The following is a 57671-nucleotide window of genomic DNA, read 5'->3' as shown; positions in this document are numbered from 1 at the left end:
CTGCGTGTTCGCCTGAAAGCGCCGAACGATCAGCCGAACGAGATAGAGTCCGAACTGCGGGTTCTGGAAATAGAGCTGCTCGAACTCCTCATAGGAGATCGACAACAGCCGACAATCGGTGAGAGCGCGCGCCGACGCCGTGCGCACGCCTTCTTGGGTGAACAGGGCCATTTCCCCGAACAGGGTCCCCGGCTGCAGTCCAATTCCCATCTCCGAGAGCTCGATCTCGCCTTCGATCAGCATATAGGCGCGGTCGGCCTCTTCTCCTTTGCGAAACAGGACTGCGCCCGCTTTCACGCTGCACGGGTGCATGAAGGGTTTCAGCCATTCGACCTTCAGCTCGCCGTCTGCGGCGCGCTTGACGCTCGCCACCAGCTTACGCATCTCGCGCAGGCGGATGAGGTCGAGCGGAAACAGAATGACGTGGCGGGTCAAGACGGCCATGTTCCCGCTCGCAGCGCCGACGACGACTCCGAGAAAATTCGCGATCGTGGATGCGATCCGCAAGCGGATCATCGTCTTCGAATAGGCGGAAGCCACAGCCGCCAACGATTGCATCCACGAGGCCGCGATCACCAGATACAGAATATGATCGCTCGTCACTTGTGATTCTCCAGGAAAGCGGAGCTTTTCTCGCGCATGACGAGCGGCTCGACGCCTCTTTGGAGTCACAGATAGCTCATTTCTCACGCTGAAGCAGCAACAGCGTTTCGCGCCCCGTATCGTCGCTGCGGGCTCAGCGTCGGAGCCGCTCCAGCACCTCCTTCGTCGCGAATCCATCCGCCGGCTGCACGCCTTCGCTCAGCTGAAAGGCATGCACGGCGTTGCGGCTGGTGCGGCCGAGCTTGCCGTCGATCGCGCCGCGATAGAAGCCGCGCGCAGTGAGCAGGCGCTGCATCTCCTTGCTATCGGCCGTCGACAACGCCGCGATCTTCTTGGGCCAAGGCGCGATGGGCGCGCGTCGTCCGCCGATGCGGTCGGCGAGCAGGCCGATCGACAGAGCATAGGCGTCGGAGGTGTTGTATTTGCGGATCACCTCGAAATTATCGGTGATGAGAAAGGCGGGTCCAGCCGCGCCGGCCGGCAGATAGAGGCTCGCCGGCCCGCTCGCCGGCAGCGATCCGCCCTCCGCCGGCCCCACGCCCAGCGCCCGCCATTGCGCGAAATCGAGGTCGAAGGCGGCGTAGTCGAATTCCTTGGGCAGGACGACCTCGAGGCCCCAGGGCAGGCGCGGATCCCAGCCGGAGAATTTCAAAAAATTGCCGATGGAGGCGAGCGAATCGAGCCGATTCGTCCAAATGTCGGGAGCGGCGCCGCCCGCATAGCTCGTCGCATATTTCAGATAGGCCGAGGGGAGAAACTGCGGCTGTCCCATCGCGCCGGCCCAGGACCCGCGCAGCCGCGCGCGCGTGACGTCGCCCTTCTGCAGCATGACCAGCGCGGCGATGAACTCATCGGAGAAGATCGCGCCCCGATGGCCGGCATAGGCCAGCGTCGCCAGCACGCGCAGCGTATCCGCGCCGCCTGTCGCGGAACCGAAATTGCTTTCGACCCCGAGAATGGCGAGCCCGATCTCCGAGGGGACGCCGCTGCGCTCCTCGATCGTCGCGAGCGGACCGGCGAGCTCGCCCGCGAGCCCGCGTCCCCGCGCGACGCGCGCCGGCGTCGCCGCGCCGGCGACATAGGAGGGAATGGAAATGGTGAATTCGGCCTGAGCCTGTGGGCGCCGCAGCAATCCGGGCTCTGGCGTCAGTCCGGCGACCGCCGAATCGAAAATCTCGCGCGAGACGCCGGCGTCGCGCGCCGCTGGCCATAATCGTTGCAGGAAATGGTCGAGATCGGAACCCGCAGCGCTTTCCTGCGCGGTGGCGAAAGGACCGAAAAAAGCCGTCAGGACAAAGAGTAGGAAAATGGCCGGCAATGTTTTGGACGCACCGTGGCGATTGGCGCGAGCGTGGCCGAAACCTTGTCTCATTTTTGCCCGCGAGCTTGGCCATTCTTTGGAATCTTTACACTTTTGGCCATTTTGTTTGACACTTCGCTGCGCTGCGTTTTCAATCGACATGTCTCGACTTCCACAAGGAGCCGCGAACAGGACAGGACCCAAGGCGGAACGGAAATGACGCATCAACCCATGATTACGAGTTTTCGTGCGCCGATCCAGATCGGAAAAAAGGCGATCCCCATCAAGGACGAGCATGAGCTGAAGGCCAAGCTGCGCGCCGCCGGCCTTCGCCCCACCTCGCAGCGCATCTCGCTCAGCAAGCTGCTCTACGGCAATGGCGACCGCCATGTGAGCGCCGAGGCCCTTCACGCCGAAGCGCACGAGGCCGGCCTGCAGATGTCGCTCTCGACCGTCTATAACACGCTCAACCAATTCGCCGATGTGGGCCTGCTGCGAGAAATCGCCGTGCAGGGCCCGCGCACCTATTTCCATACCCGCACAGCGCCGCACCACCATTTCATGGACGAGGTGAGCAAGCGCATGTTCGACGTGGTGGACGGCTCCGTCGAATTCGCCAAGCTCCCTGCGCCGCCCGAGGGCATGGAGATCGTCGGCTGCGACGTGATCATCCGTCTGCGGCCCAAGCGTAAGGCGTAAGCGGCTTTCGGGAGCGGTCCTTCCCGCACCCTCCCCGGCGTCGCGGGAGAGGGGCCGGGGAGGGGGCCTCTCCGATCAGCCGAGCAGCTTGGCGATCTCCGCTTTCAGCCCATCGGCGATATCCGGCCGCGCCAGGCCGAAGGCGAGATTGGCCGCCAGAAAGCCGAGCTTCGATCCGGTGTCATAGGTCTTGCCGTCGAAGCGCACGCCATGGAAGGCCTGCGAAGCAGCGAGCGTCAACATGCTGTCGGTGAGCTGAATCTCGCCGCCCGCGCCCTTCTCGCCCTTGGCCAGAATGTCGAAAATCTCCGGCTGCAGAATATAGCGGCCAGAGATCATCAGATTGCTCGGCGCGGTTCCGCGCGGCGGCTTCTCCACCATTCCGGTGATCTCGAAGCTCGCGCCGAAATCCTGGCCCACAGAGACGACGCCATATTGATGCGTCTCCTCCGGCGGCACTTCCTCCACCGCGATGATATTGCCGCCATGCGCCTCATAGGCGGCGACGGCCTGGGCGAGGCAGCGGCTTTGCTTCGGGCCATTGCCGAGCGTCACCATATCCGGCAGCAGCACCGCGAAGGGCTCGTCGCCGACGATCTCGCGCGCACACCAGACGGCGTGGCCGAGGCCCAGCGGCGCCTGCTGGCGGGTGAAGCTCGCGGCGCCGGCCGGCGGCAGATCGGCGATCAGCGCGTCATATTCCTTGATTTTGCCGCGCTTCTTCAGAGTGTCCTCGAGCTCATAGGCGATGTCGAAATGATCCTCGATGACGCCCTTGTTGCGCCCGGTCACGAAAATGAAATGTTCGATGCCGGCCTCGCGCGCCTCGTCCACCACATGCTGGAGCACGGGGCGATCGACCACGGTCAGCATCTCCTTCGGCACAGCTTTGGTCGCCGGGAGGAAGCGCGTGCCGAGGCCGGCCACGGGAAATACAGCCTTGCGAATGCGTTTGCTCATGATTAGTCCATTTCGAGCGAGTGTGGCCCGGGCGCGAGACGGCGACGCCCGAGCAGTTTTTCGGAAAAGTCGAAGCCGATTTTCCGAGAATATCCCGCAACGGCGAAAGACGACCGCCCAGCCCACGCCGGGCCAGGATTCGTCCTTAACCATTGCCCGTTAATTTCCCGTGAGGACGTCTTCGACAGGAAGAGCGCGGAATGACCATTCTCGTGACCGGCGGCGCCGGCTATATCGGAAGCCATATGACGCTCGAGCTGCTCGACGCCGGCGAGAGCGTCGTCGTGCTCGACGATCTCTCCACGGGGTTTCGCTGGGCGGTCCCGGGCGAGGTTCCGCTCATCATCGGCGATTTCGGCGACGAGGCGCTGCTGCGCGATATTTTCGCGCGGCATGATGTCCAGTCGATCATTCATTTCGCCGCCAAGATCGTGGTTCCCGAGTCTGTCGCCGATCCGCTCGGCTATTATCTGAACAATACGGCGAAAGCGCGGGCTCTGCTGGCGGCTGCGGTGGCGGCGGGCGTGAAGCGCTTCATCTTCTCCTCGACCGCGGCCGTCTATGGCGATCCCGAGCATAACCCGGTGACCGAGGACGAGAGCCTGAAGCCGGTCTCGCCCTATGGCCGCTCCAAGCTGATGGTCGAGTGGATGCTCGCGGACGTCTCGCGCGCGCATGACCTCACCTATGTAGCGCTGCGCTATTTCAACGTCGCGGGCGCCGACCCCAAAGGCCGCTCCGGCCAATCGACGCCCAAGGCCACGCATCTCATCAAGGTCGCGGTGCAGGCGGCGCTGGGGCTGCGTCCGGGCATGCAGGTGTTCGGGGCCGATTATCCGACGCCCGACGGCACCTGCCTGCGCGATTATATCCATGTCACCGATCTCGCCCGCGCCCATCTCGATGCGCTGCGCCATTTGCGCGGGGGCGGGGAGAGCCTCGTCTGCAATTGCGGCTATGCGCATGGCTTTTCGGTGCTCGAGGTGATCGAGACGGTCAAGCGCGTCTCGGGCGTCGATTTCCCGGTCGAATTCGCCGGCCGTCGGCCGGGCGATCCGGCGGCGATCGTCGCCGCCAATGACCGCATCCGCTCGAAGCTCGGTTGGACGCCGCGTCACGACGATCTCGAGACGATCGTGCGTCAGGCGCTGGATTGGGAACGGCGCCTCGCCGCGCGTGACGATAGTGGAGCCTAGCGTATATATTATAGAAATATTTCGATACGCTTCGGATATGGGGAGGAATTGCTCGGATTTCCAAGTATTTCCGGGCATTTTGGCCTCGGGGCGGAGGCTATCGGTAAGTTTTGCGTAAGGCCGGCGGCGGACAGTCGCGCGCGTCCGCTCTCCTTCTGGGATACGCAGAATGTCCATATCGAGTCTCGCTTCCAACGCGGTTCAGACCGCCTATCATCACCATTCCCGGCCTACGAAAGATGTCGACGACACCACGGCGGCGACCGCCGCGAGCGCGTCGTCGACGACCGGCTCGACCTCTTCGACGCAGACGAGCGCCGTCGACCCGAGCGCAGCGATCGATTTCCGCAGCGCGGGCTCCGGCCAGCTTGCGGCGCTGCTGTTTGCGAGCGATTCGCAATCGACGAGCGCCACCGATGCGACCGATAGCTCGTCTTCGGATTCGAGTTTCGCCTCGACGGTCGCGAGCCTGCTGAAGGCGGTCGATTCAGGCGATACGGAAACGGCCAAGACCGCCGCCACGAGCCTGCAGAGCCTGCTGCAGCAGTCCTCGTCGACGTCGGACTCGTCGGGTTCGTCGTCCACTTCGTCCTCGGACGGCAAGTCCGGCTTCCTCTCCGATCTGCAGACGCTGATCTCCGCGGTGCAGTCCGGCGACACCACCACCGCGCAATCGACCGCCACCAAGATCGAGAGCCATTTGCGGGCGCCTCCGCCGCCCCCGCCGCCGTCCTCCTCGTCTTCGTCGGACGGTTCGGATTCGACATCCTCCTCTTTCGTCTCCGATCTCGCGACGCTGCTCAATGCGGTGCAGTCGGGCGATACGACGACGCAGAAGAGTTCCGCGACGAGCCTCGAGAGCGATCTCACCTCGCTCTTGTCGTCTTCGTCGACCGATACGTCGTCCTCGACCGACTCGTCGTCTTCCTCTTCGACGATCGTCGATGATTTGAAGACGCTCATCACCGCCGCCAAGAGCGGCGACACGACCGCCGCGCAATCGAGCGTCGAAGCCTTGTTGAAGGACCTCGTCGCCCAGCAGCAGGGCGGTCAGACGGCGTCGTCGTCGCAGAGCGCGTGAAAGTGACGGGGCGGCCTCACCAGACGATCTTCAGGCCGCCTTTGCCCGCATAGGATTGCGTGCGTCCGCCATATTCGCCTTCGAAAGAGGCGAATATGGCGACCGAGGCGCTCATGTCGAGGCGCAGACCCGCTTTGGCCTGAACGAAATTGGAGTCGGGCCGCGCGCCCGCTATGGTGAAAGCGGCCGACGACGCCGAGCCGAAAGCCGCCGTCAGATCGCGCGCCGGCTCGAATTCATGCACATAAGCGATCGACAGATCGGGCGTCAGCCGCCCGCCGCCTTCGAGCGCGATGCTGCGATGCAGCCGCGCGCCGAAATAGACAGGCAGCGAGTCGGTTTCGCGCGCCGCGAAAGAGAGCCCGCCGAGGCCGGGGACGCCCGGAACGAGCGCCGTCGTCTCGCTGAAGCCGTCGGTCCAAATATGCGCCGTCTCCACTGCGGCGAAAGGCGTCGCGCGCAGATCGAAAATATCGACGTCGCGGCCGACCTCGACGCGCGCGCGCAGCACGCGGCTCTCGAAATTTCCGTTCGCCGTCTCGCCCGTCCCGACGCCGAAGATCGTGCGCCGAGAATAATTGTCGAAATCCGAAAAGCTCAGCGAAGCGGAAATATAGTTGGGATCGAAAGTGTAGACGCCATAGCCGCCGATGTGCCAGCCATGCGTATCGACATGCGTCGAGCGCAGATTGGTCGTCGCGCCGCCGGCGCTGTAGCCGCCCGCAAAGCCGAGCAGCAGATTGGGAAGCACCGCCGCATCGAGGCCGATGGCGCCGCCGCCGAGGCTGGTCTGCTGCGTCGCCGAGCCCAGCGCCGCGTCGCCGCCGACGCGCGCGCTCTGCCCGAATCCCGAGAGCCAGATGCGCCAAAGACGCGCGGGCTCCTTCGTCGGGCGCAGCGTGATCGGGCCCTTTTTCGACTCTAGCGACGCATAGGAGAGCGCGGGCGAGGAAAATACGGTGACGCCATTGGCGTCGCGCGTCTCGCCCGAGCGCCAGAATTGCCCGGCGTCCGCGAGCGTGGAGCCGAACAGCCGGTTCGATTCGAGGCCGACATTGAGTGCGCCGGCGACGCCTTCGCCGGAGAGTCCGTCGAAGGCCGCGCGCGCGCCGGCTGCCGATTTGCCGACGACGGCGAGGAACAGCGGGCTCGCCGTCGGCGTCGTGTCGAGCGCGGCGGCGACCGCGCGCTGATTGCGATTGGCCGCGACGCTCTGGAAGAACACGCCATTGCGCGAGAGCGTCAGAAAGGCGTTGCTGGCGTTATAGGAGAGCGAGGGCGTCAAAAAGGCGAGATCGGTGGAGACCGTGGAGAAGGAGCCGCTGACGCCGCCCGCCGCCTGCACGATCGCATAGCTCGTCGAAGGCGCGTAATTGCCGGAGGCGGCGGTCACTTGCACGGCGCCGCCGAGCGTCGCCGTTCCGCCGACGACGATCTTGTCCGCTGCGCCGGCCGCGTTGGCGTCGATCTGATAGACCGAGCCCGAGCGGAAAGTGGCGTTGCCGCTGATGGTGAGCGTCGAGATCGCGCCGGCGCCCGAGCCGGGCGAGACGACGCCCGACAGATCGAGCGCGCCGAGCGTTCCAGAGCCCGACAGGCGCCCGCCGCCGGCGATTGTGACGAGATTGCCGATCGTCCCCGCGGCGACCAGCTCGGCGCCGCTCGCGACGCTGACGCCGTTCGAATAGCTCTGCGTGTTGGTGAGCGTCCACACGCCATCGTCGACGCTCAGCGTCTCGAAATTGATCGCGCCGGCGAAGGTTCCCGTTCCCGAGAGGGAGATGCGATCGTTTCCGGCGCCGCCGTCCACCGTGCCGTTGATGACGGAGCCGGTGCGAATGTTCAGCGTGTCGTCGCCGGAGCCGAAGACGATCGCCTGTCCGCCGCCGCCGGTGATGGTTCCGGAATTGGTGATCGTGTTGTTGAGCGTGCTATTGATATAGATGCCATAGCGCGTCGTTCCCTGGATCGCGCCGGCGTTGGTGATCGTCACCGCGCCGAAGGCCGGCCCCTCCGAGCTATTGTCGACGAGAATGCCGTCCGCCTGACCGATGATCGTCGCGCCGGCCTTATTGTCGATGACGCCGCCGCCGATGGCGACGCCCTGACTGGTGTTGGTCTTGCCGTCGGAGCCGACGCCCTTGGCGCCCGTGCCGCGGATCGTGCCGTAATTGGTGATGTTGCCGATGTAATCGATATCGACGCCATCGCCGTCGCCATTGGCGACGCCGGCGATATTGTCGATATCGCCCGAGATGAGGCCGTAATTGATCACGGTTCCGCCGACGTCGGAGCCGACGCCCGAGCCGTTGCGGCCGATGATCTGCCCGCCCGCATAATTGGTGACGGTGATGGAGGAGGTCGTCGAATTGGCCGTCGGATCAAAGCTGATGTTGACGCCGTGGCGCCCGCCGGAGATCAGGCCGCCGGCGTAATTATTGACCGTGCCGCCCGTGCTCGTCTGGAAATCGATTCCGTCCGCGCCACTGTTGGTCTGAAAATTATTGGAGATAATCTGGCCGTAATTATTGATCGTGGCGTTGTTGCCGGGGCGAATGCCGTCGGCGTCGGCGGTCTGCAGCACGCCGGTCGAAAAATTATTGATGGTGATCGAGGCCGTTCCGGCGACGATATTGCCGAAGTCGATCGCCTGGCCATTGTTGGAGCCCGTGCCGGTCGCCTGGATCAGCCCGTAATTATTGACGATAATCGTTCCCGAGGTGACGGCCGTTCCCACTTGCAGCGCGTCGTTCTGTGATTGAATCGTCGCGCCCGCCTCATTGGTCAGCGTGAAGCTCATCGCCGTTCCGCTGTTGAAGCGGATCGCGCGCGCTCCCGTTCCCGTCGTTTCGATCGTGCCGAAATTGTCGATGGAGACGCCGGTCGAGGTCGACGTCTGATTCAGCGTCGGATTGGCGGAGGAGGTGAGCTTTCCCCCAGCGCCCACGGTAATCTTGTCGGTCCCGCCGAATGTCTTCTGGCCGGAGACGGTCGTATTGGCCGGGACGTTGATGTCTGCGGCGACGGCCGCGGAAGAGAACGAGAGAGAGGCGAGGAGCGCTAGGGGGCTGACGCGCGAGAGAAGAGGCGACATTGCGGTTCCGTTCCAGCTGGATCGGAACCCCTAATGGCGGCGGCGCATGACGCTTTGACGACAGCGCCGCAATGTCGCCGTCTTTCGTTCACCCCGTGTTGCGCAGGCCGGCCGCGACGCCATTGATGGACATGAGAATACCCTGGCGGATATCGTCGCCGGTCTGGCCGCCGCGCCAGCGGCGAATGAGCTCCACCTGCAGATAGTTGAGCGGCGCTATATAGGGGAAGCGATGATGCAGCGAGCGCGCCAGCGCCGGATTGTCGGCGAGCCGCTGGCTCGATCCGGTGAGATCGGCGAGCGCGCGATTGGCGCGGCCCCACTCGGCCTCGATCTCCCCATAGATGCGGTCAGCGAGCGCGTGATCTTGCACGAGCCCGGCGTAGTGACGCGCGATCGAGAGATCTGTCTTAGAGAGGATCATGTCGATATTGGAGAGCAACGTGCGGAAGAAGGGCCATTCGCGATACATGCGCCGCAGCAGCTCGAGCTTGGTCCCATCGTCGCCGTCCAGAAAGCGCGCGATCGCCGCGCCGAAGCCATACCAGCCGGGAAGGGCGAGACGCGCCTGGCCCCAGGAGAAGCTCCACGGAATGGCGCGTAGATCCTCGATCTTGCGCGACGGCTTGCGCGAGGCCGGCCGCGAGCCGATGTTGAGCGAGGCGATCTCGGAGATCGGCGTCGAGGCGAAGAAATAATCGACGAAGTCCGGCGTCTCGTAGACGAGGCCGCGATAGGCGTCCATGCCCCATTGCGCGAGCTGTTCCGCCACCTCGAGGAATTCCGGCGGCGGCGCCTTGCTGTGCGAGAGCAGCGTCGCCTCCAGAGTGGCGGCGACGAGCAGCTCGAGATTGATGCGGCCGATCTGCGGATTGGCGTATTTCGCCGCGATCACCTCGCCTTGCTCGGTGAGGCGAATCTGGCCGTTCACCGTGCCCGGCGGCTGCGCGAGAATGGCGTCATAGCTCGGGCCGCCGCCGCGTCCCACCGTGCCGCCGCGGCCGTGGAAGAGGCGCATGGCGATGGAGGGCAGGCCCGAGAAGAAATCCGCGAGCGCGGTGGAGGCGCGATAGAGCTCCCAAATGCTCGCGAGAATGCCGCCGTCCTTGTTGCTGTCGGAATAGCCCAGCATGATGTCCTGCTGCGCGCCGGAATTGGTGACGAGCTTGACGATGCCGGGCAGCGCATAGAATTCGCGCATGATGACGGCGGCGTTGCGCAGATCGCCGATCGTCTCGAACAAAGGCACGATGATGAGATCGGCGGCGACGATCGCCGCGTCGCGCGGGTCGAGCGTGCCGCGCATCATGCCGCATTCCTTCTGCAGCAGCAGCACTTCCAAGAGATCGCTCACCGTCTCCGTATGGCTGACGATGTAATGGCGGATCGACTCGTGACCATAGGTCTTGCGCATCTCCGCCGCGCGCTCGAAGATCGCCAGCTCGCTCGCCACATCTTCCGAATAGGTGGCGTCGACGAGCCGCACCGGCCGCGGATCGCTGAGCAGCTTCAGCAGCAGCGCGCGCTTTTCCTCTTCCGTGAGGGCGGCGTAATCCGGCGCGACGCGCGCCTCGCGCAGCAGCGCGGCGATGGTCTCCTCGTGACGGTCGGAGCTCTGCCGCAAATCGACAGTGGCGAGATGAAAGCCGAAGACTTCCGCCGCGCGGATCAGCGGCTCGAGACGCTGTGTCGCGATCACCTCGCTGTGATGGCAGCGCAGCGAATCGTCAACGATCTCGAGATCGGCGAGAAAGGCGCGCGGGTCGGGGTAGGGCGCGCCGGGCGCCACCGCATGGCGCTGCGCCTGCTGGCCGGTCAGCACTTCCAGCGTCGCGGCGAGGCGGGCGTAGACGCCGATCAGCGCGCGGCGATAGGGCTCGTCGTCGCGATGCGGATTGTCGTCGCCGGAGCGCGCCGCCAGCGCCTCCAGCGCCTGGCTGCAACCGGCGTAGCGACGCGAGATGGACAGCTCGGCGCCGAGCTCATGCACCTCGCTGAGATAGAAGCGCAGCGCCGTCTCGCCCTGCATGCGCAGCGCATTGGCGAGCGATTCGGCGCGCACATTGGGATTGCCGTCGCGGTCGCCGCCGACCCATGTGCCCATGCGCAGAAAGGGCGGAATGCGCAGACCGCCCAGACGCTCTTCTATATCGGCGTAGAGCAAAGGGATCTGGCGCAGGAAGGTGCTGCGATAATAGCTCAGCGTGTTGGCGATCTCGTCGCGCACGGTGAGCCGCGCCTGCCGCAGCAGCTCCGTCTGCCAGAGCTGCGAGACGCGGGCGCGCAATTGCAGCTCGTTGCGGGCGAGCTCCGCTTTGTTGCGCGCATGTGGGCGCGCCTGCAGCAGGGCGGAGATGGCGTGCTCGGCGTCGAGCAGGCTCTTGCGCCGCACTTCCGTCGGATGCGCGGTGAGCACGGGCGAGACCCAGCCGTTGGAGAGCACTTGCGCCACTTTGCCGGGGCCGATCGAGGCCTTGCGCAAATGGGCGAATGTGTTGGCGAGGCTCGGCTCGGGGGAGGATTCGTCGCCCTGCAGCGGATGCAGATCCTCGGCGATATTGGCGAGATGGGAGAAATAGCTGAAGGCGCGGATGACGGTGACGGCCTCGCTCGCCGAGAGCGAGCGCAGAAGCGCCTCGAGCTTCTGGTCGGCCTCGTCGTCGCCATTGCGGCTGACGGCCACGGAGAGGCGGCGGATCGTCTCTATGCGCTCGAAGGCGGCGACGCCCTCCTGCTCGCGCACCGTGTCGCCGAGCAGGCGTCCGAGCAGGCGGATGTCGGCGAGCAGCGACTGATCGTCGAGCATGGCGGAGGAGCTGAAATTGGCGGCGTCTGTTTCGGGCTGCATCTGTGGTGACGATCCTGACGGGCGGGCGCGCTGCGGCGACGGGTGGCAAAACTGTGTCAACTATAGCAGAATTTCGGAACGATTTCGATGCGGCGACGAGGGGAGCGGAGGGATCGGGGTGAAGGACCGCAATACTCCCCTCATTTCGAACCCGCCGTCTCGACGCTCGAAGCGGAGTTTCGGCGGGTTGATAAAGGGGGCCTGTCCTGAGATACCGCTGATCAGCGGTATCTCAGGACAGGGAAACCTTCACGATTGTAATCAGGGGCTGCCGCGGAATCTGGGGAGGCTCGGCTCATCTTCCGAGGGTGGCCCGAGCTCGGGACCTCGACTCGAAGGCGACGGCCCGGAAGCTTTTTTTGCTCCGCCGCTCCCATGGCTTCGCCCGAACCATCCGATCAGCCCTCGACGGAAACCGGGGGAGCGCTCATGCGGCGATGACGCTCATGAGGAAAATATCGCTCGATTCGCAGCGTCAAGAACCTTCGAAGGGGAGCATCGTATATTAGGTCCGCACCCCAGGCGACGATAAAGACTATCAAGATTGTAACGATGCCGACTAGTGGACTGTGGCCGAATATTTCGGCCGAAAATCCGAAAATTGGCGCATGCAGCGCGTAAACGGCATAGGAAAGCCGCCCCGATAGTTCCGAGACCGAGCGCCATCGATCTATCGGTTCCACCAAGACCGCGGCCGCCACTATCGTTGGGACCGCGAATGCTATCCAGACAATCTCCATTGCGTATCCGAAAAATCGCGCCGGTCCCACAAAGCCCCACTCGGAAATGGGCATCAGCACCAGAACGGCCGCCACTAGGACAGCCGCCAATGGAACGCGCAGACTTGGGCGCCGAGACTTCCAAAGCCGATACAGCAAGACGCCCATCGGGAAGCCGAAGCAAACGCGGGCTAAGCCGCCAATCGAGTTTTTCCAATTCCAACCCATATCAAAAGATAGCAGCGCAACACGACATATGATGAGGCCGACGAAGGCGATTGCGCATGCTGCAATGAGCGTCCTGATTGTCCAATGCCGCCATGTCGCGGCATAGAGCATGTTGAGCATAATTTCGAAAAATAATGACCATGCTACGACATTCGCTGGGAATAACAATGAAGTATAAGATCCTGTGGTCGGCAACATAAATATTGTCGATGTCGCTGTTATAATGAGCTGAAATATGCTGACTTTTGTAAATATAACTATATAAATGAGCCCGATCGCGCTTCCAAGAGCGTATAAAGGATATAGGCGGATCGCTCTTATTATAGCAAATTCGCCAAAGCTCAGCCCGGACGCGAGTCTGTGCTCGTATGCATGCGCTATTACGAATCCACTCATCACAAAGAATAAATCAACGGCGAATAGTCCTGATAGAAATGGGTTGATCGATTCTCCGCTATGTCCAATCAAAACGGCGACTGCAGCCAGTCCTCTCAGAGCGTCGAGAGCTGCGAAGGTGTGGGTTTTGGCGGGAGAGAATGTAAGCTTTCCAATGGATATGTCATGACTTCCTGCGCCTCTGGACACGGATGCCCCCTTTCGACGGACCCATGGTGCAGCAAATGCCTTGTATCGTGCTCGGTTGAAATACAGGCTGCGTTATTCGTAGCAAAAACTCGTAATATGTTTATATTAATTGCTTCGCTTGCGAGAGAGCTTACGTCGTTACATGCGAGAATAGAGATATCTAGAATCTTTCCCGCAATTCCGAGGACTTGCTCCCGAAGCTTTCGAGATTATTATTGCCGCCTGAACGTTGACGTCTGTCCACGGGGTGTGCTCGGCCAGCGCTCCTGATTTGGTAATCATATTGGTCGCGTCCCGCGCCGGCGATGGAGTCTTCCGCATGCGGACGGCGCTTTGTCGTCTCTCCCGCCCTTGTTCCCTCTGGCCGTCCGACCTATAGACCTCGATGCGGCGTAAACCTAGAGCAGAGTTTCCCTGAGATGGAAGACGCGTCCTCGATTCTGATCCCCGCCGCCGTCGGCGCGCTGCTCGGCGCGGCTTTCGCTTTTCTCGCGCGCTGGTCGGAGCGCTATCCGCAGGCGGGCTCCCGCCGCATGCTGGCCTATGCGCTCCTCGCCACGGCCGCGCTCTATGTCGGCCTCGCCTTCGCCTCGGACAATCCCAAAGCCTGGTTCGGCATAGAGATGACCGGCTTCGCCATTTTCGGCTCCTTCGCCTTGCTCGGCCTCGTCGGCTCGCCCTGGTGGCTCGCGATCGGCTTCGCTCTGCATCCGTTCTGGCATGTGCAGTTTCATTATCTCGGCACGGGCTCGATGTTCGCGCCCACATGGTTCACGCTCGGCCTCACCGGTTTCGATCTGGCGGTCGCCGCTTATGTCGTCTATGCCGTGCTGCGCGGCGCCGATCCGCAGCTCGAGCGCAAGCCGCGGCCGTCGGCGCCGGAGGCCCCGGGCGAGGACGAGCCGCAGCGCCCGCTCACGCGCAATGACCGCCGCATCGCCAAAAAACCGCGCTGAACCGCAACGCCGCAGAGAGGCTGCTCGATGAACGCTCCCGCCGATTTCACCCTCCGTCACGACTGGACGCTGGAGGAGATCGTCGCCATCCACGATTCGCCTCTGCTCGAGCTGGTTTCGCGGGCGAGCGCGCTGCACAGCCGTTTCTTCGATCCCAATGACGTGCAGAAGGCGGCGCTGCTCAGCATCAAGACCGGCGGCTGCCCGGAGAATTGCTCCTATTGCTCGCAATCGGCGCATCACCGCGAGGTCAAGCTCGACCGCGTCGAGCTGATGCAGGTGGACGACGTGCTGGACGCCGCCAAGCGCGCGCGGGAGGCCGGGGCGGATCGCTTCTGCATGGGCGCGGCCTGGCGTCAGGCGCCGAGAGGCGAGCGTTTCGACGATGTGCTGAAGATGGTGCGCGGCGTGCGCGCGCTTGGGCTGGAGGCCTGCGTCACGCTCGGCATGCTCGACGATGGACAGGCGAAGTCTCTCGTGGAGGCGGGCCTCACCGCCTATAACCACAATCTCGACACCGGGCCCGAATTCTACGGCGAGATCGTCACCACCCGCAGCTATGAGGACCGTCTCGCGACGCTCGCCGCCGTGCGCCGGGCCGGCATAGAAATGTGCTGCGGCGGCATCATCGGCATGGGCGAGAGCGTGCGCGACCGCGCCCATATGCTGCAAGTTCTGGCGTCGTTCGATCCGCATCCCGAGAGCGTGCCGATCAATGCGCTGGCGGCGATCGAAGGCACGCCGCTCGCCGGCCGGCCGCCCGTCGATTCGCTGGAGCTGGTGCGCATGATCGCGACGACGCGCATTCTGATGCCGAAATCCCGCGTGCGGCTGTCGGCCGGTCGCTCGGGCCTCTCGCGCGAGGCGCAGATTCTGTGTCTCGTGGCCGGCGCCAATTCCATCTTCTACGGCGAGAAGCTGCTGACGGCCGGCAATCCCGGCCTCGACGCCGACGCCGCGCTGTTCTCCGCGCTTTCCGCGCAAGGGGAGAGCGCCTGCGCGGTGAAGCAGTAGGCTCTGGCCTGTGGCGTAACCCTCGCCCTCAGGCTGAGGAGGCGGCGTAGCCGCCGTCTCGAAGCACGAGGGCGAGGTCCAGGACGCGCCGAGGTCCAGGACGCGCAATGAAGGTTTCCTCATCCTTCGAGACGCCGCTTCGCGGCTCCTCAGGATGAGGAAACCTTCATCCGACGTCCCGGGTCTCATCCCCGCATAGGGCGGGGGAGCGAGCAGGGAGAGAGGCTGATGCACGGGCAGGACCGCTTTCTCCTCGCCGGCGTTATGGGCTGGCCGATCTCTCATTCGCGCTCGCCGAAAATTCACAATTACTGGCTCGCGCGCTATGGGCTCGCCGGCGCCTATATTCCGCTCGCCATAGAGCCGGGCCGGCTCGAGGCGGCGCTGCGCGCTCTGCCTTCGCTGAATTTCTCGGGCTGCAATCTCACCATTCCACACAAGGAGGCGGCGCTCGCCGTCGTCGACACGCTGGACGCGAGCGCGAAGCGCATCGGCGCTGTCAATTGTGTGGTGGTGGAGGAGGACGGGACGCTTTCGGGCCGCAACTACGACGGCTTCGGCTTCACCGCCTCGCTCCATGCGGCCGCGCCCATGTGGCGGGCGGACGCCGGGCCGGCGGTCGTCATCGGCGCGGGCGGGGCGGCGCGGGCGGTCATCGCCGGGCTCATCGACGCGGGCGCGTCCGAGGTGCGGCTGTTCAATCGGACGCTCGAGCGGGCGCAGAAAATCGCCGCCGATTTCGGGCCGCCCGTCGCCGCCTTCGGCTGGGGTGAGCGGGCCGAGGGCCTCGCCGGCGCCGGGCTCGTCGTCAATACGACGAATCAGGGCATGGTCGGCGAGCAGCCGCTCGATTTGCCGCTCGATCGCGTGCCGGAGGACGCGCTCGTCTCCGACATCGTTTACGCGCCGCTGGAGACGCCGTTGCTGGCCGCGGCCCGCGCGCGTGGCAATGTCGGGGTCGACGGGCTCGGCATGCTGATCCATCAGGCGCGGCCGGCCTTCCGCGACTGGTTCGGCGTCATGCCCGAGGCGACGCCGGAGCTGCGCGCGCTGATCGAAGCGACGCTCTAGCGCGTTTCCAGCCGAAGTGGACGCCGGTTGGGCGTTGGAAATGCGTCAAAGCAAACGATTCTAGCGAATGTTCCGCTCGGCCGCGTTCGGCCGAGCGCGGAGCTGTCGCGCAGGTTCACGCCACAAAGGCGGAGACGGCGAAGCGGAAGGGCGACCAGCGGCTCGAAAGCTCGACGAACTCATTGGCGCGCTTCACGAAGGTCGAGTAGCGCTCGCTCGCGAAACGTGACTGCGCCTCGAGCGCGTCCCCCATCGATCGCGCCTGCCCGAGCGCCAGCGCCAGATCGAGGACGGCGCTTGCGTTCTCGTTCACGAGATCGATCGTCTTCAACGACCAGAGGCTCGGATCGAGCGGAAGCGCCACCGGCTTCGCCGACGTCTCGATCGTCGCGGCGATGAAGGTCACGGGCGCGATCGGCGCTTCGGCAATGGTCTCGAGGACCGGCTCGGCCTCGAGGATCGGCTCGGCCACAGTCTCGAGGGCCGGCTCGGCGGCGGTCTCGAGGACGGGCTCGGCGGCGGTGGCCTCGAGCTGCGTCTCGACGATCGGCTCGGCCGCCGTCAGCGCCACTTCGACAGGCGCCAGCGCGGCGACGATTTCGATCTCGGCGGGCGGCGCGGGCTGCGGCGGCAGGGCCTCCGGCTCGTCGTCGTCCAGCGCGTCCTTGAGGGTGATCGGCGGCTCCTTCGGCGGCGCCGGCGGGCGCTTGGAAAAACCTCTCGTATGCGTGGCCATCGCTTCGGGCTCCTGTGCTCTGGTTCCGGCGCGCCCACCCGAATCGCCTCGGCGCGATGCTCGGGGAAAGGCCGCCAAACTCACGCCGTGACGCGTCTCGTCGAGGCGCCGCGCGTCATCGGCGCGGCGCCGTCGGAACTCACTTGCCGGTCGTCGCTTTTTGCAGCGCGGCGCCCAAATCCTTGGCCTGGCTCTGAATCGCCTCGACCTGGCTCTTCACATATTCCGCCTGCAGCTGGAGAACCTCCTGCGGGTCCTTGGCGCGCAGAAGCTTCTGAGCGAGATCGAAGGCGGCGTTGACATTGGCTTCGGCGTAGCCGAGCGCCTTCGCGCTCACATCCTTGGCCCCGACATGGAAGGTGGTGGTCGTGGTCTCGACGGAGCCGATCGCCTTTTGCGCGGCTCCGGCGAATCCTTCGAACGCCTTGCGCGCCTGTTCGACGCTCTTTTCGGCGAAGTCGCGGACTTCGTTCGGTATCTGGTAGATCGGTTCGCTCACGAATGCTTCCTTCTGGTCGGGTCGGTAAAAACCGCCCGTCGGCCGAAGATCGAGCGCCGGCCGACCGCCTGCGGCGCCGTTCGTCGCGCGTCGCGACAAGAATCATCGCGCGTCGCAACCGGAACACGAGCCGCCGAGCCGAATATGGATCAACTCATGTTGCATTGCAACATACTTGTGGCCGTACGGCGGCGCATCCGTTCATCATGAATCGTCGAAGCTTGTTAAAATGTCGTGCGCCGCATAGACCAAGCCGTGTCGAACCTTTAAGTTTCTTTTAACCGATCCTTCACCTTCGATCGGCCGCGTCGCGCGTTCCGCGCCGCTTTTGTTCCGCGCCGGTCTCTCGGCGCTTGTCGCGTCCGAAGAGGCGCTGTCGATATGAACGAGCACGACAGGCTGGGGATCGAGAGCGAGACGGTCGCCGCGCAGATCAGCGCCGATCCGGCCTTTGCCGCGCTAGAGGCGTCTGGCGCGCCGATCGTCGCCGCCGCGGGCGAGCCGCTCTCGGTCGTTCACGCCAATGAATCCGCCATCGCCGTGTTCGGCGGCGATCTCGCCGCGCTCGGCGAGCGTCTGTTCCGCGGAGAGGAGCAAGGCGCGCGCCGGCTCCGCGAGCTCGCCGGCGCGCGCAGCCATGCGGCGGCGCCGCGGCTCGAGCGGCTGCGCTTCTCCTTCGGCCCCATAGCGCAGACGGCGACGGTGCTGTGCCGCACATTGGCCGGCGAGCTGGACGCGCAGCCTCTCTTTCTCGTGGCCATGCTCGGCATGCGCTCGGCCGCGTCCGAGAGCTTGCCGGCCCCGGCCGTCGTCGTTGAGCCAATTCTCGCTGTTCCCGAGCCGATCGCTGCTGCCGAGCCTCCCGAGCCGGCGCCGCCGGCCGCCCGCGCGCGGCCGGAGCGTTTCCTGTGGCGCGCCGACGCCGAGGGACGCGTCCTCGACGTCACCTCTGCGCTCGCCGATGTCGTCGGGCGGGCGAATGGCGACATCGCCGGGCGCCTGTTTCTCGAGCTGGCGAGCCGGCTGCGACTCGCGCCCGACGATCGTCTCGCCGCGGCTTTCGCCTCGCGCCGCTCCTGGAGCGGGGTAGAGCTCGACTGGCCGCTCGAGGGCGGCTCGGCTCGGATTCCGGTGACGCTCGGCGCTCTGCCCGTTTTCGACGACGCGCGCGGTTTCGGCGGCTATCAGGGCTATGGCGTGCTGCATGTCGACCGGCTGCGCAGCGCCGCGCCGGAGCCCACATCCGAGGAGCCCACATCCGAGGTGCCGACGCAGGCCACGCCGCTCGCGGTGATCGAGCCCCCGGTCGCCGATTCGCCGGTCGCCGAGTCGCCCGCCGAGGCGGAGCCCGCGCCCGTGATCGCCGGCGGCGCCAAGGTCGTGCCGCTGCGGCCGGTTCCGCGGCTGGAGGAGGCCGCCGCCTCCATCGGCGAGGCGCTGTCGCCGAGCGAGCGCACCGCCTTCGACGAGATCGCGCGCGCGCTCGCCACCGTGGCGCAAAAGCCGGCCAAGGGCTCGGTGCGCGATCTGTTCGAGACGATCGAGCAGGCGACGGGACAAGCCGCCGCGGCGCCGGCGGAGTCCGAGCCTGCGCGCGCCGACGAGCCCGCGCCGTCAAATGAGAATGTCGCCTTCCCCGGCGATCTCTCGCGCGCCGCCGCGCTGCTCGACCGCCTGCCCATCGGCGTGATGGTCGCGCGTGGGGCGGACGTCCTCTACGCCAATCGCACGCTGCTCGACTATCTCGGCTATGCCGACGCCGCCGCCCTCGCAGCCGAAGGCGGCGCGACGCGGCTCTTTTCAGGCCGCCGCCCGCCGACGGCGATGGACGGAACCGCGGGCGGCGTCGTCGAGGTCGTAGATTGCGACGGCGAGCCGCTCGAGGCCAATGCGCGCCTCGAGCCGATCGAATGGGATTGCGTCCCGGCGACGCTGGTCACTTTGCGCGGCGCCCGTGCGGCGACGATCGCGCCGGAGGCCGCGCGCGCCGGCGCATTGCGCAAGGAGCTGGAGGCGCGCCGCCACGAGGCGGAGGAGCTGCGCGCCGTGCTCGATGCGATGAGCGACGCCGTCGCCGTCGTCGATGCGGACGGCAGGTTGCGCAGCGTCAACGCGGCTCTGGTCCGCCTCGTCGGCGGCGAGGCGCGCACATTGCTCGGCTCCGGCCTCGCCTCGCTGTTCTGCGACGCCGATCAGGGCGCGGTCGCCGATTTTCTCCGCCGTCCGCCGGGACGCGAGACGACGGGGGAGGGGCTTCAGGTGCAGACGCGCATGCGCAAGGGCCAATTGCTCCCGGTGCAGCTGACGCTCGCGCCGCTGGGGCCGCCTCCCGAGCAGAGGCGTTGCGTCATTCTGCATGTCGTCCGCCGCCGCAGCTCGGACGACGAGCTGGAGGCCGCCCGTAGCGAGGCCGAGCGCGCCAGCGCCGCCAAGACCGATTTTCTGGCCAAGGTCAGCCATGAGATCCGCACGCCGCTCAACGCCATCATCGGCTTCGCCGAGGTGATGATGGAGGAGCGCTTCGGCCCGCTGGGCAATGAGCGCTACAAGGAATATCTCAAGGACATCCACACCTCGGGCGCGCATGTGCTGAGCCTCGTCAATGATCTGCTCGATCTTTCGAAGATCGAGGCGGGCAAGTTCGAGCTCGATGTCGAGCGCATAGACGCCAACGCCGTCATCTCCGAATGCGTGTCGATCATGCAGCCGCAGGCCAACCGTAGCCGTGTGGTGATTCGCCTGTCGCTATGGCCGCGCTTGCCGCGCATCCTTGCCGACGGCAGGTCGCTGCGGCAGATATTGCTCAACCTCCTGTCCAATGCGGTGAAGTTCAACGAGGCCGGCGGACAGGTGATCGTGTCGAGCGCCTTGACCGACGCCGGATATGTGGTGATCCGCGTGAAGGACACAGGGATCGGCATGTCGGAAAGCGAGATCGAGACGGCGCTCGAGCCCTTCCGTCAGATCGGCTCGTCGCGCGGCGGCACGGGCCTCGGTCTGCCGGTGACCAAGGCGCTGATCGAGGCCAATCGCGCCTCCTTCTCGATCAAGAGCCGCAAGAACCAAGGGACGTTGATCGAGGTCGCCTTTCCGCCGCCGCAGGTGCTCGCGGCGGAATGAGTGGGTGCGGCGCCGGGGCAGGTCGACGCGCTTTGCGAGGCTGCTCAGCTCGGAGTCCGACCCGCGAGCTATAAAAGGCGTGGCGGATGACGTCGAAAAGAAAAAGCATCCCTTCCTACTATGACGTGGACGCGGATTTCGTCCGCGGCGGCTCGCCTGGGTTCGAGCTGCTGAATTACGATACTCTGCAGAAAGACCACAAAGGACTGTGGCCACATCCTGCATGGCCGAAAGGCGTCAGCGCATCGCGGAATGCAGGCCCCTGGCGGTTTCCGGACTTTGTCGAGACGCCGCGCTTTCTGTTCGACAAGAAGCTCGGGCGCCCTCCGCGGGATTTGGAGAACATCGACGGTTTTTGGGTTGTATCTGCGGCTATGAAAGCGGCGCTGGAAGGGACCGATCCAGAGGCATGCGATTTTCGCGTTTGCGAGAGCGTGCTGCCGTCGGGCGAGCCTGGCCCCGAACGCTGGCTCTGTACGGTCACGCGCGCATTTCTCGATTCGGTCGACCTCGATGCGACCGAATGCCTCCTCACTCGGAAAAACCCTAATGGATCAATTGCCTATGTGGTGACATCGGCAACAAAGCTGCGGTTCAGGCCGGAGGTTGTCGGTTCGGCCCATCTGTTCCACGTCGTCGAAATGGCAAGGTGCGTTTATTGCGACCAGACGATGAAGGACGCCTGCAAGGCGGCGGGCCTCAAGGGCATAAGGTTTGGTGACGTGGAAAATCGCTAATTCGCCGCCGACCGGTCGAAAATACGAATAGCGATGAATTGGCGGCGTCTTCTTTCGAATTCCGGCACGCTATATAAGTCGTTCGACAGGAGGAGAGAAGTGTGACTGTCGATCTCAACGCCGATCTCGGAGAAGGATTCGGAGCCTGGCGCATGGGCGACGACGAGGCCATGCTCGACCTCGTGACCTCCGCCAATGTCGCCTGCGGCTACCATGCCGGCGATCCGGACATAATGGCGCGCTGCTTCGCGCTGGCGAAGGCGCGCGGCGTCGCCATTGGCGCGCATGTGTCCTTTCCCGATCTCGCCGGCTTCGGCCGGAGGCGCATTCCCTATTCGGCCGCCGAGGTCGAGCGCCTCGTCGCCTATCAGATCGGCGCGGCGCAGGCGCTCGCGATCTATAGCGGCCATCGCCTCACTTATGTGAAATGCCATGGCGCGCTCGCCAATGTCGCCGAAGTCGAGCCGGAGATCGCGCTCGCCGTGGCGCGGGCGACGCACGCCGTCGACGCCGGCCTCACTCTGCTCGCCATCGCGCGCAGCGAGCAGGTGGCGGCCGCCGAGCATGTCGGCGCGCTCATCGCCCATGAGGTCTTCGCCGATCGCGCCTATCTCGACGACGGACGGCTGAAGCCGCGCAGCCAGAAGGGCGCCGTCATAGAAGATCCCGATTGGGCCGCCGCGCGCGCGCTGGCGATGCTCGAGGAGCGGGCGATCGTCACCGAAAGCGGTAAGCGTCTGCCGACGCCGATCGACTCGATCTGCGTCCATGGCGACACGGCGCGCGCCGTCGATATGACGCGGCGCCTGCGCACGGCGCTGGAGCGCGCGGGCTATCATCTGCTGCCCTTCGCGCCATCGGAGGCGTGAGGCGATGCGCTACGCCGCGCCGCGCTGTCTCGACGCCGGCGAGGCGGCGCTCGTCGTCGAATTCGGCGACAGCGTCGATCCTGCGATCAACGCGGAGGTGCTGGCGCTGGACGCCGCCCTGCGCGCCGCGCCGCTCGCGGGACTCGTCGAGACGGTTCCGACCTATCGCTCGCTGATGATCCATTACGATCCGCTGGCGCTGGAGCGCGCCGCGCTCGTCGCTCATGTGGAGGCGCTGGAGAGCGCGGCTCAGCAGAGCGTTGCGCCGAGCGTCCGCTGGATCATTCCCTGCTGCTACGCGCCGCCGCATGGCGAGGATCTCGCGGCTGCGGGTGACGCACTTTCCCTTTCGCCCGAGCGCGTCGTCGCGCTTCATGCGGGCGCGGAATATCGCGCCTATATGTACGGCTTCGCGCCGGGCTGGTGCTATCTCGGCGGTCTGCCGGAAGCGCTCGCCGTTCCGCGCCGTTCCGCGCCGCGCGGGCCGACGCCGCGGGGCGCCGTGCTCATCGGCGGCGGCCTCTCGCTGATCGGCGCCGACCCCATGCCGACCGGCTGGTATGTCCTCGGCCGCACGCCGGAGCGGCTCTTCGCGCTGGAGCGCGATCCGTCCTTTTTCATCGAGGCCGGCGACGCGCTGCGCTTCGAGCCGATCGACGAGCCGACATTTCGCGCGCTCGAGGAGCGAAGCGCGCACGGTGAAATTATTGCGCGGCGCGAGACGGCGTCATGAGCGCGCGGCTGGTCATCGGCGCGGCCGGGCCCGGCGTCACTCTGCAAGACGCTGGCCGTCGAGGCAGTCTGCGCTTCGGCGTGACGCCGGCCGGGCCGATGGATGCGGGGGCATTCGCCGCCGCCAATCTCGCGGCGGGAGCCGGCGAGGGCGCTGCGGCGATCGAGGTCTCGCTCGGCGGCTTGGAGCTCATGGTGGACGGCGAGACCATCGGCCTCGCCATCGCCGGGGGCGCGTTCGACATTCGTCTCGACGGCGTGGCTCTTCCCTCCGCTTGCGCTCTCTCGCTGGAGCCGGGCGCGCGTCTCTCCATTCGCGCGGGGAGGGGCGGCGCCTGGTGCTATGTCGCCATTGCGGGGCGCATCGATCTGCCGCTGGCGCTGGGCTCGCTCTCCACCCATACGCGTTCGCGGATGGGTGGGCTCGAGGGGCGGGGATTGCGCGCCGGCGATGGTCTACCGCTCGCGGATCTCGCATCGCCGCCACGGGAGTTGCTGACGCTCGAGGCGCCCTGGCTCGCCTCCGGCGAGGAGCCGATCCGCGCGCTGCTCGGCCCGCAGGCCGATTATTTCACGCGAGAGGCGATCGACGCGTTTCTGTCGGCGCGTTGGCGGGTCTCGCCGCGCAGCGACCGCATGGCCTATCGGCTGGAGGGTCCGCGCCTCACCCATGCGAAGGGCCATGACATCGTCTCGGATGGGGTGGCGCTCGGAGCAATACAGGTTCCGGGCGATGGTTCGCCGCTCGTGCTGATGGCCGATCGCCAGCCGACCGGCGGCTATCCGAAGATCGCCAATGTCATCGGCGCCGATGTCGGCCGCCTCGCGCAGAGACGGCCGGGGGAGGCCTTTTCCTTTGCCTCGGTTTCCATCGAGGCGGCGGTCGCGGCGCGGCGCGCACTGAGCGAGGCGATCGGCGCTGGCGTGCGGTTACGTCCGATCGGCGGGGAGATTTCGACGGAATTGCTGCTGTCCGCCAATTTGATCGGCGGCGTCGCCGATGCTTATGGGTCTTTGGAAAGGGAGTAGGGAGCCGAGCGCCCCCTCGCGTACCCTTCCCCGCTGCGCGCTATCAGATTCACCCATTGTGAGACGCTGCGGCCGTCCTGGCCGGGCTTGTCCCGGCCATCCACGCCAAGCAGCTGAGGAACCAAAGGAAAGCGCCCGCCATCGACGGATTTCATCCTATGTCGGGCTCCGCGCGAGCTTCGGCGTCACGCCAAACTTCTTAAGACGCCTCGGCGTGTTGGCGTGGATGGCCGGGACAAGCCCGGCCAGGACGTCGCGGGGGCGAGGAGGATGCGTGCATTTCGATACCGCATAGCGGGGGAGGGCCGGGGAGGGGGCCTGTCCAGCGCTACTCCTGCAACGGTCCCCAAGACGGATCAGAGGCGTAAGACGGCGTCGGCACGGGGAATTCCGAGCGGCCGAAAATATCGACCATGAAAATCTTCGCGCCCGAGCCGCCGCCCGGATCGCGGAAGAACATCAGGAACAGGCCGTTGGGCGCGAAGGTCGGTCCCTCATTGTGAAAACCCTCGGTCAGGATGCGCTCGCCGGAGCCGTCCGGCTTCATCACGCCTATGCCGAAGGAGCCGGAGGATTGCTTGGTGAAGGCGATGTAATCGCCCTTGGGCGACCACACCGGCGTCGAATAGCGACCTTGGCCGAAGGAGATGCGCCGCGCGCCGCCGCCGCTCGCGCCCATGACATAGATCTGCTGCGAGCCGCCGCGATCGGATTCGAAGACGATCTCGCCGCCGCTCGGCGAATAGGAGGGCGATGTGTCGATGGCGTTGGTGTCGGTGAGCCGCGTGGTCGTGCGCGAGCGCAGATCCATGGCGTAGAGATTGGTGGCGGCGCCCTGCGAGAGCGACATCACGATTTTCTGGCCGTCCGGCGAGAAGCGCGGCGAGAAGGTCATGCCCGGAAAATTGCCGACCACCTCGCGTTGGCCACTTTCTATGTTGAGCAGCAGCACCTTCGGATCGGCGGAGCCGAAGGACATATAGGTGACGTCCTGCGAGGAGGGCGAGAAGCGCGGCGTGACCACCAACTCCTCGCCGCGGGTCAGAAAACGCACATTGGCGCCGTCCTGATCCATTATGGCGAGGCGCTTGCGGCGGTGCTCCTTCGGCCCGCTCTCGTCGACGAAGACGACGCGCGTGTCGAAAAAGCCTTTCTCGCCGGTGATGCGCGTGAACACTGCGTCCGAGACGAGATGGGCGACGCGGCGCATATTGGCGGAATCGGTCACATATTGCTGGCCCGCGGCCTGCTCGCCGGTCGAGACGTCGAAGAGGCGGAACTCGGTCTTGAGGCGCCCGTCCGGGCCGCGCTGCGAGCGGCCGGTCACCACATATTGCGCATTGACCGTGCGGAAGAGATCGAGATTTGGCGCGGCCTCGGAGCCGGCCGGCTCGGGGAAGCCGCCGGGCTCGATGGGACGCAGAAAGACGGAGCGCTTGAAATTATTGACGATGACGCTCGTCACCGTGCGCGCCGCCTCGTCGCCGGAGAAATTCGTGACCGCCACGGAGACCGGCTGAAAGCCGCCGCCCGCGCGCAGATCGAGCACGCGCGCCGCGCGCGCCGGCGCGGCGAGGAGCGGGGAGAAAGCCGCGCCGGCGAGAAGATGGGCGGCCGTGCGGCGGGTGATGTGAAACGTCATGAGAGGCGGGTCCTGGGCGTTTTCGAATTTCGGAGGCGTGGAGCGAGACGCCGCTACATATCTTCCCTCATGTCCAATTCCGTGACGCGCCAATAATCGTAAAAGGGCGCGAAGGCGGCCGGAATCGGCATGGGGCTGCAACGGCGCACGGCGCCGAGCGCCTGCTCGCCGCGGCTGTGCTCGACGGGATCGGAGGAGGGATTGAGCAGGCGCGGCGCGCCCTCGAGCGCGCCCTCCCGCGTCAGGCGGAATTCCACGCGCGGCACATAGCTCTGCGCATTGATCGATAGCGCCGCCTGCCAGCAGCGGCGATAGTGATCGACCGTATAGGCGTCGATCTGCGCCTGGATCGTCGGCGACATGCGCGGCGCGCTCGCCGTCGGCGCGCCGAGCGAGGCGGTCTTGGTCAGATCGGCGCCGGTCGCGGCGCGGCGTTGCGGCGCCTCGTGGCTCAAGAGATTGGCGATATTGGCGGCGTCGAATTTCGACTTGGGCGCGGTCTCGTCGCCGGATTTCGGCTTGGCCGGCGGCTTGTCGGATGTCTTCTTCTCGTCGGACGCGCTCGGCGCACCCTTTTCGGCGGCCTTCTTCTTCTCGAGGAGCTTGGCCACTTCATCGACCTTCAATTGCTTGGCGGGCTCCTTCGGCTTCGCCGTCTCCTTCGGCTTGGCCTCTTCCTTTTTGGTCTCTTCCTTGAGCTTCGGCTCTTCCTTGGGCTTCGGCTTCTCGGGAGGCTGCGGCGTCTCCTTCGCCTCCTTCTCGGGCTTCGGACGCACAGGGGGCTTAGGCTTCACCACTTCCGCCTCTTCCGGCTCCTCGCGCTCGGGCGGCGTCGGCGCGGGCTTGGCGCGTTCGGGTTTCGGCGGTTCGGCTTTGGCGGGCTCGGCTTTGGCGGGCTCGGCTTTGGGTGGCGTCGGGCGGAGGGGCGGCTCCGGGGTCGGTGGTAGGGTGGCGACGCGCTTGGGCGGCGGCGGGGCCTCGGGCTTGTCCTCCGGCTCCTCGAGCCTCGGCTTCATCGGCGGCGGCGGGGCGGCGACATCCTTCTTGGCCTCGGCGAGCGGCGGCAGCGGCTTCGTCTCGTGCTGCTCGGCGATCTTGTCGGCGCGCTGGACGGGCTTGATCTCCTTGGCGGCCTTCTCGCCCTTCATCACCTGATTGATTTGCGCATCGGTGACGATGTCGACAGGCACAGTCTCCTGCGCGTCATCGAATTTCTTCGTGTCCGAAAAAGCGAATAGCGTCGCCAGCAGCAGGCCGGCATGGACGGCCGCCGAAATGACGAGGCCTGGTTCGGAACGCGAGGGCTTCAACTCTTCCCCTCACTTCTTGTCCACTTCGGTCACCAGAGCGACCTTCTTGTACCCGGCGCTCGTCACCATCGACATGATCTCGGCGACGCGGCCGTAATTCACCGTCTTGGAGGCGCGCATATAGATGCGTTCGTCGAAGCCCGATTTGGCCGTCTCCTTCAGTCGATCGAGCAGCTGGCCGATCTCCAGCGGCTGATCCATCAGAAAGATCTGTCCCTTGTCGTCTATGGCGATGGACAAGGGTTTCTGATCGATGTTGAGCGGGCCGGCCTTGGTCTGCGGCAGATCGACGGCGACGCCGGTCGCGAGCAGGGGCGCCGCCACCATGAAGATGATCAGCAGCACCAGCATGACGTCGATGAAGGGCGTCATATTGATCTCGGCCATGGCGCCATAGCGCGGCGTCCCGCGCCGGCGGCGTCCAGAGCCCTTGCGTCCTGCGGCGACCGAGGCGCCCATTTGCGTTTCTCCCGCTTCAGGCCGCGCGATCGCGGCCGGACTGGCCGGCGTGCTGATCGATCTGGCGCGACAGAATGGCGGAGAATTCGTCGGCGAAGCTCTCGAGCCGCGCCTGGGTGCGGGCGACGTCGCCTTGCAGCTTGTTATAGGCGACCAGCGCCGGAATGGCGGCGAAAAGGCCGATGGCGGTGGCGAGCAGCGCCTCCGCTATGCCTGGCGCGACGACGGCGAGCGAGGTGTTCTTGGAGGCGGCGATGGAGCGGAAGGAGGTCATTATGCCCCAGACCGTGCCGAACAGTCCGACGAAGGGGCCGGCCGAGGCGACTGTCGCCAACACCAGGAGATTGGATTCGAGCTTCTCGACCTCGCGGGCGATGGAGACGTCCAGCACTTTGTCGATGCGCGCCTGCAGGCCCATGAAGGAGGCGCCGGCGTTCTGGAACGAGCGTTTCCATTCGCGCATGGCGGCGATGAACAGGCTGCCCATGCCGGCGGCCGGGCGCTCCTGCAGCTTGGCGTAGAGATCCTCGAGCGAGGAGCCGGACCAGAACACTTCCTCGAAGCGATCCATGGCGCGGCGCGTGCGCGAGAACAGCAGCACTTTGTTGACGATGATCGCCCAGCACCAGACCGAGGCCAGCAGCAGGCCGACCATCACCAGCTTCACGACGATATGCGCGCCCCAGAACATGCCCCAGATGGTGACCTCGGCGGCGGCGCCGGAGAGCGGGGCGGCGATTTCGGCTGGATTCATGAAAGTCGTCCTCGGAAGTCGCGGGGTCGGGGCGGCGAACTGTGGCGGCGGCGAAACTGGATCGATCGCGGCGGAATCGTCGGCTCCTGCCCGTGGACCGGGCGGCGTCAAGAAAAATCAGGTCGCGCTCGCTCCCGCAGCGCCGAGCCGAAGGCTGCGGAGCCAGAGCGGTATGGAGCGCGAATCCGCCGAGATTTTGTCCTGGATGCGCCGCACAACCAGAAATATGAGCGGAAGGCTTAAGGGACCGTAAAGGTCAAGCGCCTCGGGGACAGGCGACGGAGGCGAATTTCTCCCGCACCTCCGCCGGCAGGCGGCGCGGCCGGCCGGCTTCCACCGCGGCGATCTTCACTTGCGCGGAAACCAGCGGCTCCTCGCCGCGCAGAATGCGCTGGTCGAGATCGAAGGAGGCGCCGGACACCTCGCGGACGATCGTCTCCACAGTGAGAGAATCGTCCATTTGCGCGGGCTTTCGGAAGTCGATCGTCATCGCGCGCACGACGAAGAACAGGCCGCCGCCTTCGCGCTGAAGCAGCTCGCGCTGGCCGAGGCCGAGATCGCGCAACAGCTCGGTGCGGCCGCGCTCCATGAAGCGCAGATAGGAGGCGTGATAGACGAGGCCGGAAAAATCCGTGTCCTCGTAATAGACGCGGAGGGTGAGATGGTGCGGTGCGGTCATTTGGTCGACGGCGTCGGCGGAAGAGGCGAGGGGATCATGTCGTCACTATACGACAAGAGCTAGCCGAAAGCAGGGTCGCCGCCGCCCCGCTCGTCAGGGCGTGCTCCCTGGCGGCGCTCGGCCGGAAGCCGTGGGAGACGGTGGGGCCGGTGCGGCGTTATCCGAGCAGAGGAGGGTTTTCAGGTCCCGATGCTGGTTCGGGCCGCATGTGGCGTTCAAGAGTGTTTCTCGTGTCGTGATGTTCCTGAGCATGCGCTCGCTGGGCGTTTCCATGCTTTTGTTCGCCGAGTCGGACGGCTGAGGGCTGATATCCGTCGACGGCGAGGGCGGCTCGTTGGCCACGCATCGATGTTCCTGAAGTGTATAGTGCTTGCCGGGCTCGCAGTTCGGCTGCGCCAGGAGCCACGCGCTCGAGACCGAGCCGTTTCCGACGTTCAGGAGGCACTGAGCACTCTGCAAACATTCGTTCAGCGATCCTATTTTCAAGTAGTCGGCTACCTTCGACGGAGCATTGGATAGGCAGCGCCGGGCGATGAAGTCGTAATGAGTGGCTGCCGGGCAGCCGGGCGTCGAAGACGATCCGAGCGTCGTCGCGCCGCGATCAGAATTGGGGGGAGGGCTCAGACTGGAAATGCACTGCTTTGTCGTCTCGTCGTAATGGAGTCCCGTCCCGCAGCTCGGCGCTGATTTCACAATATCGAGATAGACGTCTCTCGGGTGCGGCACGCAGTGGCAGAATTCGTAGACGACCAGCCATCCGGCGCCGAGCGAGAACAGCAATCCGCCAGTGTAGATGACCGGATTTTTTTCAAGAGATTTAAAGCAATAGCCGATGGTCACGACGAAAATCGCGCAGACCAGCAGGGCGATGACCGGCGCGGCGATAAGTCCGACGAACGACTCTATCGCGAAGGGAGTTCCGGCGCTCAAGAACGCCACTATTTCTTGGACAAGCTTTCCGCCCATGGGAGCATCCGCAGCGACAATTTTTTATGAAAAGCGATCTGCCGCTCATGCTATGGCACTTTTCGTCCGCGCGCCAGCAGGCGGCGCGGATCGCGGCGGAAAGTCGGATTTCGGCGGTTACGCTGCGCTGCAATATGTAATACAGATACATAATCAGGGAGCCAGCGGGCGGGATAATGGTGAAGGCCTGTCGATGAACAAAGAGCAATGCGTTCTCGTGTGCGGCGTCGGAGAAAGGGCCTCGGCCGTGGCCAGGCGGCTGATCGGCGAAGGCTATGCCACCGTTCTCCATCAGGAGCGGCCGCCGCGCTCTTTGCGGCGGCGCATGTGCTATGCGGACGCCTGGTACGACGGCATCGCCACTCTGGGCGGCGTCGAGGCGCGCCGGGCCGATCGGCCGACAGAATTTCTCTGCGGTATGCAGACCCGGCAATTTCTTCCACTGTTGCTGCGGCCTCTGGAGGAGGTCGTGGAGCGCTGGCCCTGGGACGTCATCATCGCCGCGCCGGACCATGACGGGCGGCCGGCTCGCTCGCTCGCCAATCTGGCCGAGCTGACGATCGGCGTCGGCTCGGGCTTTGTGGCCGGAACCGATTGCGATCTGGTGATCGCGACGGATGGGCTCGATCCTGGCGCAGTGCTGCGCGCGGGCGATGCGCCGCCGCGCCGCCGCGGCGCCGATCGTCTCGCGCTCGACTATTGGGATGTGATCGCCTCCGCCGAGGGCGGTTTCGCGTCGCGCAAGAGCATAGGCGATCGCGTCGAGGCCGCGGAAATTTTGGGCTTTCTCGGCGAGGAGCCGGTTCGCGCGCCGGTCGCCGGGCGGATCAGCGGGCTGGCGCGTCCCGAGCAGATGGCGCTGCCCGGCGCGCCGATCGCCGAGATCGCGACCTCCGAGCGCGCGCCCGTCGTCGGCGTCGGCGAGCGCGACAAGCTCATCGCGCGCGGCGTCTCTTTCGCCGTGGAGATGGAGACAGGGGGATGGACCCCCGTTTCGATCGGCTCGCGCTGACGCGCGCCAGGCGGCGATATTCGGCGGCGACGTTCGTGGCGTGGCTGAAGGCGCGGGATGCTGCGATCGACCGATATCTTGCGCCGCCGGGAGGCAGGCGCAGCCTTCCACGCCGCTTTCGAGCGTCTTTGGGCCGAGAATTGGCGGCCTCAGCCCGGAGCGTCGGTCATCGAATCGCGATCCGCTCTCGCGAGAGGCAATGTGAAGCTGAAGATCGCTCCGCCTTCCGGATTGGATTCGGTCCATATCTTTCCGTAATGCGCTTCGACGATCGAGCGCGATATCGACAATCCGACGCCTATGCCGCGCGTCTTCGTCGTGACGAAGGGCTCGAACAGCTTGGCTTTGACCTTCATCGGCACGCCGGGACCGGAATCGGCGACGTCGATCCGAATCATGTCCGTCTCGGCCGAGGCCGTCGACACCGTCAGCTCGCGCCTGTCCGAGGCGCGCATCGCATCGATGGCGTTCCGCATCAGATTGATCAGGGCCTGCTTGATCTGGACCTCGTCCACCAGCGCGCGATCGTCCTTCGCATTCAAATGAAATATCGCATGGACGCCCGCCTGTTTCGCGGTCGGGAGAGTGAGCTCATAGGCCTCCTCGATCAATTTGTGCACGCTCTCATAGGTTTTCTTCGGCTCGTCGCGGGAGACGAACTCACGCAGGTGATCGACCACCCGCGCCGCCCACAGCACTTGCTCGACAGCGCTTCCCAAAATGCTTTCGATGCTGGCCGGTCGCTGCTTCGACGGGAGCTTCAACGACCGCTGCGCCGCGTGGAGATAGGTCGCGGCCGCCGTGAGAGGCTGATTGATCTCATGCGCGAGGCCGGTGCCCATCTCCTTCATCGAGTTCAGACGGTCGGCTTGCAGCTTCTGCACCTGCTCCTCGGTGCGCGTCGAGCCGGTCACATCGATGAAGGTCGCCACGACGCCGTCGATCTGTCGGGAGGCGCCGTGATAGGCAGTGAGGCGGGCGAGATAATAGGGCGCGTCGGCGTCGTTCTCGTGCACGCGCCGCTCGATCGAGGCCCCGCTTTCCAGGACCTTGCGAAGATCGGCGGTCAAATCCGGATAATCGAGCTTGGCGGCGAGGTCGGTCAGCGGTCGTCCGGCGTCGGAGGGGATGATATTGAAGATTTGCGACGCGGTCGGGGTGAAGCTGCGGATGACGAGATTGTGATCCATGAAGATCGTCGCGATCCGCGTGCTCGCGAACACATTCCTCAGATCGCTGTTGGCGCGATCCAGATCGTCGATCTTGCTCTCCAGCTCATGATTGACGGTCCGCATCTCCTCGTTGAGCGATTGCAACTCCTCTTTGGAGGATTCGAGCTCCTCATTGGTGGATTGCGTCTCCTCGTTCAGCGAGATGAGCTCTTCATTCGCTGATTTCAGCTCCTCGAGAGCGGTCTCATATTCCTCGATCGTCGCCTGCAATCGCTCGCGGGTCTCGAACAATTCGCTTTCCAGCCGCGCCGTATCGCTCGTCGACTCGCGTTCGCCCGGGAGCGGCTGGGCCGCGTCGGCTGTCGAAGCCTCCCTTCCTTGGAACAGAATCAAGAAAAGCGACTGGCCGCCATCCCGGTCCGGCAGAGGCTCCGCTGTCAGCGAAACCAGCTCCGCGCCGGTGTCATCGGTCTCGACCTTCACATTCTGGCGCGTCGCGATCCGGCGCATCTCGATCGCCTCATGCAGCACGGCGCGCAAATCGAGACGCAGCCCCTTGCGCGCCATAGCGAAGAGCTGACGATCGGGAGCGCCGGGCGGCGCTTCGAGATATTTGCCGGTTCGGGCGGAAAAATGAACGATGTCGCCGTCTTCGGTCACGACGACATGGGGTGGCGCGAATCGTTCGGCGATCCGCGCTTCCACCGCCCGCCGCAGTTGCGACACGGATCCGGAACTCGTCTTGGCGGACGCGTGAGCGGAGAATGGAATGCTGTGCAAGCTCGCCATGAAAGGCGGCATGCGTACGCGCCGGCCGGAGTCGCGAGCCTCGAACAGGCAATGTTTCTTGTCGAGCAGCGTGAACAGCTCGGCGAATTGGCCGACGCTCTCCGACATGCCGAGAAAGAGAAACCCGCCGGCTCGCAGCGAATAGTGAAAGATGGGAATGACCTGCCTCTGCGCGTCGGATCCCAGATAGATCAATAGATTGCGACACGAGACGAGGTCCATATGCGAGAAAGGCGGATCGCGCAGGATGCTGTGGGGAGAGAAGACGCAAAGGTCGCGAACCGTTTTGACGAGAACATAGCCGCCGGACTCGGCGGTGAAGAAGCGTCGGCGTCGTTCCTCCGAAACGCCGTCCATCAGCGTAGCGGGATAGCGGGCGGCGCGCGCGATCGTCAGAGCCGCCTCGTCTATATCCGTCGCGAAAATCGTCACGCGCGGCGCGGCCCTCAGCCCGTCCATATGTTCGCGCAGAATGATCGCGATCGAATAGACTTCTTCGCCCGTGGAACAACCCGGAATCCAGACTCGCACCGAGTCGGCCGCTCCTTTCCCCTCGAACAGCCGGGGGACGACGCTTTTCTCGAGCGCGCCGAAGGCGTCCGTATCGCGAAAAAAGCTCGTGACATTGATCAGCAGGTCGCGAAAGAGCGCCGTCGCCTCGCCGGGAAGCTGACGCAGGCGCTCCACATAGTCCGTGATCGTCTCGCATTTCTGGATTTGCATGCGGCGACGGACCCGGCGCATGAATGTCTTCGTCTTATATCCGCTGAAGTCATGCCCCGCGTGATCGCGCAGAATCGCATAAATGGCCTGGCGCGCGTCGAGGACGACGCCATCGTCCTCGTTCATTCGCGCATCCGAGGCGACATCCTCCGGCTCCGCTATATCGCGCATGATCTCGATGAGCTTCGTCGCCATCGTATCGACGGGAACCGCGAAATCGACGAGCCCGCTGGCGATGGCGCTGCCCGGCATTCCCCCGAAGCCCGGACCCGATTCATCGGTCGCCTGCGCCAGGGTCACGCCGCCGTGCTCTTTGATCGCTTTGATGCCGAGAACGCCGTCGCTGCCGCTGCCCGACAGCACGACTCCGACCGCATATTCGCCGCGGTCGCGCGCGAGCGCGCTGAAGAAAATGTCGATCGGCGATCGTTCGTGATGGGCGGCGTCCGTCGCGATCAGCCGAAGCCGCCCTGCGGCGATCGTCAGAATCGCGGCCGGCGGAATGACATAGATCTTGTCTTTTTCGAGCTGCTGTCCGTCGCGGGCGACCTCGACGCTCAATTTGGCGTGGCGCGCCAATATGTCGGTGAGCAGGCTCTTTCGATCCGGCGCCAGATGCATGATGACGACGAAGCTCATGCCCGGATCCGCCGGCATGGCGCGGAACAAGCTCTCCAGCGCTTGGATTCCGCCTGCGGAGGCGCCGACGCCGACGATGGGGAACGACGAGTCCGGGTTCATTGGCGCTGCCTTCGGTGTCTCTTTTAGATAATGCGCGTCTGCGTCTTTGATGTCACCTCACGGGCGATGGGCATGGCTCGCGCGGGAGCTGCGAGACGCGGTTGCCGCGACGGCTGATCCGTGGGACCCGCGATTGTCGAGGCCACCCGCTGATGGCATCCTTTCACCCGAACCCATTCGGCGAAGCCGGGCGACAATATTTGGTGGAGAATCCCGTTGAATGGCGGCATTGAAAAATCTTGTTCAGGATACGAATTTTATGACCGTTTTCCGAAACGACATTCAGGGTCTTCGTGCAGTTGGAGTCGTTCTCGTCGTTGCCTTTCACCTTTGGGTAGGACGCCCTTCCGGCGGCGTGGATGTCTTTATCGTCATTTCGGCTTTCCTCGCCACACAGAGTTTTTTTCGAAACAGCTTTGCCGGATCTATAAAATCGACCCTGCGATTTTGGGGTCGGGTCAGCGTGACGCTCTTTCCGACTGCGTTTATCGTAATCTTTCTTACCCTTTTGTGGGACTACTGGACAAATAGAGAGATATTTTATCTTTTTGGCCCTCGCGAGGCAATTGCTGCTTTGTTTCAGTTTGAAAATATCGCGCTAATGAGATCTGGTGTCGACTACAACGACGTGAATCGAGTTCCGAGCCCATTCCAGCACTTTTGGGCGCTTTCTCTGCTTGTGCAATTCTATATCATTCTGCCGATATTTATTTCAGGAGCCGCGCTGCTGAGAAAATTTGCGCTCGGAGGAAAGCATCGAACGAAAATCATTTTCTTCTTTTGCATCTGTCTCATGGCCCTCTCTTTTGGCTACGCCTTATATGCGACGAGCAATGCGCCGGCCGCGGCCTATTTCCATCCATTGGCGAGATTGTGGGAGTTTCTGACAGGCGTCCTTTGCGTTGGCCTCATCAGCAGAACCACAATCGACGATCGACTGAGAGCGCTACTGTCCTGGCTGGGCTTTTCGATGATCGTCCTGACGGGCGTGATCATTCCCGGCAATTGGAATTTTCCTGGTCTCGCAGCTGTGCTTCCAGTTTTTGGAGCGGCATTGCTCATCGTCTGCGGATCTAAGCCTTCCGCCTGTGACGTCGGAAGTCTCTTAAAAACGCCCCTCTTCATCCCAGTCGCCGAGCTGGCGTTCGGGGTCTATCTCTGGCACTGGCCGGTTCTCATCCTTTCGATCGAGCCGTCGCAGGGTCGGATCGTCAGCATAACCACAGGTGTTTGCATCGTTTTGCTGTCGGTTGCGTTGGCATTTGCGACCAAGGCGCTCGTGGAGACGCCATTACGAAGACTTTACACCGAGGTCATCGGTTCTAGCCGCGCTGACATAAAAAGGCTCATCTTTCCCTTTGTCGCCTCTATCGCGATCGCGTTTCCCGCAGTGGTGTTGCTTGTGCCGTACATACGAAATTATACGGAAGAGTTGCAGACTGAAGATATAAATATAACATATGGCTCACTTAGTTTTGATCGATCCGTAATCGGATTGGGATATCCCCATCAGAAAGATTGCATGTCTACCGATTCGACGCTGAAAATGTGCATATTCGAGAGCGCCGCAGAAAACGCGACGACAGTCGTGCTCCTCGGAGCGTCTCATATATTTCAATGGCTGCCGACATTTCAGGAAATCGCGCGCCATATTCCTCTGCGCATCGTGGTTTTATCGAAAGGCGGTTGCCGGTTGAATGGGTATCAGAGACTTTTCGTAAACCGTATTGGCGCAGTGACCAAGGTCGATGAATGCGAGAGTTGGGTGAAAGAGGCGTTCGATAAGCTGAGGGAGCTGAACGCTAATGTCGTATTTACGACAGCGACCGCGATCCGAGAGTTCAACGAAGGGGATAGCGTCCCGGATGGCTATGCGCAGGCTTTTCGGAAACTATCCGATGTGGCGAACTATGTTATTCTGATCAGGGATACGCCAATTATATCAGTAACAAGTAATTCAACAATGCTTTGCGCGTTACGACATCCTAATGAGCTCGAGCGATGTGGAGCGCTCAGGACGATGAGTCAAGAAATTGATATCGATAAAGCAGCTGGTCCGCTCATGAAAAACATTTTCTATATCGATTTGACAAATATGATTTGTACTGCAGATTTCTGTCCTGCAGTTATAAACAATATGATAGCTTATGTTGACAGTGAGCATTTGAGTGTTCGGTTTGCACGCAGCCTGTCATTTGCGCTCGAGGAGAGAATAAGACTGGCTGTTCCATCGCTATTTTCTGGCAGACTTGATTACATTTCAGAATATGAACAAATACGATAAAATATATCGAAGGTAACTTCAGATATTCTTCTGTAGCCTTTAGGTTCGAGGGCTGGCCCGGATTTTTCCCTCGTGAGACATGCGTCGCGGTCTTCCGCCTCCATGGTGCGTGAGCGCCTTTAACGCCAGCGCCGGGGTCCATAATGGCTGGGTATTCGACAGGCGTGGCGCAGCGACGATCTCGCCTTCCAGCTCGATAGGGCGAGCGCATGGAAATCAGGCGCCTTGAGCACGAGTGCGCAAGAGCCGCCGCCTGGACGGGCTGTTCGGGGCGGCATTTCGTGGGATGACCGCGATCGTTCGCAGGCAAAAACCCGAAAACAACCGCTTGCTGTGTTTGTTGGTCGGAGTGAGAGGATTCGAACCTCCGACCCCCTCGTCCCGAACGAGGTGCGCTACCAGGCTGCGCTACACTCCGATATGGCGGCCGCGAAGCGGTCGCCGCTGGTCGAGGCGGTTTATAGCTTCAGGTTCCTCGACCTGCAACAGCTGTTTGCGCATCATCGTCTCTCACTTGCGTTCGAGCCGCAGATATTGGAAATCCGCCTCGTCCTCGGCCGTGCGCGGCGGCGTTTCGCGCGCGGCGACGCGCCATTGCTCGGGATCGAGCGCCGGAAACAGCGCGTCGCCAGCGACCGTCAGCGCGACCTCGGTGAGGTGAATCACATCCGCCCGCGGCAAAAAGGCGGAATAGATCTGCGCGCCGCCGGCGATGATGATCTCCGGCGATTTCATCGCTTCGGCGAGCCGCGTCGCCAGCTCCAGCGCCTGCTCGAGGTCGCGCGCGAGATGCGCGCCCTCGGGGCGAAACTGCGGATCGCGCGACAGAGCGACGGTTTCGCGGCCGGGCAGGGGGCGCCCGATCGATTCGAATGTGCGCCGCCCCATCAGCAGCGGCCGACCCCAGGTCAGCGCGCGAAAGCGCGCGAGATCGCTCTTCAGCCGCCACGGCGTGCGCTCCTTTGCGCCGATGACGCCATTGCGCGCCACGGCGGCGACGAAGACCAGTTTCGGCTTCACGCGCTCCAGAGCCTCCTCGACAGCGCTTTCCGCTCGAGCCGATTCGCTCGAGAGATTTCGCTCTAGCGTCTTTGCGTGTTTCAGTGAAACACGCAAAGACGCTATCTTCTGTTTTGACGCGTTTCCAACGCCGAACCGGCGTCCACTTCGGCTGGAAACGATTTAAATGAAAAATTAGAACTGTTTTCGATCCAATGGCGTCGGAAACCGTTCTCGCCTTCCCGCCGCGCGGCCCTTTGCCGCAAGGTCGGAGCATTCCTATATAGACCACGCCCGAGTGATTCCTTTCTTCGGGCGAACTCGAGGATAGTCATGTCGACTTGGACATCGAACTCCAAATCTCTGCCGGCGCTCGCGCTCGCCCTGCTCATCGCCTTCGCCCCGGCGCTCGCCGAGGCCAAAATGGGCGGCGGCGCGAGCTCGGGAAGCCGTGGCTCGCGGACCTTCACGCCGCCGCCCGCGACAACGACGGCGCCGCGTCCGGCCGCGCCCATGGAGCGCAGCATCGCGCCGCAGCCCGCGCCGCAAGCGCAGCCCGCCGCGCCGCAGCGTCCGGCCGCCGCTCCCGCCGCCGCTCCTGCCGGCGGCTCTTTTGGTCGCGGCCTGCTCGGCGGCCTCGCCGGCGGCCTGCTCGGCGCCGGCCTGTTCGGCCTCCTCTCCGGCAATGGCCTGATGGGCGGGCTCGGCGGCCTCGCCTCGATCATTGGCCTGCTGGTCCAGATCGCGATCATCGGCGGCTTGGCGTGGCTCGCCTTTCAATGGTTCTCGGGCCGTCGTCTCGCCGGCGCCATGGGCGGCGCCGGAGCCGGATCCCGTCCGGGGGGATTCGCCTTCACCGGCGGCGGCGCGGGTCTCGGCGCCGCTGCGCCGCCACGCCATGCCGCCAATGAGCCCGTGACGCTGCGCCCGGAGGATTTCAGCGCCTTCGAGCGCGTGCTCGGCGACGCCCAGGCGGCGTATAGCCAGGAGGACATCGGCCGGCTGCACGAGCTCGCGATGCCGGAGATGGTCTCTTATTTCTCGGACGATATTCGCGCCAATGCGCGCGAGGGCGTCATCAACCGCATCTCGGAGGTGAAGCTGCTTCAAGGCGATCTCTCCGAGGCCTGGCGCGAGGGCTCGGAGGAATATGCGACGGTGGCCATGCGCTTCTCGCTGATCGATCTCTTCATCGATCGGGCGACCGGCAAGGTCGTGTCCGGCGACGCCTCCCAGCCGACCCAATCGACCGAGGTGTGGACCTTCCATCGTCCCGCTGGGGAAGGGCCTCAGGCCTGGAAGCTCTCGGCCATCCAGCAGACCGCCTGATCCTCGCCGCCACTGTCGCGACGCGAAGCGCCCCTTTCGAAGGGGCGCTTTTCGTTTCATTTCGCCGTCAGGCGCTCGAACTCCACGACATGGGCGTCGGCGCAGCGCGTCCAGGAGAATTCCTGCGCGCGGCGAACGGCTTCCACTTTCAGCCGTCGGCGCTCCGTCGTATCGGTGGCGAGGCGAAGAATCGCCGCGGCGATCTCGGACGGGTCCAGTGGGTCGACCAGCAGCGCGGCGGCTCCGCCGATTTCCTCCGTGCTCGATCCGCGCGAGGTGACGACCGGCGCGCCGCAGGCGAAGGATTCGAGAATCGGCAGACCAAAGCCCTCGGCGAGCGATGGAAAAACGGTGCAGATCGCCCCTTCATAGAGAGTCCAGAGGTCTTCGTCCGGCACGCGCCCGAGAAAGTGAATCCGTTTCATCGCATCGGCGGCGGTCCGCTGGAGCTCGGCGAGGTCGACCTTCCATCCTTCCTGGCCGACGACCAGCATATGCAGATCGCGAATTTTAGGCTGGTCCGCCAGCAGCGCGAAGGCGGCGATCGCGTTGAGGAGGTTCTTGCGCGGCTCGATCGTGCCGACGCACAGAAAATAGCGCGCGTTTCGCGGCAAATCGACGATTTTGCCGAGCTCGCGGCGCCCGCTCCGGCCGCCCTCGTCGGCTGCGAGATAAGCGACGGACGACGACGCCCGCAGCGTTGGCAGCGCATCGAGCAGCTGTCGCTGCGTCGCGCGGGAATTGCAGAAGATATGATCCGCCGTCAGCAGTTGACGCAGTTGGTGCTGGAATGCCGATACGGCCTCCGCGCTGAACCACTCTGGCCGCTCCAGCGGAAACAGATCATGCACCATTATGCATTGCGGCAGGGCGGCGTAGCGCGCCGGCGCGGCTTCCACTGGAAAATAGGGGAGGAGCACGACGGCGCGCGCGGGAATGGCGTCTTCGGCGCGCGCCTCGCGCTCGAGCCAGACGGGCTCGGCTTCGACCAGCCGGCTCCATTCGCGGCGCAGCGACGGTGAATAGAAGACGCGCAACTCCACGCGGGAATCGTGCAGCAGCTCGTTCACGACGCTCTTCGCGTAGCGATGAACGCCTGTCCGCGCCTTGGGGTCGACGACCGCCATGCAGAGAACGTCGACATTGACATAGACGACGACCGCGCCGTCTCGAGTGGGCGTTGCCGCCGCGCGCCCTGCGACTGTTTCCGACAAGCTGAGCAAGGTTCGGGAATCCGCATCGTAACGATGCGCTCTCAACTCGTCGACGAGGGCCGCGCGTCCCTGCGATGCGACGAGGCGTCGCGCCTCGAAAAATTCGTCGCGCGAGGGAGTGCGCCTGTGCGCCGCCACCAGGCAGGCCAGCGCGAATTGCGAATCCGACATGCCCCGCTCGGCGGCGACCTGCGTCCCGCCGAAGAATGGCGCGGAAAGCGCAATGTCCAGCTCCGCGAGCAGTGGACGATCCTGCCGATTGCGATATTCCTCCGAGCCGGTGAATTCCAGAATAACGGCCTCTCGCGCCTTTCCGCTCCTGATCGCTTGCGCATAGTTGTGCAATTCATCGTCGCCGCAGGCGCGCTGAAGCAGATACGCGTAGGCGAGCAGGATGAATTCGACGAGTGGCAGAGACAGAAGAATGTCGAGATCGTCGCAGGCCAAAAACGCGGGGTCGACAGGCGGCGTGAGGCGCGGAACGAAACGTCGTCGCTCGTCGCCAGACAATGTCATAAATTTTATGGCGCGCAGCAGCTTGGATCGCGTGCGCGCGTCGAAGAGCGACAGATACCGCCCATAATAGAAAACGAATGCGCGCGTGCGGCGCTCCGCCGGGCAATACTCGTTCAGAATGTGCAGTATCGGACGCACGAAATTGGCCGAGCGCAGCGAGAAGAATTTCATATTCTTCTTCGAGAAGGGGCCATCGGCGTCGAGCGTGAAGCGATTGTAGAGCCTCGCGCGAAGAGCGACCAGGCGTTCTATGCCGGCCTTCTCTGCGCGCATGGTGAATTCGCTGTCCGCATGATAATGCGGCGCGTTGCGCTGCTCATAGAGACCGATTTTCTCGAACACGGATTTGTGGACGAGCGTGCCATTGCCGCACAAATAGTCGACCGCGATCATGTCGACGCCGCGCCGCTCCTTCGCGTCGAGCGCATCCTCATAGACATTCGCGAAGCCCGTCTGCACAAAGGCGCCGCTCTCCCAATTATTATAGGCGCCGACGCCCCAGAGCCGGCCGGGCTCATTGGCGTAGGAGATCACGCCGCCGACGATGGGCGCGTTGCTATCGAGCGCGCTATCGACGATGTTGGCGATGAAATCGCCGGGCAGTATGGCGTCGTCATTGAGCGTAAGAATATAGTCGCAACCGTCTTCGAGCGCCGCTTTCACGCCGGAATTCGTCGCCGCCGTCCAATAGTGCCAGCCTGGATCGTCGATGACGACGATCTCGCTCGCGCCGAGCGCGCGTAGCGCCTGTGGCGTGCCGTCGGTCGAACCCGAATCGACGATATAGAGCCGGAAGAAAGGATAGGTCTGCTCGCGCATGCCCCGTGCGAATCCGAGCGTCCATTCGCGTCGGTTGCGGACCGGCGTGACAACGCCCACGATCGGGTAGACGCGCCGCGCCTTCCGCGCCGTCTCGGGCGTGGTGGTCACTGGCTCGCGCATGTTCTCGGAGGAAAGCGGCGCTTCGCTTTCGGCGTTCGCCGGATCGCTGCGTCGAAGGAAAATATCTGCCATTCTCATTGTCGACGACCGGCTCGAGAGTCATGTGCGCGAGAGTCATTGGCGCAAGAGTCATTGGCGAAAGACGCGCCGCCAGGAAAGCGCAGACGCGTTCCCCGCGTGCAAAAGGCGCTGAGATAGGCGACATCGCCATTGTATAGATCGCTCAGCGGGCCGCTGCGGCGGATCATCGCGTCGAGGATCGCGAAGCCGTCTCTGCGGCGCGTCTCATATTGCAAGACGCCGTCGATTTCCGTCGGCGGCGGGTCGAGCGTCACATTCACCGCATCGACATCGATCTGCGCGTAAGTCGCCGACGGATTGAGATCGAGAGCCATCAAAATGGCGTCCACGACATCCGCCCGATAGGCGGAAGCGTTTTGCGGCAGAGTGGTGACGAGCTGATAGAGCGCGTCATTGTAGCGATGGCTGAAATCCTTCGTCGCGAGTTCGATCGCGCGTGGTTTGGCGGAATCGAGCACGATCAAGCGGCGCGCTTTGGCGAACAGGGCTCGCAGACCTTCGTCTCGCAGCAAGGAGACGTCGACGCCGACCGTCACCTGCGCCTGCGCTCCGAACAATCGGGCGTGATGCAGATCGATGTCCTCGATGTCTCGCAGCGCCGCGGCCTGCTCCAGCGCGAGCGGCTCCAGATAGAGGGCGAAGACGGCGAGCTTTTCAATCGTCGCGGGGCGCTTTTCGCGACGGCGCCCCGGAACACTCGCCTCGGCGGCGTCCCGCTTTTGATCGGTGAGCGTCTTGACGGCCTCGGTCAATTGCTCGGCCATTTTGTGCGACGAGAAATTTTCGCCGCGCGCATAGCCTTTTTCGACGAGCTCTCGACGCAGATCGGTATCGAGCCAAAAGCGTTCGATATCATCGGCGATCGCCAATGCGTTTCGCTCGTTTTGAAAATAGGCGCAGGCGTCGCCGCAGATCTCGGTGATCGCCGATGACGTCCCTGTGAGAACCGGGACGCCGAGCTTCATCGCGTCGACGAGAGGAATGCCGAAGCCTTCATAGAGCGACGGAAAGACGAGGCCGACGCTATGGACGAAATAATGCAGAAGCGTCGATTCGGGGAGAAAGGATTCGATCTGCACGAGGTCGGCGACGCCGAGGTGCTGCGCCCATTCCTTCAACTGTTTGACGCGCTCCTTCTTTGCGCCGGCGTTCGTCAGCAGGATCGGAACGTCGAGACCTCGGCTCCGGAGCACGGCGATCGCCTGCAGCAAAATCTCGTGGTTCTTATGTATCCACGGGACCGCCGGATAGATGAGATAGCGGCGCTCGATCGATTTTTCCGCGCGCGCGGTCGCTATGTCCTCCCGCGTCAACCGGGCGTCTTCCGCCATGAAGCCGCTCAGATGCATCACGCGGATCGAGTCGACGCCGTAGAACGTCTCGAAGTTGCGTCTCTCGAAGTCGGAAATTGCGACGAGCGCATCGGCGCGATCGAAAACATAACCATATTCGCGCAGACGCATCACGTTCTCGGTTTCGGAAAAGAACGTCGGATGATGCATGTGCTGCAGATCGAGAACGCAGCCGAGCACGGGAATATGGCTCGGAATATAGGTCGGACGCAGCGCGTTCAGCGGATCGAAATAACAGTCGCACCATTCTAGATGCTCATTCATTTGTGCGGTGTCGTCGGCGGTGACGACGACGAATTCCGCTTTTGGAAAGCGTGGCGCGAGATAAGCGTGAAAGGGCGCGACGGCGACGCGCAGGGAGACGAAATCCGGAAGATGGGTGAGATAGGCTTTGCAGACGCGGCCGGCGCCGCCGGCGCCCTCTGTCTCCGGAAGCAAGCGCACCAGATTCATCAGCAGGCGAACACGGCCGTCACGCTCACGTTGAAGTCTCGCGGCTTGCTCGTGAGCCGAAGTCGGTTCGAACTCGAGCTCCAGAAGCGAGAATTTCGGCCTCGAGCCGTCTGCCGGATCGAAGCGAATGCGCATGACCGGCGCGGCGAAGCGGCAATAGGCGGTGAAGCCGCCGTCAGGCTCTTCGAAGAAGCGGACGGGGAGACGTGCGTCCTCGGAAAATCCTGATCCCGTATCGATGTAGAAGCAGGCTTCGTGGAGCTGATCGAGCGCGGCGCCGCCGATTGCCCGAATGGCGTACGAGCCGGCGGGAAGCGGAATCACACCGAAACCGGCGAGTTCGAACTGGGGATCGAGGCCGGTGACGGTCCATTCGCCGGCGGTATCCGCATTCGCCTCGATGTCGAGCAGCGGGACGACGTCGAAACTGCGGGGAAAACGGCCGATGAACTTTCCGAGGTTCATCGATCTGACGGCCGATGTGACGAGACTCAGTGCTGATTCAGCTATCGACACGCGAACCTCAAGTCGTTGCTGCCCTTCAATATCTCGATATTTTATCGAGTCAACCGGTTCTCGCCAAAAGCGTCGCGCGCAATTGCCGTGCAGATATCCATACGAAAAATGTAATGGAAATATCTTATTCTCGTCGCGCGCCGAAGCCCGCCTCCTTTGAAGCCGGCGCCGACCGAAGAGGAGGCTCGCGGGTCGGGGTTCCGGGCGGAAACATGAGAACGCGCGCGAGGCGTCCCAACGCTTGTTCGGATTCGGGTCAGCCCACCCGATCGAGGACGGGCGCGCGCTCCGCTGTCTCCTTGGCGAGGAAGCACTGATAGGCGTCGGCGATGCCATCTTCGAGGGATATCTTCGGAGCCCATCCGAGCTCGCGAAGTCGGCTCGAATCCATCAATTTGCGTGGGGTTCCGTCCGGCTTTGTCGTGTCGAACACGAGACGGCCCGAAAATCCCACGGCGCGCTGCACCGTCTCTGCCAGTTCGCGGATCGTGACCTCGGAGCCCGCGCCGCAATTGATGTGCTCATAGCCGTCATAATTGTCCAGGCAGAAGACGACGCCCCGAGCGAGATCATCGACATGCAGAAACTCCCGTAGCGGCGTCCCCGTGCCCCAAACGATCACTTCGTCGTGACCGGCCTCCTTCGCCTCGTGAAACTTGCGGATGAGGGCGGGCAACACATGGCTCGTCTGCAGGTCGAAATTGTCGTTGGGGCCGTAGAGATTGCAGGGCATGACCGAAATATAGCTGCGGCCATATTGCTTGCGATAGGCCTGACAGAGCTTGATGCCGGCGATTTTGGCGATCGCATACCATTCGTTGGTCGGCTCCAGCGGACCCGTCAGCAGCGCATCCTCTTTGATCGGCTGCGGCGCGAATTTCGGATAGATGCAGGACGATCCGAGGAAGACGAGACGATTTACCCCTGCTACATGGGCGGAGTGAATGATATTGGTCTCGATCGCGAGATTGTCATAGATGAAATCGGCAGGATAAGTGTCATTGGCGTAGATGCCGCCGACTTTCGCCGCCGCGAATACGATGGCGTCTGGCCGATTTTGCTTCAGCCAGACTTCGACGGCGATTTGATTGCGGAGGTCGACCACGGAGCGGTCCGCCTTCAACACCGAAACTCCCTGCGCCTCGAGATATCTCGTCACGGCGGAGCCGACCATGCCCTTGTGCCCTGCGACCCAAACTCTGCGCGCGTCGGCCATATGTGAACAATCCCTCGTGGAGCGGAGGCCCGCCGACTTGCTCGATATAGTACGCGGGATTTTTACGGCAGATGCATCCTGTTGCGCAAACGAAAAATAGTGAAGAAATCCGCCGCTCGCTCGAAAAAGGCGCCTTCACGCAGAAAGGTAGAGACGAAGCGACGCGGCCTATCGGGGAGTGAGGCATATAGCGCAACAGCTGCCGGGGGGGGGGGCTGGCAATCGCGTCTCCGCGCGGCGCGGCAACTCGCGCTTCGAACGGGGCGGGAAGCGATCTTCGGCGTCGACTGACTAGCGGCCAGGGCGCCAGGGATAAAATGGCGTCCCGGAAGGGATTCGAACCCCTGACCTACGGTTTAGGAAACCGTTGCTCTATCCTGCTGAGCTACCGGGACCGCGACACGGACATCTACTAGAGCGGGGGCCGTTTGAAAAGGCGTGGCGCGTCACATGCGTCCCGCCGGCAGGCCCTGCCAGCGCGAGAAGATGCGATCGATCTTCGTCGCCATTATGACGTCGTTCTCGTGCAGGCCTTTGATTTTCTTCGTCTGCAGCGAGATGGTCGCATAGCCCCAGCCGAAGGCGATGTCCGGATGATGACCTTCGGCCTCGGCCAATTCGCCGATCTGCCGCACGAATTCCGCCGCCTCGCGGAAATTGCCGAAGCGGAAGCCGCGCTCTATGCGGCGCGCCTCGTCCAGGAGCGCCCAGTCCGGCGCCTCTGCGAGCAGCGCCTCCGCCATCGCGCGGTCGAGCGGCGGAACGCCGCCGCGGCAGGGCGTGCAGGTCTTTTCTGCGAGCGTCATCGGCATTGGAGGCTCCTACAGAGCGCTTTCCGCGAGAGGAAGCGGAAACGGGTCTAGCGATCGATCTCTCCGAAGACGATGTCGAGCGAGCCGACGATGGCCGCGACATCGGCGAGCATATGGCCGGTCGAGAGGCGGTCGGTCGCCGCCAGATGGGCGAAGGAGGGCGCGCGGATCTTGCAGCGATAGGGCCGATTCGATCCGTCGGCGACGAGATAGACGCCGAACTCGCCCTTGGGCGCCTCCACAGCGGCGTAGACCTCGCCGGGCGGGACGTGAATCCCCTCGCTGAACAGCTTGAAATGCTCGATCGTCGCCTCCATCGAGCGCTTCATGACGGAGCGCTCGGGCGGCGTGACCTTGTGATCGTCGACGGCGATCCGCGTCCTGCCTTCCGGCGCGCGCAGCTTGGCGACGCATTGCTTCATCAGATGCGCGGATTGGCGCATCTCGGCCATGCGCACGCAATAGCGGTCGTAGCAGTCGCCGTTGCGGCCGACCGGAATGGCGAAATCCAGCTCCTCATAGCATTCATAGGGCTGCGCCTTGCGCAAATCCCATGGCGCGCCGCAGGCCCGCAGAAACACGCCGGAAAAGCCGAGCCCCCAGGCCTCCTCGATCGTCACCACGGCGATATCGGCGTTGCGTTGCTTGAAGATGCGATTGTCGGTGAGCAGCCCTTCGAGATCGTCGCAGACCGCGAGGAAAGGATCGCAAAAGGCTTCGATATCGTCGAGGAGCGCGGCGGGAAGGTCCTGATGCACGCCGCCGATGCGGAAATAGCAGGCGTGCATGCGCGCGCCGGATGCGCGCTCATAGAAGCCCATCAGCTTCTCGCGCTCCTCGAAGCCCCACAGATTGGGCGTCAGCGCGCCGCAGTCGGAGGCCTGCGTCGTGATGTTGAGCAGATGCGAGAGCAGCCGTCCGATCTCGCAATAGAGCACGCGGATGAGCTGCGCGCGCTTTGGAATCTCGAGGCCGAGCAGGCGCTCGGCGGCGAGGCAGAAGGCGTGCTCCTGATTGATCGGCGCGACATAATCCAGCCGGTCGAAATAGGGCAGGGCCTGCAGATAGGTCTTGTCCTCGATGAGCTTCTCGGTGCCGCGATGCAGGAAGCCGACATGCGGATCGACATGGGAGACGACCTCGCCGTCGAGCTCCAGCACCAGCCGCAGCACGCCATGGGCCGCCGGATGCACCGGGCCGAAGTTCAGGGTGAAGCTGCGTTCAGAGCGAAAACTGGGCTGTGTTCTGTGGCCGAGGCTCATCTGCGTCCCCCTTCGGAGGGAAACCGGATCGGCGCGCCGACGTTATCCCCGGTCGATCCTCGATAAGGGGAGAAAGAGATGGGTGATCTTCTGCGCTGGGCCATCGTCTTCCTGGTGGTCGGTCTGATCGCGGCCTTCTTCGGCTTCGGCGGCGTCGCCGGCACGGCTGTCGACGCCGCGCGCATATTGTTCTGGGTGGCGGTCGTGCTCTTCATCATCGCCCTCGTCGGCGGCGTGTTGAGGCGCGGCGTCTGAGTGAGCCTGCGGCGACGGCGCGAGAGCGTCGCCGCCGCTACTCGTCGTCAACGTCGTCGGGCGGCGAAAGTTGCCGCCCATGCGGCCGCGCGCGGCGCTATCCGTGTTTCATTGAAACACGGAAAGACTATAGGCTTTCGTTTTGACGCGTTTCCAACGCCGAACCGGCGCCCACTTCGGCTGGAAGCGCTTTATATTCCCTCGGGCGGAAAGCGCGGGGAAGCGGCGCCTTGGACGAAGTCGAGAAACAAGTCTTCCGGCGCGCCCTCGGGCCGCTCGCCCCGCGGGCGGAGCGCCTGCCCGCTCTCTTGCGCATTCCGCTCGACGCCTTCCTGCATTTCGTCGAGCGCGACGGCTTCGCCATAGCGAGCCATATCGCTCTGTCGACGCTGATGTCGCTGTTTCCCTTTCTCATCGTGGTGACGGCGCTCGCCGGCCTCATCGGCTCCGAGAGCCTCGCCGACGAGGCCGGCCGGCTGCTGCTCGACGCCTGGCCGCCCGAGGTCGCGGAGCCCATCGCAGGGGAAATCCGGCGCGTCGCGACGACGCCGCGCGGCGGCACGCTCACTTTCGGCGCGCTCTTTGCCGTCTATTTCGCCTCCAGCGGCCTCGAGAGCCTGCGCATCGGCCTCGATCGCGCCTATGAGGCGGAGGAGACGCGCAGCTGGTGGCTGCTGCGGCTCGAGTCGATCCTCTATGTGGTCGGCAGCGCCGTGGCTCTGCTCGCGCTCTCGGTTCTGGTCGTGCTCGGCCCGCTCATCACCGATGCCGCGGCCCGCTATCTCGACTGGTTCGAGCCCTTCGAGACGATGGTGACGCTGGCGCGCTACGGCCTCGCCACTCTGATCCTGGCGCTCACGCTCCTGGCCATTCACATTTGGCTGCCGGCGGGGCGGCGACGCCTTCGCGACATAGCGCCGGGCGTGCTGGCGACGCTTTTGCTGTGGCTCGTCGCCGGCGCCGCCTTCGGCCGCTATCTCGCGGCCTTCTCGGATCGCTATGCGCTCACTTACGCGGGCCTCGCCTCGGCGATGATCGCGCTGGGCTTTCTCTATTTCTCGGGCGTCATCTTCATCTATGGCGGCGAGCTCAACGCCGCCATCGTCCGCGCGCGACGCGGCGCTAGATGAAAGGGAGAACAACGAAGGTCTCCCCTCATGGCTCCTCGCGCGCGCGCTTATTGGCAGGGCTATCTGCGGCTCTCTCTCGTCTCCATCGGCGTCGAGCTCTATGCGGCGACGTCGAGCGCCCAGACCATGGCGCTGCATCAGATCCACAAGCCCTCGGGCAAGCGCGTGCGCTATGAGAAGGTCGTGCCCGGCGTTGGTCCGGTCGACTCCGCCGATATCGTCAAAGGCTTCGAGATCGGCGACGATTCTTATGTCGTCCTCGAGCCGGACGAGCTCGACGAGATCAAGCTCGACAGCGGCAAGGCGATCGAGCTCGTTCAGTTCGTCGGCCGCGAGGAGATCGACCCGCGCTATTTCGACAAGCCCTATTATCTCGCGCCGGAGGGCGACGTCTCGACCGAAGGCTATGCAGTGATCCACGTGGCGCTGCGCCGCGCGAACAAGATCGGCATAGGCCGTCTCACCATGCGCGGACGCGAGAGTATCGTCGCGGTGACGCCGCTCGGCAGAGGCCTGCTCGTCGAGACTTTGCGCTACGCCAATGAGCTTCGCGGCTATGAGCCCTATTTCGCCGAGATCGGCGAGGGCGAGAGCGACGCGGAGATGGTCGCGCTGGCGACCGAGCTGATCGAGCGCAAGACCGCGCCCTTCGATCCGAAGGCGTTCAAGGATTCCTACGCCGAGGCGCTGCGCGCGCTGGTCGAGCGCAAACGCGAAGGCCATGTGATCGTCACCACGGGCGAAGAGGAGCGGCGCGGCCCCGGCAAGGTCATCGATCTGATCGAGGCTTTGAAGCGCAGCGTCGGCGAGAGCGCGCCGCCGCCGGCGCGCGGCAAGGCGCGCGTCGCCGCTTCACCCGTCGCCAAGCCGACCAAGAAGACGAGCGAGACCAAGACGAGCGAAAGCAAGACGGGAGCGGCCAAGAAGCGCGCCTGACGGGCGCGGAGGAGCGCCATGAGGAGCGAGACGCTCGCGGCCTATCGGGCCAAGCGCGACTTCCGCCGCACGACCGAGCCCGAAGGCGTCGCGCCGACGAAGGGGCAGGGCGCCTATGTCGTGCAAAAGCATCGCGCGCGCCGGCTGCATTTCGATTTTCGTCTCGAGCTCGACGGCGTGCTGAAAAGCTGGGCCGTCACGCGCGGCCCCAGCCTCGATCCCGCCGATAAGCGCCTCGCCGTGCGCACGGAGGATCATCCGCTCGATTATGGGCGTTTCGAGGGGACGATCCCCAAGGGCCAATATGGCGGCGGCGAGGTGATGCTGTGGGATCGTGGGCGCTGGACGCCGAAGGGCGATCCGCGCCGCGGGCTCGAGGAGGGGCGTCTCGAATTCACGCTGGAAGGCGAGCGGCTGAGGGGCGGCTTCGCGCTCGTGCGCATGCCGCGCCGGGGAAAGGAGCCGAAAGACAATTGGCTGCTCGTCAAAATGAAGGATGGGCAAGCCGACGCCGACCTCGATCCGGCGCGCGAATGGATGCGCAGCGTCGTGACCGGCCGCAGCTTCGAGGAGATCGCGGAAGGCAAAGCCGCCCGCCCGCCGCCTTTGCCGAAGTTCCGCGCCCCGCAGCTCGCGACGCAGGCCGCCGAGCCGCCTTCAGGCGATGATTGGCTGCATGAGATCAAATTCGACGGCTATCGCGCGCTCGTCGCGACCTGCGGCGGCCGGAGCCGCGTCTCTACGCGCTCCGGTCTCGATTGGACGAAGAAGTTTTCAGCAATTGCCGAGGCCGCCGCGCAATTGCCGATGCGAAGCGCGCTGCTCGACGGCGAGATCGTCGCGCTGGACGAAACAGGCCGCAGCGATTTCGGCCTGCTGCAGAAGATGCTGGAGAAGCGCCTGCGCGCGCTCGTCTTCTACGCCTTCGATCTGCTGGAGCTCGATGGAAAGGACATTTCGCGTGAGCCGCTGATCGCGCGCAAGGCGCGTCTCGCCGCGCTTTTGGAAGAGGCGCCCTCCGCCATACGCTATAGCGGCCATGTGATCGGCGCCGGCGCGCGCTTTCTCGCCGAATGCCGCCGCATGGGGCTGGAGGGCGTCGTCTCCAAGCGCATCGATCGGCCCTATCTCTCGCGACGCACGCGCGCCTGGATCAAGGTCAAATGTCTCGGCCGCGACGAATTCGTGGTCGGCGGCTACCGCCCTTCGACGAAGAAGGGCCGCGACTTCGCCTCTCTGCTGCTCGGCGAATTCGCCGACGGCGCTTTGCATTATCGCGGCCGCGTCGGCGCCGGCTTTTCCGACGGCGATCTCGCCCAGATCGGCGCAGCGCTGCGCGCGCTCGCGCGAAAGACGTCGCCCTTCGCCGTAATGCCTGCGGAGATCGCGCGTCAGGCGCGTTATGTCGCGCCACGGCTCGTGGTCGAGATCGATTATACGGAGCGCACGAAGGAAGGGCTGCTACGTCATCCGGTTTTCGTCGGCCTGCGCGAGGATAAGCCCGCGCGCGAGGTGAGGGGAAAATAGGGTGAGCGACAACCATCCTCGCCCTCATGCTGAGGAGGCTCTGCAGGAGCCGTCTCGAAGCACGAGGGCGAGCTCCAGAAGGCGGCGCGTGACGCTTTCCTCGTCCTTCGAGACGCGGCCTGCGGCCGCTCCTCAGGATGAGGAAAGCTTCGGCCTGTCGCCGCGACCGGAGCCAGGAGATCACCGATGATCCGTCTCACCAATCCGGACAAGCCGCTTTATCCGGCCGCCGTCCATATCACCAAGCAGCGGCTCGTCGACTATTGGCGCCGCGTCGCGCCTTTCGCTCTGCCGCATATAGCGGCGCGTCCTCTGTCGCTGCTGCGCTGTCCCAATGGCGCCGCGCAGGCCTGCTTCTTCCAGCGCCATCATCGGCGCGGCCTGCCGCCCGGCCTGCGTCCCGCGCTGATCGGGACCGAAGAATTTCTCGTCATCGACGATCTCTCCGGCCTCGAAGGCGCGGCGCAGATCGACGCGCTGGAGCTGCATATCCGGGGCGTCCATGTCGACGCGCTCGAGCGCCCCGATCGCCTCGTCTTCGATCTCGATCCGGACCCTTCCGTCTCCTTCGACGAGGTGAAGCGCGCCGCGCGCGATTTCCGCGCTCTGCTCGAGGCGGCGGGTCTCGCGAGCTTTGCGCTGCTCACCGGCGGCAAGGGAATGCATGTTGTCGCGCCCATCGACGCGGCGCTCGACTGGCCGACCTTCACCGCCTTCGCGAAAGGCGTGGCGACGCGACTCGCCGCTGACGACCCGGCCCGCTTCACCGCAATGGCGACCAAGGCGCGGCGCGTCGGCCGCATCTATATCGACTATCGGCGCAATGAGCGCGGCGCGAGCGCGGTCGCGCCGTTCTCGCCGCGCGCGCGGGAGACGCCCGCTGTGGCGACGCCCGTCGCCTGGGAGGAGCTCGGCCGGATCGAGCGCGCCGATTGCTATTGTCTCGACAAAATGGAGCGGCGCCTCGCCGCGCTGCGCGCCGATCCTTGGAGCGGCTATTTCGATCTGCGACAAGGCGTCTCGCCGGCGGCGTTGCGCATGTTCGCCGGGGTCGGTCTATAGCATTCTTTCATGGGAGCGAATTCTGATCGATCGAACGGTTCCGTTCGATCGGAAATCGCTCTAGTTTCGACGGTTCCGTTTCTCGAAAGGCCGGCGCATGGAGACGACCGAATTGTTCCGCCGCCTGACGGTGGCGCTGGCGATCGGCCTGCTGATCGGCCTCGAGCGCGGCTGGCAGGCGCGCGAGGACGAGGAGGGCGAGCGCGCCGCCGGATTCCGCACCCATGCGCTGGCGGCGTTGCTCGGCGCCGTCTGGGGCGCGATCTCGAACCAGACCGGCATCGGCGGCGCCGTGGCGCTGGGCCTCGCCTTTGCGATTTTTTCCGTCGCTATCATGCTGTTTCGCTTTCGTGAGATCGTTCACGACGAGACTTTCGGCGCAACCACGGTCGTCGCCGCGATGCTGGCCTTTGCGCTCGGCGCCTTCGCCGTGGTGGGCGACGTCGAGGCGGCGGCCGCGGCCGGCGTCGCCACGGCGGGATTGCTGGCGTTGAAATCCGCCGCCCATGGCTGGCTGCGGCGGGTGAGCTGGGTGGAGCTGCGCTCCGGCCTGACGCTCGCCGCCATGACGGTCATTCTGCTGCCTCTGCTGCCGGACCGCGCCGTCGATCCCTGGCAGGCGGTCAATCCGCATGAGATCTGGCTGATGACCGTGCTGATCGCGGTCATCAACTTCCTCGGCTATGTGGCGATGAAGGCGGCGGGCGGCGCGCGCGGCGTGGCGCTGACGGGGATCGCCGGCGGCCTCGTCTCCTCCACCGCCGCGACGATGACGATGGCGCGCCTGTCCCGCGAGCAGAGCGGTCAGCCGTCGCTGTTCGCCGCAGGCGCATTATTCGCCAACGCCACAATGGTGTTCCGCGTGCTGGCGATCGTCGCATTGATCGATGCGCGACTGCTCGGCGCGCTCGCGCCGCCCTTCGCCGCCGGCGCGGCCGTGCTGCTTTTGTTTGCGGCTATCTTCATGCGCCGCGCCGCCGCCGTCGCGTCGGGCGAAGGCTTTGCGCCGAAGAACCCGCTCGATCTCGGCTCTGTGCTCGAATTCGGCGCGCTGCTCACCGTCATCGCGATCCTCGCGCGGCTGGCGGCGCGCATGGCCGGCGGCGCCGGCGTGCTCGCCGTGGCGGCGATCTCCGGCTTCGTCGACGTCGATGCGATCACTCTGTCGGTGGCGCGGCTCGACCGCGCGACGCTGGAGCTCGATGTCGCGGCGGCGGCGATCGGCGTCGCCGTCGCTGTCAACACGCTCGCCAAGGCGGCGCTGACCTGGTGGATCGGCGGCTCGGGCCTCGGCTTTCGCGTCGGCGCCGCTTCGGCGCTGGCGCTGGCCTGTGGCGTCGCGATCGCGCTGCTCGCGCGCTGACTGCCGCGGAACCTTCGCCGGGCCCGCCCGTTTCCTCCGTTGAACCGGCCTGTTTCCTTTGCCGAACCCGCCTATTTCCTTCGCTGAACCAAGGAGGCGAATGATGAAAGTCCAGGACATTATGACGCGCGAGGTCTGTCTCATCGAACCCGATCAGACGATCCGCGACGCGGCGCGACGCATGGCCGATCTCGATGTCGGCCTTTTGCCTGTCGGCGAGAACGACCGCCTCGTCGGCATGGTCAGCGATCGCGACATCGCATTGCGCGCCGTGGCCGCCGGCAAGGGCGCCGAGACGAAGATTCGCGACGTCATGACCAGAGACGTTCGCTATTGCTATGAGGATCACGACGTCGAGGACGTCGCGCAGAACATGGCCGAGCAGCAATTGCGGCGACTGCCGGTGCTCGATCGCCGCAAGCGTCTCGTCGGCATCGTCTCGCTCGCCGATCTCGCCATGGATCGCGACGCCGGCCTCAGTGGCGCGGCCTTGCGCGGCGTCTCCCAGCCCGGCGGTCATCATTGCCAGAGCGCGCGCGCCGCCTGAGCGGCGAAAAAGCGAAATCCTCCTATTGGTCGGCCGAGGTCGGGCGCAAGAGCAATGCGCTTGACCTCGAGCCGGACGTCTTCACGCTCGACGATCCCGCCGCCATCGCGCGCTCGCTGAAGCATTCGGCGGAGTCGAGCCTGCGCCGCAAGAGCGCGCCCTTCCGCTCCGCGATGTCCATGCTGAATTTCTACATAAATCGCGCCGGCCGCGGCCTGCCGGCGGAGCGCCTGCGTACATTGGAAAAGGCCAAGATCGAGCTGCGAAAGCTCTTCCGGCGCGCCTGAAACGTCGCCGCATTGTCGCCACGCCAGAGCTGTTAAACACATTTTAGAAAACGTCATACGCGAAACGGCAAAGTCATTGCTGGCCACGACGGCCGTCTCTAACCTGCCGGATCGACCGCAACAGCGTCGGGAAGATTCATGTCGGACATTCTCCAGGGCGCCGGCGACGTTCTCGCCTATTCTTCGACGGCCTCTGAAGCGCGAGCCGAAGCGAAGTCGACGCGCCTGCGCCTTCACGAGCTCGACGGATTGCGCGGCTGGGCGGCTTTCTCCGTTCTGCTCTTCCATTCGACATGGCAGACCTTCGGCGAGAATTTCGCCATTCTCCGCAATTCATGGACGGCCGGGCTCGTCGACGGCTCGCTCGATGTGAGCGTCTTCTTCGTCGTCTCCGGCGCGGCGCTGAGCGCGCCCTTCTTCTCGGGAGGCGGCGGCGAATACATTCTCTCCGCGGCGCTGCGCCGCTATATCCGCCTGACGACGCCGATCGTCGCGACGGTTCTGCTCCTCATTCTCGCGGAGCGCTTCGGCTTGGCGCGACTTGGCGAGGCCTCGCACATTGCGCCGGGCCTTTCAGCCATCGCCGGCGAGACGGGGCTGAGCGTCGCGCATGCGCTGAAATGGGCGTTCTGCAACGTCTATACGAAGCCCTTCGAATGGGGGCCCGCGCTGCCCTTCCTATGGACCATGCCGTGGGAGATGGTCGGCTCGCTGGCGCTGTTCCTGCTGCTCGCCTGCTATCCGGCGATGAAACGGCCGGAGCGTTCGATCGCCATCGGCGCGTGCTTCTTGATGCTGCTGTTTCCCTATCTCGCCGCCTTTCTCTTCGGCGCGCTGATCGGCAAGGCGAAATTGACCGGAGCGCTGGTCGCGCCGGCGCCGGGACGCCTCGCTTTTCTCGACTCGCTCGCGGCGAAAATCGCGGTGGTGGCGGCGCTCTATGCGCTCGCCGCCTGGTCGATGACGGCGGGCGCCGTCGCCCATGCGCATGTGATTCTCGCCGTGGCGATTGTCGCTCTGGCGCTGCGCTGGCGCGGGCTGTCCGATTTCCTCGCCGAAAACGCCATGTCGCGCTTCCTCGCGAAAATCTCCTTCCCGCTCTATCTCATCCATTATGTGGTGATCGTGACGGCGACGTCGGGGATGATCGCGCTCGTCGGCGACAGGCTCACACTGCCGCTCGCTCTCGTGATATCGGCGGCGACGATCCTTCTCTCGATCGTCGCGGCCGTGCTCTTCCAGCCCGTCGAGCGTTTCGCCCATGCGGCCAGCCGGCGCTTCGCCGCGCTGGTTCTGGGCTAGAGCGTTTCCAGCCGAAGTGGATGCCGGTTCGGCGTTGGAAACGCGTCGAAACAAAAGCCTAGAGTCTTTCCGTGTTTCATTGGAACACGGAAAGACTCTAACGCCGCTCAGCCGTTGAAGGGGCCGAGCGCGGCTCGGATCTTTTCCGCCTGCGCTTTCAGCTTCTCGCTGTCGGCCATGGTTCCCGGCGGGCGCAGCGCGACCCCCTCGAAGCGCGGCAGAATGTGGAAATGCAGGTGGAAGATCACCTGTCCGCCGGCGCTCTCGTTGAACTGCTGCAAGGTAAGCCCATCGGCGGCGAAGGCCTCCTTGGCGGCTTTGGCGACATGCTGCACGCGGGTGACGAGCGCCGCGAGGGCGGCCGGCTCTATGTCCAAGAGCCCGCGCGCGGGAACCTTGGGGATCACCAGCACATGGCCCTCGGCGCGTGGCATGATGTCCATCATGGCGAGCGCGACATCATCCTCATAGACCTTATGCGCAGGGATTTCGCCGCGCAGGATTTTGGCGAACACATTGTCCTTGTCATAGGCCGCGGCCATGGGGTCTCTCCCGGCTGAAATGTCCTACTCTCCCGATGATTGGGTCCGCGCCTTTCCCCCTCTCCCCGCGAGCGGGGAGAGGGCCGGGGTGAGGGGCTCGGGACGCGAACCATGATCGGAAAACGCCTCGAGCCCCTCATCCTCACCTTCTCCCCCGTATACGGGGGAGAAGGAAGGCGGCGAATGTCGCGCGTCGCTAATCGCCATATTCGAAGCTGCGCTTGTTCTCCATGCGGAAGCTATGCGCCGGATAGACGCCGATGATCTCCAGCTCCTTGGAAAAGAAGCGCAATTCGTCGAGCGCGCGGGCGAGCGGCGGCTCGTCCGGATGGCCGTCGACATCGGCGAGGAAGCGCGTCGCTGCGAACTCCCCGTCGACCATATAGCTCTCCAGCTTGGTCATGTTCACGCCATTGGTGGCGAAGCCGCCGAGCGCCTTGTAGAGCGCCGCCGGCATATTGCGCACGCGGAAGACGAAGCTCGTCATCGTCGGGCCATTGCCCGGCGCCGGCCATTTCGCCGTCTTCGACAGCACGACGAAGCGCGTGGTGTTATGCGCGGCGTCCTCGACATTTTCCGCGAGAATGTCGAGGCCATAGATCGACGCGGCGAGGCGCGGCGCCAGCGCGGCCTTGCTCTTGTCGTTCCATTCCGCGACCTCGCGCGCGGCGCCGGCGGTGTCGCCGGCCGTATGGGCGACGAGGCCGAGCTCGCGGATGATCCTGCGGCACTGGCCGAGCGCATGCACATGGCTATAGACGCCGCGCAGCGTCTCGCGCGTCGCGCCGTGCGGCGCCATCAGCTGAAAATGGATGGGCAAAAAATATTCGCCGATGATGTAGAGCCCGGCGTTGGGCAGGAAATGATGAATATCCGCCACGCGGCCGGCGATCGAATTCTCGATCGGGATCATCCCCAGCGCCGCGACGCCCTCGGTGACCGCGGCGAAAGCGTCCTCGAAGCTCGCGCAGGGTAGGGGCTCATAGCCCGGATAGGCGTCCCGGCATGCGATGTCGGAATTGGCGCCGGGCTCGCCCTGATAGGCGATTTTCGGCCGCTCGCTCATCGACGGCTCCGTTCCACTTTGTCCTGCGCTTCCCGCAGGCGTTGAAGATCGGCGCTGGTATCCACCCCGCGCGGCGCTTTGTCCAGGATCATGGCGTCGATGCGCATCCCGGCCTCGAGCGCCCGCAACTGCTCCAGCCGTTCGCGAATCTCGAGCGGGGAGGGCGGCAGGCCGGTAAAGCGCGCCAGCGCCGCGCGGCGAAAGGCGTAGACGCCGATATGATGGAGATACGGCCCTTCGCCATGCGGCGCCGGAGCGCGGGTGAAATAGAGCGCGCGCATCCGCCGTGGCGCGACCTCGGCGCCGATCAGCTTGACGACATTGGGATCGTCGCGCTCGCTCGGGCCGGCCGGGG

48 protein-coding genes and 2 tRNA genes (2 of these 50 running past the window's edge) are annotated in these 57671 nt (G+C 64.4%); 23 read left to right on the top strand and 27 right to left on the bottom strand.

Annotated elements, in window-relative coordinates; genetic code table 11:
* On the bottom strand, positions 1-603 hold the 5' portion of the coding sequence (locus tag AC6IY7_RS18660; RefSeq protein ID WP_497780899.1) for a Crp/Fnr family transcriptional regulator. It extends 51 nt beyond the left edge of the window; the window shows 603 of its 654 coding nt (coding positions 1-603); the start codon lies at positions 601-603; its stop codon lies beyond the left edge, outside the window.
* Positions 604-736: 133 nt separating this feature from the next.
* Positions 737-1921: a lytic murein transglycosylase gene (locus AC6IY7_RS18655; protein WP_497780898.1), complete on the bottom strand. Its 1185-nt coding sequence runs from the start codon at positions 1919-1921 to the stop codon at positions 737-739.
* Between the two features lie 198 nt (positions 1922-2119).
* Between AC6IY7_RS18655 and irrA the strand changes: the two genes are divergently transcribed.
* Entirely contained in the window at positions 2120-2602 is a 483-nt protein-coding gene (gene irrA / locus AC6IY7_RS18650) for an iron response transcriptional regulator IrrA (protein ID WP_497780897.1), read from the top strand.
* A gap of 75 nt (positions 2603-2677) precedes the next feature.
* On the opposite strand, the gene AC6IY7_RS18645 is transcribed toward irrA, so the two are convergent.
* Positions 2678-3562, bottom strand: a complete 885-nt coding sequence (locus tag AC6IY7_RS18645) for a UTP--glucose-1-phosphate uridylyltransferase (RefSeq protein ID WP_497780896.1) — start codon at positions 3560-3562, stop codon at positions 2678-2680.
* Between the two features lie 200 nt (positions 3563-3762).
* Between AC6IY7_RS18645 and galE the strand changes: the two genes are divergently transcribed.
* Positions 3763-4758, top strand: a complete 996-nt coding sequence (gene galE / locus AC6IY7_RS18640; protein ID WP_497780895.1) for a UDP-glucose 4-epimerase GalE — start codon at positions 3763-3765, stop codon at positions 4756-4758.
* A gap of 216 nt (positions 4759-4974) precedes the next feature.
* On the opposite strand, the gene AC6IY7_RS18635 is transcribed toward galE, so the two are convergent.
* On the bottom strand, positions 4975-5721 hold the full coding sequence (locus AC6IY7_RS18635; protein WP_497780894.1) for a hypothetical protein: 747 nt from the start codon (positions 5719-5721) through the stop codon (positions 4975-4977).
* On the opposite strand from AC6IY7_RS18635, the gene AC6IY7_RS18630 reads away from it, so the two are divergent.
* Entirely contained in the window at positions 5708-5839 is a 132-nt protein-coding gene (locus tag AC6IY7_RS18630; RefSeq protein ID WP_497780893.1) for a hypothetical protein, read from the top strand. The genes AC6IY7_RS18635 and AC6IY7_RS18630 overlap by 14 nt on opposite strands.
* A 16-nt stretch (positions 5840-5855) precedes the next feature.
* Here the strand turns inward: AC6IY7_RS18630 and AC6IY7_RS18625 are convergent, their stop codons facing one another.
* The 3 genes from AC6IY7_RS18625 to AC6IY7_RS18615 form a co-directional block, all read right to left on the bottom strand.
* The gene (locus AC6IY7_RS18625) at positions 5856-8933 is read right to left on the bottom strand and encodes an autotransporter outer membrane beta-barrel domain-containing protein (RefSeq protein WP_497780892.1); all 3078 of its coding nucleotides are present in this window, start codon (positions 8931-8933) and stop codon (positions 5856-5858) included.
* Between the two features lie 88 nt (positions 8934-9021).
* Positions 9022-11781 (bottom strand): phosphoenolpyruvate carboxylase, encoded by a 2760-nt coding sequence (gene ppc, locus AC6IY7_RS18620; RefSeq protein WP_497780891.1) that lies wholly within the window; start codon positions 11779-11781, stop codon positions 9022-9024.
* A 398-nt stretch (positions 11782-12179) separates the two neighbouring features.
* Positions 12180-13313, bottom strand: a complete 1134-nt coding sequence (locus tag AC6IY7_RS18615) for an acyltransferase family protein (RefSeq protein WP_497780890.1) — start codon at positions 13311-13313, stop codon at positions 12180-12182.
* Positions 13314-13732: 419 nt separating this feature from the next.
* On the opposite strand from AC6IY7_RS18615, the gene AC6IY7_RS18610 reads away from it, so the two are divergent.
* From AC6IY7_RS18610 to AC6IY7_RS18600, 3 genes are all read left to right on the top strand, one after another.
* Positions 13733-14269, top strand: a complete 537-nt coding sequence (locus AC6IY7_RS18610; protein ID WP_497780889.1) for a hypothetical protein — start codon at positions 13733-13735, stop codon at positions 14267-14269.
* Between the two features lie 27 nt (positions 14270-14296).
* A complete protein-coding gene (gene bioB / locus AC6IY7_RS18605; protein ID WP_497780888.1) occupies positions 14297-15283 on the top strand; it encodes a biotin synthase BioB in 987 nt (328 codons plus the stop codon).
* 228 nt (positions 15284-15511) lie between these two features.
* Positions 15512-16354: a shikimate dehydrogenase gene (locus AC6IY7_RS18600; protein WP_497780887.1), complete on the top strand. Its 843-nt coding sequence runs from the start codon at positions 15512-15514 to the stop codon at positions 16352-16354.
* A gap of 115 nt (positions 16355-16469) precedes the next feature.
* Here the strand turns inward: AC6IY7_RS18600 and AC6IY7_RS18595 are convergent, their stop codons facing one another.
* Positions 16470-17090: a phasin family protein gene (locus AC6IY7_RS18595; protein WP_497780886.1), complete on the bottom strand. Its 621-nt coding sequence runs from the start codon at positions 17088-17090 to the stop codon at positions 16470-16472.
* A 139-nt stretch (positions 17091-17229) separates the two neighbouring features.
* Positions 17230-17589, bottom strand: a complete 360-nt coding sequence (locus AC6IY7_RS18590; RefSeq protein WP_497780885.1) for a phasin — start codon at positions 17587-17589, stop codon at positions 17230-17232.
* Positions 17590-17970: 381 nt separating this feature from the next.
* Between AC6IY7_RS18590 and AC6IY7_RS18585 the strand changes: the two genes are divergently transcribed.
* The 5 genes from AC6IY7_RS18585 (at position 17971) to AC6IY7_RS18565 (ending at position 24076) form a co-directional block, all read left to right on the top strand.
* Positions 17971-20709 (top strand): PAS domain-containing sensor histidine kinase, encoded by a 2739-nt coding sequence (locus AC6IY7_RS18585; protein WP_497780884.1) that lies wholly within the window; start codon positions 17971-17973, stop codon positions 20707-20709.
* An 86-nt stretch (positions 20710-20795) separates the two neighbouring features.
* Positions 20796-21446: an imm11 family protein gene (locus AC6IY7_RS18580; protein ID WP_497780883.1), complete on the top strand. Its 651-nt coding sequence runs from the start codon at positions 20796-20798 to the stop codon at positions 21444-21446.
* A 101-nt stretch (positions 21447-21547) separates the two neighbouring features.
* Positions 21548-22315 carry a LamB/YcsF family protein gene (locus AC6IY7_RS18575; RefSeq protein ID WP_497780882.1) on the top strand — a complete coding sequence of 256 codons (768 nt, stop codon included), beginning with the start codon at positions 21548-21550 and terminating at the stop codon, positions 22313-22315.
* Between the two features lie 4 nt (positions 22316-22319).
* Positions 22320-23048 (top strand): 5-oxoprolinase subunit B family protein, encoded by a 729-nt coding sequence (locus AC6IY7_RS18570; protein ID WP_497780881.1) that lies wholly within the window; start codon positions 22320-22322, stop codon positions 23046-23048.
* Positions 23045-24076, top strand: coding sequence for a 5-oxoprolinase subunit C family protein (locus tag AC6IY7_RS18565; protein WP_497780880.1), 1032 nt, complete (start codon positions 23045-23047; stop codon positions 24074-24076). The genes AC6IY7_RS18570 and AC6IY7_RS18565 overlap by 4 nt, the downstream gene beginning before the upstream one ends.
* A 328-nt stretch (positions 24077-24404) precedes the next feature.
* On the opposite strand, the gene tolB is transcribed toward AC6IY7_RS18565, so the two are convergent.
* From tolB to AC6IY7_RS18535, 6 genes are all read right to left on the bottom strand, one after another.
* Positions 24405-25718, bottom strand: coding sequence for a Tol-Pal system beta propeller repeat protein TolB (gene tolB / locus AC6IY7_RS18560; RefSeq protein WP_497780878.1), 1314 nt, complete (start codon positions 25716-25718; stop codon positions 24405-24407).
* Between the two features lie 53 nt (positions 25719-25771).
* Complete coding sequence (tolA, locus tag AC6IY7_RS18555) at positions 25772-27028, bottom strand: cell envelope integrity protein TolA (RefSeq protein WP_497780877.1); 1257 nt, start codon at positions 27026-27028, stop codon at positions 25772-25774.
* Positions 27029-27037: 9 nt separating this feature from the next.
* Entirely contained in the window at positions 27038-27487 is a 450-nt protein-coding gene (locus tag AC6IY7_RS18550) for an ExbD/TolR family protein (protein WP_497780876.1), read from the bottom strand.
* A 16-nt stretch (positions 27488-27503) separates the two neighbouring features.
* Positions 27504-28241 (bottom strand): protein TolQ, encoded by a 738-nt coding sequence (gene tolQ / locus AC6IY7_RS18545; RefSeq protein WP_497780875.1) that lies wholly within the window; start codon positions 28239-28241, stop codon positions 27504-27506.
* Positions 28242-28497: 256 nt separating this feature from the next.
* Complete coding sequence (gene ybgC, locus AC6IY7_RS18540; RefSeq protein ID WP_497780874.1) at positions 28498-28920, bottom strand: tol-pal system-associated acyl-CoA thioesterase; 423 nt, start codon at positions 28918-28920, stop codon at positions 28498-28500.
* Positions 28921-29013: 93 nt separating this feature from the next.
* Positions 29014-29886, bottom strand: a complete 873-nt coding sequence (locus AC6IY7_RS18535; protein WP_497780873.1) for a hypothetical protein — start codon at positions 29884-29886, stop codon at positions 29014-29016.
* Positions 29887-30079: 193 nt separating this feature from the next.
* Here AC6IY7_RS18535 and AC6IY7_RS18530 point away from each other — a divergent pair, with 193 nt between their 5' ends.
* The gene (locus tag AC6IY7_RS18530; protein WP_497780872.1) at positions 30080-30898 is read left to right on the top strand and encodes a hypothetical protein; all 819 of its coding nucleotides are present in this window, start codon (positions 30080-30082) and stop codon (positions 30896-30898) included.
* A 149-nt stretch (positions 30899-31047) separates the two neighbouring features.
* Here the strand turns inward: AC6IY7_RS18530 and AC6IY7_RS18525 are convergent, their stop codons facing one another.
* Entirely contained in the window at positions 31048-34323 is a 3276-nt protein-coding gene (locus AC6IY7_RS18525; protein WP_497780871.1) for a CheR family methyltransferase, read from the bottom strand.
* 220 nt (positions 34324-34543) lie between these two features.
* Here AC6IY7_RS18525 and AC6IY7_RS18520 point away from each other — a divergent pair, with 220 nt between their 5' ends.
* A complete protein-coding gene (locus AC6IY7_RS18520) occupies positions 34544-36607 on the top strand; it encodes an acyltransferase family protein (protein ID WP_497780869.1) in 2064 nt (687 codons plus the stop codon).
* Between the two features lie 341 nt (positions 36608-36948).
* Here the strand turns inward: AC6IY7_RS18520 and AC6IY7_RS18515 are convergent.
* Both AC6IY7_RS18515 and AC6IY7_RS18510 read right to left on the bottom strand, forming a co-directional pair.
* Positions 36949-37025: transfer RNA gene (locus AC6IY7_RS18515), tRNA-Pro, on the bottom strand.
* 92 nt (positions 37026-37117) lie between these two features.
* Positions 37118-37627 carry a dihydrofolate reductase gene (locus AC6IY7_RS18510; RefSeq protein ID WP_497780868.1) on the bottom strand — a complete coding sequence of 170 codons (510 nt, stop codon included), beginning with the start codon at positions 37625-37627 and terminating at the stop codon, positions 37118-37120.
* A 312-nt stretch (positions 37628-37939) separates the two neighbouring features.
* Here AC6IY7_RS18510 and AC6IY7_RS18505 point away from each other — a divergent pair, with 312 nt between their 5' ends.
* Complete coding sequence (locus tag AC6IY7_RS18505; protein WP_497780867.1) at positions 37940-38935, top strand: Tim44 domain-containing protein; 996 nt, start codon at positions 37940-37942, stop codon at positions 38933-38935.
* A gap of 56 nt (positions 38936-38991) precedes the next feature.
* On the opposite strand, the gene AC6IY7_RS18500 is transcribed toward AC6IY7_RS18505, so the two are convergent.
* The 6 genes from AC6IY7_RS18500 to AC6IY7_RS18475 all read right to left on the bottom strand — a co-directional run bounded on the left by AC6IY7_RS18500 (position 38992) and on the right by AC6IY7_RS18475 (position 47299).
* On the bottom strand, positions 38992-41679 hold the full coding sequence (locus tag AC6IY7_RS18500) for a glycosyltransferase (RefSeq protein ID WP_497780865.1): 2688 nt from the start codon (positions 41677-41679) through the stop codon (positions 38992-38994).
* A 2-nt stretch (positions 41680-41681) separates the two neighbouring features.
* Positions 41682-44345: a glycosyltransferase family 4 protein gene (locus AC6IY7_RS18495; protein WP_497780864.1), complete on the bottom strand. Its 2664-nt coding sequence runs from the start codon at positions 44343-44345 to the stop codon at positions 41682-41684.
* A complete protein-coding gene (gene fcl / locus AC6IY7_RS18490) occupies positions 44266-45225 on the bottom strand; it encodes a GDP-L-fucose synthase (protein WP_497780863.1) in 960 nt (319 codons plus the stop codon). The genes AC6IY7_RS18495 and fcl overlap by 80 nt, the downstream gene beginning before the upstream one ends.
* A gap of 318 nt (positions 45226-45543) precedes the next feature.
* Positions 45544-45620: transfer RNA gene (locus AC6IY7_RS18485), tRNA-Arg, on the bottom strand.
* 51 nt (positions 45621-45671) lie between these two features.
* Positions 45672-46037, bottom strand: coding sequence for a 4a-hydroxytetrahydrobiopterin dehydratase (locus AC6IY7_RS18480; RefSeq protein WP_497780862.1), 366 nt, complete (start codon positions 46035-46037; stop codon positions 45672-45674).
* A gap of 47 nt (positions 46038-46084) precedes the next feature.
* Positions 46085-47299 carry an NADH-quinone oxidoreductase subunit D gene (locus AC6IY7_RS18475; RefSeq protein WP_497780861.1) on the bottom strand — a complete coding sequence of 405 codons (1215 nt, stop codon included), beginning with the start codon at positions 47297-47299 and terminating at the stop codon, positions 46085-46087.
* A 78-nt stretch (positions 47300-47377) separates the two neighbouring features.
* Between AC6IY7_RS18475 and AC6IY7_RS18470 the strand changes: the two genes are divergently transcribed.
* The 9 genes from AC6IY7_RS18470 to AC6IY7_RS18430 all read left to right on the top strand — a co-directional run bounded on the left by AC6IY7_RS18470 (position 47378) and on the right by AC6IY7_RS18430 (position 55708).
* Positions 47378-47554, top strand: coding sequence for a DUF1328 domain-containing protein (locus tag AC6IY7_RS18470; RefSeq protein WP_497780860.1), 177 nt, complete (start codon positions 47378-47380; stop codon positions 47552-47554).
* Between the two features lie 230 nt (positions 47555-47784).
* On the top strand, positions 47785-48684 hold the full coding sequence (locus AC6IY7_RS18465) for a YihY/virulence factor BrkB family protein (protein WP_497780858.1): 900 nt from the start codon (positions 47785-47787) through the stop codon (positions 48682-48684).
* 27 nt (positions 48685-48711) lie between these two features.
* On the top strand, positions 48712-49620 hold the full coding sequence (gene ku, locus AC6IY7_RS18460; RefSeq protein ID WP_497780857.1) for a non-homologous end joining protein Ku: 909 nt from the start codon (positions 48712-48714) through the stop codon (positions 49618-49620).
* Between the two features lie 18 nt (positions 49621-49638).
* Positions 49639-51147, top strand: a complete 1509-nt coding sequence (ligD, locus tag AC6IY7_RS18455) for a non-homologous end-joining DNA ligase (protein WP_497780856.1) — start codon at positions 49639-49641, stop codon at positions 51145-51147.
* Between the two features lie 186 nt (positions 51148-51333).
* Positions 51334-52209, top strand: a complete 876-nt coding sequence (gene ligD / locus AC6IY7_RS18450) for a non-homologous end-joining DNA ligase (protein ID WP_497780855.1) — start codon at positions 51334-51336, stop codon at positions 52207-52209.
* A 97-nt stretch (positions 52210-52306) separates the two neighbouring features.
* Positions 52307-53572 (top strand): MgtC/SapB family protein, encoded by a 1266-nt coding sequence (locus AC6IY7_RS18445; protein ID WP_497780854.1) that lies wholly within the window; start codon positions 52307-52309, stop codon positions 53570-53572.
* 103 nt (positions 53573-53675) lie between these two features.
* Complete coding sequence (locus AC6IY7_RS18440; protein WP_497782886.1) at positions 53676-54119, top strand: CBS domain-containing protein; 444 nt, start codon at positions 53676-53678, stop codon at positions 54117-54119.
* Entirely contained in the window at positions 54095-54406 is a 312-nt protein-coding gene (locus tag AC6IY7_RS18435; protein WP_497780853.1) for a DUF3175 domain-containing protein, read from the top strand. The genes AC6IY7_RS18440 and AC6IY7_RS18435 overlap by 25 nt, the downstream gene beginning before the upstream one ends.
* Before the next feature lie 138 nt (positions 54407-54544).
* Positions 54545-55708: an acyltransferase family protein gene (locus tag AC6IY7_RS18430; protein WP_497780852.1), complete on the top strand. Its 1164-nt coding sequence runs from the start codon at positions 54545-54547 to the stop codon at positions 55706-55708.
* A 107-nt stretch (positions 55709-55815) separates the two neighbouring features.
* Here the strand turns inward: AC6IY7_RS18430 and AC6IY7_RS18425 are convergent, their stop codons facing one another.
* The 3 genes from AC6IY7_RS18425 to AC6IY7_RS18415 all read right to left on the bottom strand — a co-directional run.
* A complete protein-coding gene (locus AC6IY7_RS18425) occupies positions 55816-56250 on the bottom strand; it encodes an HIT family protein (protein ID WP_497780851.1) in 435 nt (144 codons plus the stop codon).
* Positions 56251-56446: 196 nt separating this feature from the next.
* Positions 56447-57316: a prephenate dehydratase gene (locus AC6IY7_RS18420; protein ID WP_497780850.1), complete on the bottom strand. Its 870-nt coding sequence runs from the start codon at positions 57314-57316 to the stop codon at positions 56447-56449.
* Positions 57313-57671, bottom strand: the end of a protein-coding gene (locus AC6IY7_RS18415; protein ID WP_497780849.1) for a 3-deoxy-manno-octulosonate cytidylyltransferase. It continues 388 nt past the right edge of the window; only the last 359 of its 747 coding nucleotides appear in the window; its start codon lies beyond the right edge, outside the window; the stop codon is at positions 57313-57315. Before AC6IY7_RS18415 ends, AC6IY7_RS18420 begins: the two co-directional genes overlap by 4 nt.

This window comes from Methylosinus sp. is20ea, from assembly GCF_059718135.1.
This window is presented reverse-complemented; position numbering and strand designations above follow the sequence as displayed.

What these genes read in the sequence shown, in the direction of transcription:
- irrA (WP_497780897.1), top strand. Translation starts at nt 2,120, where the DNA reads ATGACGCATCAACCCATGATTACGAGTTTTCGTGCGCCGATCCAGATC.
- AC6IY7_RS18645 (WP_497780896.1), bottom strand. Translation starts at nt 3,562, where the DNA reads ATGAGCAAACGCATTCGCAAGGCTGTATTTCCCGTGGCCGGCCTCGGC.
- galE (WP_497780895.1), top strand. Translation starts at nt 3,763, where the DNA reads ATGACCATTCTCGTGACCGGCGGCGCCGGCTATATCGGAAGCCATATG.
- AC6IY7_RS18635 (WP_497780894.1), bottom strand. Translation starts at nt 5,721, where the DNA reads ATGAGCGTCTTCAAATCATCGACGATCGTCGAAGAGGAAGACGACGAG.
- AC6IY7_RS18625 (WP_497780892.1), bottom strand. Translation starts at nt 8,933, where the DNA reads ATGTCGCCTCTTCTCTCGCGCGTCAGCCCCCTAGCGCTCCTCGCCTCT.
- ppc (WP_497780891.1), bottom strand. Translation starts at nt 11,781, where the DNA reads ATGCAGCCCGAAACAGACGCCGCCAATTTCAGCTCCTCCGCCATGCTC.
- AC6IY7_RS18610 (WP_497780889.1), top strand. Translation starts at nt 13,733, where the DNA reads ATGGAAGACGCGTCCTCGATTCTGATCCCCGCCGCCGTCGGCGCGCTG.
- bioB (WP_497780888.1), top strand. Translation starts at nt 14,297, where the DNA reads ATGAACGCTCCCGCCGATTTCACCCTCCGTCACGACTGGACGCTGGAG.
- AC6IY7_RS18600 (WP_497780887.1), top strand. Translation starts at nt 15,512, where the DNA reads ATGCACGGGCAGGACCGCTTTCTCCTCGCCGGCGTTATGGGCTGGCCG.
- AC6IY7_RS18595 (WP_497780886.1), bottom strand. Translation starts at nt 17,090, where the DNA reads ATGGCCACGCATACGAGAGGTTTTTCCAAGCGCCCGCCGGCGCCGCCG.
- AC6IY7_RS18585 (WP_497780884.1), top strand. Translation starts at nt 17,971, where the DNA reads ATGAACGAGCACGACAGGCTGGGGATCGAGAGCGAGACGGTCGCCGCG.
- AC6IY7_RS18580 (WP_497780883.1), top strand. Translation starts at nt 20,796, where the DNA reads ATGACGTCGAAAAGAAAAAGCATCCCTTCCTACTATGACGTGGACGCG.
- AC6IY7_RS18570 (WP_497780881.1), top strand. Translation starts at nt 22,320, where the DNA reads ATGCGCTACGCCGCGCCGCGCTGTCTCGACGCCGGCGAGGCGGCGCTC.
- AC6IY7_RS18565 (WP_497780880.1), top strand. Translation starts at nt 23,045, where the DNA reads ATGAGCGCGCGGCTGGTCATCGGCGCGGCCGGGCCCGGCGTCACTCTG.
- tolB (WP_497780878.1), bottom strand. Translation starts at nt 25,718, where the DNA reads ATGACGTTTCACATCACCCGCCGCACGGCCGCCCATCTTCTCGCCGGC.
- AC6IY7_RS18550 (WP_497780876.1), bottom strand. Translation starts at nt 27,487, where the DNA reads ATGGGCGCCTCGGTCGCCGCAGGACGCAAGGGCTCTGGACGCCGCCGG.
- tolQ (WP_497780875.1), bottom strand. Translation starts at nt 28,241, where the DNA reads ATGAATCCAGCCGAAATCGCCGCCCCGCTCTCCGGCGCCGCCGCCGAG.
- ybgC (WP_497780874.1), bottom strand. Translation starts at nt 28,920, where the DNA reads ATGACCGCACCGCACCATCTCACCCTCCGCGTCTATTACGAGGACACG.
- AC6IY7_RS18535 (WP_497780873.1), bottom strand. Translation starts at nt 29,886, where the DNA reads ATGGGCGGAAAGCTTGTCCAAGAAATAGTGGCGTTCTTGAGCGCCGGA.
- AC6IY7_RS18530 (WP_497780872.1), top strand. Translation starts at nt 30,080, where the DNA reads ATGAACAAAGAGCAATGCGTTCTCGTGTGCGGCGTCGGAGAAAGGGCC.
- AC6IY7_RS18525 (WP_497780871.1), bottom strand. Translation starts at nt 34,323, where the DNA reads ATGAACCCGGACTCGTCGTTCCCCATCGTCGGCGTCGGCGCCTCCGCA.
- AC6IY7_RS18520 (WP_497780869.1), top strand. Translation starts at nt 34,544, where the DNA reads ATGGCGGCATTGAAAAATCTTGTTCAGGATACGAATTTTATGACCGTT.
- AC6IY7_RS18505 (WP_497780867.1), top strand. Translation starts at nt 37,940, where the DNA reads ATGTCGACTTGGACATCGAACTCCAAATCTCTGCCGGCGCTCGCGCTC.
- AC6IY7_RS18500 (WP_497780865.1), bottom strand. Translation starts at nt 41,679, where the DNA reads ATGGCAGATATTTTCCTTCGACGCAGCGATCCGGCGAACGCCGAAAGC.
- AC6IY7_RS18495 (WP_497780864.1), bottom strand. Translation starts at nt 44,345, where the DNA reads ATGGCATCGCCGACGCCTATCAGTGCTTCCTCGCCAAGGAGACAGCGG.
- fcl (WP_497780863.1), bottom strand. Translation starts at nt 45,225, where the DNA reads ATGGCCGACGCGCGCAGAGTTTGGGTCGCAGGGCACAAGGGCATGGTC.
- AC6IY7_RS18480 (WP_497780862.1), bottom strand. Translation starts at nt 46,037, where the DNA reads ATGCCGATGACGCTCGCAGAAAAGACCTGCACGCCCTGCCGCGGCGGC.
- AC6IY7_RS18475 (WP_497780861.1), bottom strand. Translation starts at nt 47,299, where the DNA reads ATGAGCCTCGGCCACAGAACACAGCCCAGTTTTCGCTCTGAACGCAGC.
- AC6IY7_RS18470 (WP_497780860.1), top strand. Translation starts at nt 47,378, where the DNA reads ATGGGTGATCTTCTGCGCTGGGCCATCGTCTTCCTGGTGGTCGGTCTG.
- ku (WP_497780857.1), top strand. Translation starts at nt 48,712, where the DNA reads ATGGCTCCTCGCGCGCGCGCTTATTGGCAGGGCTATCTGCGGCTCTCT.
- ligD (WP_497780856.1), top strand. Translation starts at nt 49,639, where the DNA reads ATGAGGAGCGAGACGCTCGCGGCCTATCGGGCCAAGCGCGACTTCCGC.
- ligD (WP_497780855.1), top strand. Translation starts at nt 51,334, where the DNA reads ATGATCCGTCTCACCAATCCGGACAAGCCGCTTTATCCGGCCGCCGTC.
- AC6IY7_RS18445 (WP_497780854.1), top strand. Translation starts at nt 52,307, where the DNA reads ATGGAGACGACCGAATTGTTCCGCCGCCTGACGGTGGCGCTGGCGATC.
- AC6IY7_RS18440 (WP_497782886.1), top strand. Translation starts at nt 53,676, where the DNA reads ATGAAAGTCCAGGACATTATGACGCGCGAGGTCTGTCTCATCGAACCC.
- AC6IY7_RS18430 (WP_497780852.1), top strand. Translation starts at nt 54,545, where the DNA reads ATGTCGGACATTCTCCAGGGCGCCGGCGACGTTCTCGCCTATTCTTCG.
- AC6IY7_RS18425 (WP_497780851.1), bottom strand. Translation starts at nt 56,250, where the DNA reads ATGGCCGCGGCCTATGACAAGGACAATGTGTTCGCCAAAATCCTGCGC.
- AC6IY7_RS18420 (WP_497780850.1), bottom strand. Translation starts at nt 57,316, where the DNA reads ATGAGCGAGCGGCCGAAAATCGCCTATCAGGGCGAGCCCGGCGCCAAT.